The sequence below is a fragment of the Sphingomonas sp. 1185 genome (assembly GCF_040544655.1).
Taxonomy (GTDB): Bacteria; Pseudomonadota; Alphaproteobacteria; order Sphingomonadales; family Sphingomonadaceae; genus Sphingomonas.
Genome location: NZ_JBEPKL010000032.1, coordinates 1 through 47,743 on the forward strand (window position 1 = coordinate 1; position 47,743 = coordinate 47,743).

Consider the following 47,743-nt stretch of genomic DNA (forward strand, 5'->3'; position numbering starts at 1 on the left):
CGAACCAAGCGCGCCTCCAAGACCCAAAACATGCTCGAGGTCACCCTCGACATATTCCTCGCCAGAAAACGCCTGCAGAGTCCGGGGTGAACACTCCCCTGAAGGGGAGGGGCTCGCATAGGCGCGCGGCGTTTCCGCCAATGCAAAATGGCCGCCCGATCATCTTCCGGCGGGGAAGAGACGGGCGGCCATTGCCATTTGCATGGTGGGCGCGACAGGGATTGAACCTGTGACCCCACCCGTGTGAAGGGTGTGCTCTACCGCTGAGCTACGCGCCCGGTAACCGGGAGAGGCGCCTTTAGGCGGCGGCGAACCGCCTGTCCAGCCCCAAAATCGAGAAAATCAGTTCACCGAGTCCTTGAGCAACTTGCCCGGCTTGAACTTGGGCTGCGACGACGCCTTGATCGTCATCGGCTCGCCGGTGCGGGGGTTGCGGCCGGTCGACGCCTTGCGCTTGGACACCGAAAAGGTGCCGAAACCGACCAGGCGAACCTCGTCCCCCTTCTTCAGGGCGGCGGTAATCGATTCGAACACGGCATCCACGGCCTTGACCGCATCCCCGCGCGCCAGCCCCGAGGAGTCGGCGACGGTGGCGATCAGCTCCTGCTTGTTCATTCCATAACCCCCTATGATCCCGATATTAAAACGAGCCTAACTGCTGACGCCCGAATATCAAAGTGCCGATAATGCCGGACCCGGCGGCGCTGTCAAACCCCCGTTTCCCGCAAAGCGAAGGATCGCGCAAACAGAAGCCCGTGTCAGGACGATGACAAGGGCCGCCTGTCCTTCGACGGACGGCCCTTGCGATGCGACGATCAGTGGTGGCGTTCGCCCCCGACCGCCGGGATCGGCGCGGGCGGCAGCGCTGCCAGCTCGTCCGCATCGGTCCAGTCGATCGCCTCCAGCGGCCCGACGAGCGCCAGGCGCAGCACCTCGTCGACATGCGCGACCGGCACGATCTTCAGGCCCTCGCGGATATTGGCCGGGATGTCGGCCAGATCCTTCTCATTCTCCTGCGGGATGAGGACGGTGGTGATCCCGCCCCGCAGCGCCGCGAGCAGCTTTTCCTTCAGGCCGCCGATCGGCAGCACGCGGCCGCGCAGCGTGACCTCGCCGGTCATCGCCACGTCCTTGCGCACCGCGATCCCCGTCAGCGTCGAGACGATCGAGGTGACCAGGCCGATACCCGCCGACGGACCATCCTTGGGCACCGCGCCCTCGGGCAGGTGGATATGGATGTCCTTGCGGTGGAAAAGCGACGGCTTGATCCCGAAGCTGGGGCTGCGCGCCTGGACGAAGCTGAAGGCGGCCTGGACCGATTCCTTCATCACGTCGCCCAGCTTGCCGGTGGTCTTCACCTGGCCCTTGCCCGGCACCGTCACCGATTCGATGGTCAGCAGCTCGCCGCCCACCTCGGTCCAGGCGAGGCCCGTGACCGCGCCGATCTGATCCTCCTGTTCGGACAGGCCGTGGCGATACTTTTGCACGCCCGCGAACTCGTGGAGGTTTTCGGGCGTGATCGTCACCGACGTCGCCTTGCCCTCCAGGATCTGGCGCAGCGCCTTGCGGGCGAGACGCGCGATCTCACGTTCCAGCGTACGCACGCCCGCCTCGCGGGTGTAACGCTGGATCAGCGCACGCAGGCCGTCTTGCGTCAGCGTGAATTCGCCGTCCTTCAGCCCGTGCGTCTCGACCTGCTTGGCGACCAGATGGCGCTCGGCGATCTCGACCTTCTCGTCCTCGGTATAGCCTTCCAGCCGGATGATCTCCATGCGGTCGAGCAGCGGCTGCGGCAGGTTCAGCGTGTTCGCGGTGCACACGAACATCACGTCCGACAGATCGATGTCGATCTCCAGATAGTGATCGTTGAACTTGGCGTTCTGTTCGGGGTCGAGCACCTCCAGCAGCGCCGAGGCGGGGTCGCCGCGGAAATCCTGGCCCAGCTTGTCGATCTCGTCGAGCAGGAACAACGGGTTGGACGTGCCGGCCTTTTTCAGGTTGGTCACGATCTTGCCCGGCAGCGAGCCGATATAGGTGCGGCGGTGGCCGCGGATCTCGGCCTCGTCGCGCACGCCGCCCAGCGACTGGCGGATGAACTCGCGCCCGCACGCCTTGGCGATCGACTGGCCCAGCGAGGTCTTGCCGACGCCCGGCGGGCCGACGAGGCACAGGATCGGCCCCTTCAGCTTGTTGGTGCGCGCCTGCACGCCGAGATATTCGACGATCCGGTCCTTCACCTTCTCCAGCGCATAATGATCCTGGTCGAGGATCGCCTGCGCCGCCGCAATGTCCTTCTTGACCTTGGACTTCTTGCCCCAGGGCAGACCCAGCAGCACGTCGAGATAGTTGCGCACGACGGTCGCCTCGGCGCTCATCGGCGCCATGGTCTTCAGCTTCTTCAGCTCGGCGGTCGCCTTGGTCCGCGCTTCCTTGGACAGCTTGAGCGTCGCGATCTTCTGGGTCAGCTCGGCGATCTCGTCGCCGTCGCCGTCCTCGCTCTCATTGCCCAGCTCGCGCTGGATCGCCTTGAGCTGTTCGTTGAGATAATATTCGCGCTGCGTCTTCTCCATCTGGCGCTTGACGCGGCTCTTGATCTTCTTCTCGACCTGAAGAACGCCGAGTTCGCCTTCCATCAGGGCATAGGCCATCTCCAGCCGCTTGGCCGGATCGGTCTCCACCAAAAGCGCCTGCTTGTCGGCGACCTTGACCGAGATGTTGGCGGCGACCGCATCGGCCAGCTGCGAGGCATCCTCGATCTCGGCCAGCTGCACCGCGGTCTCGGCGGGCAGTTTGCGGTTGAGCTTGGCGTAATTCTCGAACTGGTCGACCACCGAGCGCATGAGGGCGGCGATCTGCGCCTTCATGTCATGGTCCTGCTCCTCCAGCGCGGCCTCGTCGGCCTCGACCGGGGTCGCGTCGATCGTGGCGGTCAGGAAGGCGCCCGATTCGTCCAGCTCGGCCAGCCGGCCGCGCACCTTGCCCTCGACCAGCACGCGGACGGTGCCGTCGGGCAGCTTGAGCAGTTGCAGGACGGTGGCGGTGACGCCGATCTCATACAGATCCTCGCGCGCCGGATCGTCCTCGGCGGGATCGAGCTGGGCGACCAGGAAAATCTCCTTGTCCGCCGCCATCGCCGCCTCGAGCGCCGCGACCGATTTGTCGCGACCGACGAACAGGGGGACGATCATGTGCGGGAATACGACGATGTCACGCAGCGGAAGGACGGGATAGGACTGGTTCATGCAAACTCCGGTCGGCCCCGACCGGGGCCTCTTCATCACACTATATGGGGAGGGTTGCCGTTCCATCAATCGTCGGTGCGATCAGTGGATCGATCGATGGCTTGCCAAGCCGTCGGCGTTGCGCGACACCATGCCGCATGAATCGTATACGGAATGTCGTCGCTGCGCTGTTCGCCTCCTCGCTGCTCTGTGGGGCCGCCACCGCCTTTGCCCAGAGCCCCAAGGGCTTACCCGGCAAGGGCGAGCCGCCGCTGACCGCCCAGACCATGGTGTCGGGCGGCGTTCGCCCGCCCGAGCAACGGGCCATGCGGTTCGACAGCGCCGACCTGTCGTTCGAGATTCTGCCGGACACACGGGAACTGAACGGCATTGCGGTGCTGGACTTTACCGCAAAGTCGCCGCTGGCGCGGCTGGTGATCGATCTCGACCGCAATCTGCCGGTCAAGGCGATCGCGATCGACGGCAAGCCGCTCAAGCCCGCCTCATGGTCCAATCCGGAAGGACAACTCGTCATCACCCTGCCTCGCGCGTTGCGTGCCGGTCAGAAGGTCAGCGCCAGGATCACCTATGGCGGCACCCCGCATGTCGCGGTGCGGGCGCCCTGGGATACCGGCGTGGTCTGGGCCAAGACGCCCGACGGGCGGCCCTGGTTCGCGACGACGACGCAGGGCTATGGCTGCGACCTGTTCTGGCCGTGCCTCGACTATCCGATGGGCGAGCCGGGCGTCGTCACGCTGCATATCACCGTGCCCAAGGGCTTGAAGGCGCCGTCCAACGGCGTGCTGCTGGGCGTCGACACGCTGTCCGACGGGCGCACCCGCTGGAACTGGCGGACCAAGCATCCCAACACCTATGCCATCGCGCTGAACGTCGGGCCCTATGAGGTGGTCGAGGGCAAGTACAAGAGCCGCTTCGGCAACACGATCCCGATGTTCTACTGGTATCTGCCCGGCGAGAAGCAGAAGGCCGAAGGCCTGTTCGCCGAGTTCGCGCCGACGCTGGATTTCTTCGAATCGACGGTCGGCCCCTTCCCCTTTGGCGACGAGAAGCTCGGCGTGGTCGAAACCCCGCACAAGGGTATGGAGCACCAGACGATCAACGCGTACGGCAACGAATATGCCAAGGCGCCCGAGGGGTTCGACTGGCTGTTCCAGCATGAATTCAGCCATGAATGGTTCGGCAACCAGCTGACCAATGTCGACTGGGACGATTTCTGGCTGCACGAAGGCTATGGCAGTTACATGCAGCCTTCTTACGGCCGCTGGCGCGAGGGCGAAGCGCGCTATGCGGTGATGATGGATGCGCAGCGCGGCCAGATCGCGAACAAGTCGCCCATCGTCCATGATCGCAGCATGACCGAGCAGGACGTCTATGAGGACGCCAAGGGCGGCCCCGGCCTCGACATCTATATGAAGGGGTCGTGGATGCTCCACACCCTGCGCAACCTGATCGGCGACAAGGCCTTTTGGGACGTGACGCGGCTTGCCGTCTATGGCCGCACCGATCCCAAGCCGGGGAATTTCACGCCGCGCTATGGCTCGACCAAGGAATATGAGGGCTTTGTCCGGCAGGTCACGGGCAAGGATTATGGCTGGTTCTTCAACGTCTATCTGCGCCAGGCGGCCCTGCCCGAGATCGTCGAGAAGCGGGCGGGCAACCAGCTGACGCTGAGCTGGAAGGTGCCGGGCGGCGGGCCCTTCCCGATGCCGGTCGAGGTGCAGGTGGGCGACAGGGTCGAGACGCTGCCGATGACGGACGGCACGGGCACCTTGACCCTTCCCGAAGATGCGCACGTCGTGGTCGACCCCTGGGCGAAGGTGCTGAAACGCTCGGTCGCGATCGAGCAGTTCCGCGCGTGGAAGGCGGAACAGGCGGCGAAAACCAAGAAGTAAGCCCGCCCTCCGTTCAGCCTGAGCGAAGTCGAAGGCCACGGACCGAACGACGTTCCAGGCGTGCCCGGTCCGACCGGATTCCCTTGGCCTTCGACTTCGCTCAGGCTGAACGGAGGGTGGCGCTCAGAATCACGGCACCACCGTCACGAACAGATAGGCCGCGAAGATCACCAGATGCACCGCGCCGCCCAGCACGGTGGTCCGGCCATTGCCCAGCGTCAGCGTGATGGTGAACAGCGACAGCACCAGCAGGATCATCTGTTTGGCCCCGATCCCCAGCGCGAGCGGCAAGCCGAGCATCAGCGAGACGATCGCCACCGCCGGAATGGTCAGCCCGATCGTCGCCAGCGCCGAGCCCAGCGCGAGGTTGAGGCTGGTCTGCAACCGGTTCCGCTTGGCCGCCCGGTACGCCGCCAGGCTTTCGGGCGCGAGGACCAGCGCCGCGATGACCACCCCGACGATGGCGAGCGGCAGCCCGGCGTTCAGGATCGCCGCCTCGACGATCCCCGACAGCCCCTTGGCCAGCAGCACCACCCCGACCAGCGCGACCAGCAGTATCCCCAATGCCGCCCAGGCGGCCGCATTGGTCGGCGGCTCGGCATGGGCGTCGGCGGGCATGTCCTCATGCACGGGAAGGAAATAGTCGCGGTGTCGCACCGTCTGCACCATCACGAAAGTCCCGTACAGGATGACGCTGACGATCGCGACGAAGACCAGCTGCGAGGTCGCATAGGTCGGCCCCGGCGCGGACGAGACGTAATTGGGCAGGACCAGCGACAGCACGACCATCGCGCTCAGCACGTTCAGCGACGAACTGGCCCCGCGCAGCGAGAAGCGCTGCTCGCCATGCTGCACGCCTCCCGCCAGCAGGCAGAGGCCGACAATGCCGTTGAGGATGATCATGATCGCCGCGAACACGGTATCGCGCGCCAGACTGGAGGCATCGCCCGCATCGGACAGCATCAGGCTGACGATCAGCGACACCTCGATCACCGTCACCGCGACCGCCAGGACGAGCGTGCCGAACGGCTCGCCGACCCGGTGCGCGACGACTTCGGCCTGATGCACCGCCGACAGCACGCAGCCGACCAGGATGATCGCCGCGACGACCACCCCCACCGTCCCCATCTTGTAGAGCGAGACCGCGATGGCGAGCAGGCCCAGCAACGGGAACACCAGGGTCCACCAGGGCATCAACAGACGCTGGAGCAGCGCGCGCTTCTGTCCGGGGGAAACGATGGCATCGGGTTCGCTCATGGCTGGTCGGGTCTCCTCGTCATGGCATGATGACATTCCTGTCATGCCAATGCGCCAACCACCCTGTTGGCTCCCGATCCGGGCGGGATTCATTGCGAGATCGCAACCAAGTGCCGAGCCCACCGCCCGCTATCGTCCACCCACAGCGGGACGACATGGCTGGCATAGCGGGGCCACCCCTTCAGGCGACGGGTTTCACTTTCCCCCGACCGGCCGCATCATCGACCAGAAGCGCGGGCCGCCTTTGGGGACCGACCATTGCCCGGTCAGCTCGAACCCCAGCCGGGCATAGAGCCCGACATTGCTTTCGGTCGCGGTCTCCAGATAGGCAGGCACACCGTCCGCGTCGCATCTGGCCAGTCCCGCCCGGATCGACGCGCCGCCCAGCCCCCGCCCCTGCCGCGCCGGATCGACGCCCGCAATGTGCAGATACCAGAAGGGCTCGGCCGGGAAATGCGCTTCGACCGCATCGCCCAGCCGCATCGCGCGGGGTAGCGACGCCCCCAGCGTGTGCAGCACCGGGATCAGCCGCCGGACAAAGGCCATGGTCGGCACCTGCGCCTGTCCGGGCGGTCGCCAGAAGCTTCCCGCATCCGCCCCCTGGCTCACCAGCCGCATCCCGACCGCATCGCTGTCGAACAGCAGCGCGAACAGGCGCGGCAGGCGCTTCGCCCGGTCGGCGGCATCGGGAAAGATATAGGACATGGCCGGATCGTCGGCGAAGGCGCGGCCCAGCATCCGCGCCACCGCCACCCGGTCCCCGTCCACCGCATCGCGCATCACGGCCATCGCATGATCCTCATGAAAAACGGGCGCCTCCTTTCGGAAGCGCCCGCTTTCTCGCATCGATCACAGGGCCGGCGTTCAGGCCGCCGCGCCGTCCTTCTGCTTGGACTTTTCGGCATAGACGCGGATCGGTTCCTTGCGGCCCTCGACCACGTCCTTGTCGACCATCACCTCGTCGACGCCGTCCATGCCGGGCAGGTCGAACATGGTGTCGAGCAGGATGCCCTCCAGGATCGAGCGAAGCCCGCGAGCACCCGTCTTGCGCTCGATCGCCTTCTTGGCGACCGTGGTCAGCGCCTCGTCGGTGAAGTCGAGTTCGACATTCTCCATCTCGAACAGCTTCTGATACTGCTTCACCAGCGCGTTCTTCGGCTCGGACAGGATCTTCACCAGCGCCGCGATGTCGAGATCCTCCAGCGTCGCGATGACCGGCAGACGGCCGACGAATTCGGGGATCAGGCCGAACTTCAGCAGATCCTCGGGCTCGGTCTGGCGCAGATATTCGCCGGTCCGCTTCTCCTCGGGAGCCGCGACATAGGCGCCGAAGCCGATCGACTTGCCCTGCAGGCGGTCGCCGATGATCTTTTCCAGACCCGCGAACGCGCCGCCGCAGATGAACAGGATGTTCGTCGTGTCGACCTGCAGGAATTCCTGCTGCGGATGCTTGCGGCCGCCCTGGGGCGGAACGCTGGCGGTCGTGCCTTCCATCAGCTTGAGCAGCGCCTGCTGGACGCCCTCGCCCGACACGTCGCGGGTGATCGAGGGATTCTCGGCCTTGCGGCTGATCTTGTCGATCTCGTCGATATAGACGATGCCGCGCTGCGCCCGCTCGACATTGTAATCCGATGCCTGGAGCAGCTTGAGGATGATGTTCTCGACATCCTCGCCGACATAACCCGCCTCGGTCAGCGTCGTCGCGTCCGCCATGGTGAAGGGCACATCGAGGATGCGCGCCAGCGTCTGCGCGAGCAGCGTCTTGCCGCAGCCGGTCGGGCCGACGAGCAGGATGTTCGACTTGGCGAGTTCGACGTCGGCGCCCTTCGCGCCGTGGTTCAGGCGCTTATAGTGGTTGTGCACCGCGACCGACAGGACACGCTTGGCCTGCTTCTGACCGATGACATAGTCGTCGAGCACATTGCAGATTTCCTGCGGCGTCGGCACGCCACCATCCTTCTTGGACACCAAAGCGGACTTGGTCTCCTCACGGATGATGTCGTTGCACAGCTCCACGCACTCGTCGCAAATGAAGACGGTCGGCCCCGCGATCAGCTTGCGCACCTCGTGCTGCGACTTGCCGCAGAACGAGCAATAGAGGGTGCTTTTCGAGTTGCCACCGCTCACCTTGTCCATCAATCACCTCTCGCACCCATCAAACGGTGCGCTACCGTTGCCGGGGTGCGCATCGTACCGCACCCCGATAAAGTCACAATCGAAATAAACCGTTCACGCGGAACGACCCGTCTTACGCGGACGTCGCGTCGTCGGCCGGGACCGGACGCTTGTCGAACACCTGGTCGATCAGGCCGAATTCCTTGGCCTCCTCGGCGCCCATGAACTTGTCGCGGTCCATCGCACGCTCGATCTCCTCCAGCGGCTTGCCCGTGTACTTGGCGTAGAGCGAGTTCAGGAAATGCCGCATGCGCAGGATCTCGCGCGCCTGGATCTCGATGTCCGCGGCCATGCCCTGCGCCCCGCCCGAAGGCTGGTGGATCATGATGCGGCTGTTCGTCGTCGCCACGCGCATGCCCGGCTCACCCGCCGACAGCAGGAAGCTGCCCATCGAGGCGGCCTGGCCGATGCACAGCGTGCCGACGCGCGGCCGGATATACTGCATCGTGTCATGGATCGCCATGCCCGCCGTGACGACACCGCCCGGCGAGTTGATGTACATGAAGATGTCCTTCTTCGGATTTTCCGACTCGAGGAACAGCAGCTGCGCGCAGATCAGCGACGCCATCCCGTCCTCGACACCGCCGGTAACGAAGATGATGCGCTCGCGCAGCAGGCGGCTGAAAATATCGAACGACCGTTCGCCGCGGTTCGACTGTTCGATGACGATCGGAACCAGACCGGCCTGCGTCTGCCGCAGCCCGACGCCGGCCTGTGCCAGCGGGCTCGCGAAATCGCCGGTCTCGAACGGATTGTGCATGGATATCTCTCTTATGCCCAGAAGAGCCCCTATGTCGCGTGATGCCAGCGCATATTCAAGCCCCGGCGACCGCCCCACATGCCGCGATGCAGCGTTTACCCTTTTTTACGCGCGCGCACGCTAGACCGATGCGTAAGGACGCGAGAGGCGGTATCCGGCAAAATCATGACGTTGGCACGAACGCCGTCTCCGGCCCTGACCACGGCGCTTCGCGTCATGCGACCGCGTGCGCTGCTTCTCGGCGCGGCGAGCGGGGCGGTTATCGGCGCGGTCCTGTTCCTGCTGTTCCTTCTGGCCAATCACGCCGCGATCGGACTCGATCTGCCCGCCGCACGCGCGCATGTCCGACAGGCATTCGCCGAGGGTGCGTTGCAGGACCGCGACTATCTGAAGGGCGATACCGCGATCGGATGGCATCAATATAATGACTGCCTGATCCTTCGCCTCGCGCTCGACCAGCGGGCCGGTGCGACGGCACTGACCGTCAGCCCGCTGGTCACGCCCCCGGTCGAACCCCGGACGCAGTGCAGCAGCCTGCGCGGCTTCCTGGCGGGTGAGCGGACGGGCACGACCGGCTATTATCACCGCTATATCCATGGTCACACGCTGCTCGCCCGGCTGCTGCTGCCCCGGCTGTCGGTGGCGGCGATCCGGGGGATCTATCACGGCCTGTCGACGCTGCTGGTGCTGGCGGGGATCGTCACCGGGCTGCTCGCCTTGGTACGGGGACGGCGGCGGGCGGAGGGGCTGTTCTGGCTGATCGTCTTTCTCGCCTTCGCGCGCGGGTTCGGGCTGGAAAGCTATGGCCAGTCGCTGGGCCATGGTCCGGCGGACATCGTGCTGATCGGCTATCTGCTGATGCTGGCGGTGATGGGCACGGGGCGCGGGATCGGGCCGCGCCTGGCGATGCTGACCGCCGGGCTGTTCGGCGCGCTGACCCTGACCTTCGAGTTCCTGACCGGCGGCATTCCACTGGGGCTGGCGGCGGTGATCGGCGGCCTGGCCTTTGCCGCCAGGCCGGGCGAGGAACGCGCCTTCGCCCCCCTGCCCGTCGCGCCGCTGGCGGCCTATCTCGGCGCGATCGCGACGATGGTGGCGCTCAAGATCGCGCTGGTCGCGCAGGTGTTCGGCGTCCGGGCGCTACGCGCGGATGCGGGGCAGCTTCAGGTCCGGCTGGGCCTGGACGCCTCGCATGGCGAGACGTCCGATCTGGGCATCGTCCATATGGCGCGCCAGCTGGCCAAGGGCATTGACGGGCTGGCGGCCGGAATGCCGCTGATGGCGGGCGCGGTCGTGCTGATCGCGCTGGTGGCGGGTATGTGGGGCGCGCGGCGGCTGCTCGCCCGTCCCGACCCGGCGATGCGTGCGCGGGTGGTCGCACTGCTGCTGTCCAATGGCGCCATCGCCGCCATGCTCGTCCTGTTCTGGCAGCATACCATGATCCACGCCTGGTTCATGGAGCGGACGCTGGTCTGGACGATCGCCAGCGGCTTTGCGCTGTTCGCGCTCGCCCTGCCCGCTCAGCCCGCCGAGCCGGGGGCGGGCTGCGCCAGATAGGCCAGCCGCCGCACCTCCTGCCGCCCGCGCACCACGGTGTCGAGGATCAGCCCGGTAAAGACGTTCAGCGCCGCCAGCAGCATCAGCCCGGTCGACAGGATCGCGGTCGGGAAGCGCGGCACCTGATGCGTGTCGAGATAGGTCAGGATCAACGGCACCGCGAGCAGGATCGCCGCCGCCGCGAACAGCGCGGCGATCGCGCCGAAGAACCAGAGCGGCCGCTCGATCCGGTAAAGCTTGATGATGGTGCGCAGGATGCGCCAGCCGTCCGAATAGGTGCTCAGCTTCGACGCCGACCCCTCGGGCCGCGCGAAATAGGGGGTCGCCACCTCGGCGCAGGGCATTTTGAGTTCGAGTGCATGGACGCTGATCTCGGTCTCGATCTCGAAGCCGACCGACAGGACCGGGAAACTCTTGACGAAGCGCCGCGAGAAGACGCGGTAGCCCGACAGAATGTCGGAGAAGCTGCGCCCGAACAGCCGCGCCAGCATCCCGGTCAGCATCGCATTGCCGAAGCGGTGCCCGCGCCGATAGGCGAGTTCGGCCTCGCTCACCCGCTGGCCGACCACCATGTCGAGCTGCTCCTCGACCATGCGCACGACCAGCCCCGGCGCGGAGGCCGCATCATAGGTCGCATCGCCATCCGCCATGACATAGATATCGGCGTCGATATCGGCGAACATCCGCCGCACGACCGCGCCCTTGCCCTGGATTCGTTCCGACCGGACCACGGCCCCGGCGGCGCGCGCCACCTCCACGGTGCGATCCCGGCTGTTATTGTCATAGACATAGATGGTCGCCGAGGGCAGCGCAGCGCGGAAGCCCGCAATGGTCTGCGCGATCGCGGCCTCTTCGTTATAGCAGGGCAGCAGCACCGCGATCCGGGGTTCGTTCACAACCTATCCTCGTCAAAAGGCGGGCGATCCGGCCCCCCGTCACTACCCATAGCCCCTATGCGCCAACGCGGCCGGGCGGGACAGCCCGTCTGCCATTCCTCCCCTGCAAGGGGAGGAACAGAGGTCCTTCAAGCAGGAAGGGCGACCGCTTGCGCGACCGCCCTTCCCCGTTCGTTCACGAACCGAAGTCCGATGCCGTCCTTACTCGGTCGGCGCGGCCTTCTTGGCGCGCGGCTTCTTGGCGGGCGCTTCGGCCTCGGCCTCGCCTTCCGCCGGAGCAGCGGCCTTCTTGGCGCGCGGCTTCTTGGCCGGGGCCTCCTCGGTCGCCTCGGCGGCATCCGCCTCGCCTTCGGCCGGAGCGGCCTTCTTGGCGCGGGTCGCCTTCTTCGGCGCGTCCTCGGCGCCTTCCTCGGCGGCGGCGTCCTCGGTCACGTCGACCTTCTTGGCCTTCGCCTTCGACTTCTTGGCGCCATGGTCATGATCATGGTCGTGGTCATGATTGTGGACGTGCGTGCCGGTCGAGAAACCGTCCTCGCTCTCGATCGCGGCTTCCAGTTCCTCGCGCGTGGTTTCGCGGTCGGTGATCTCGGCCTTGCCGAACAGGAAGTCGACGACCTTGTCCTCATAGAGCGGGGCGCGCAGCTGGGCGGCGGCCATCGGCTCCTGCTGGATATACTGGATGAAGCGCTGGCGATCCTCGGGGCCGTACTGCTGCGCGGCCTGCGCGATCAGGCGGTTCATTTCCTGCGCGGTCACTTCGACGCCGTTCGCCTGGCCGATCTCCGAGAGGAGCAGGCCCAGACGGACGCGGCGCTCGGCGATCTTGCGATAGTCGTCGCGCTCCTTCTCCATCTCGGCCTTGGCGGCCTCGGGGTCTTCCTCATGGGTCGCTTCGTGCTCGAGCTGTGCCCAGATCTGCGAGAACTCGGCCTCGACCATCGACGGCGGCACTTCGAAGTCGTGACCATCGGCCAGCTGGTCGAGCAGCTTGCGCTTCATATAGGTGCGGGTCAGGCCGTTATGCTCCTGCTCGATCTGCCCCTTCAGCAGGCCGCGCAGCTGCTCCAGGCTCTCGAGGCCCAGATTCTTCGCCATCTCGTCGTCGATCTTGGCCTCACCGGCGGTCTTCACCGACTTGATCGTCAGGTCGAAGGTCGCGGGCTGACCGGCCAGATCCTTGGCGGGATAGTCCTCGGGGAAGGTGACCGAGATCTGCTTCTCTTCACCCGCCTTCACGCCGACCAGCTGGTCCTCGAAACCGGGGATCAGGCGACCCGCGCCGATCTCGACGGCCATGTCCTCGCCCGAGCCGCCCTCGAAGGCGACGCCGTCCGCGGTCTTGCCGACGAAATCGACGGTGACCTGGTCACCCTCGGCCGCAGCCTTGTCGCCCGCATCGTCCCAGCGCTTCTGCTGGTCGGCGAACTTCTGGAGCTGCTCGTCCACCGCCTCGTCGGCGACGGCCACGGTCAGACGCTCCAGCTTCAGCGCGTCGATCGCGGGGGTCGGGACCTGCGGCAGCACTTCGAGCGTGACGTTCAGCGTGGCATCCTTGCCCTGCTCATACTCACCGACCAGCTCGACCTGCGGCTGCATCGCGGGGCGAAGGCCCTGCTCGACGATCAGCGACTGCACGCCTTCCTGCAGCGCGGTGTTCAACGCGTCCTGGAGGAGCGCCGGGCCGTGCATCTTGCGGACCAGGTTGGCGGGCACCTTGCCGGGGCGGAAGCCGGGCATCTTCATCTGCGGAGCGATGCGCTTCAGTTCGGCATCGACCTTGCCCTCGATATCCTGGGCGGTGATGGTGAGCGTGTAGGCGCGCTTCAGCCCCTCGTTCAGCGTCTCGACAGTCTGCATCTAAAGGCCTTCAATCTGGAGAAATTCCGTGTGGCTGTCGCCCCGTTTTGACCGGGGACTGGTGCGGGCGAAGGGACTCGAACCCCCACATCTTACGATACTGGAACCTAAATCCAGCGCGTCTACCAGTTCCGCCACGCCCGCACGAGGACACCGCCGATGGGCGCGCGTCTATATCACCATGGGCGGCTTCGGCAAGGGACAACAGGCAACATGTGCGGTCGCGATGCGTTTATCCCCTCCCCAGTCCGAATTGGAGAGCGAGAATGGCCACCCAGCCCCCGCCCGAAAGCCCGCCGCCGACCCAGCCCGCGCAGCCCGACGCACCCCCGCCCGAAATCGTGCCGCCCGGCCCCGATATCGACCAGCCCGCTCCCGGCACCGGCCCCGGCGATCCCGGCACGCAGCAGCCCCCGCAGATTTGAGGAAGACGATGGCGACCAACCCCGAAAACCATCCCGACAGCCCGCCCGCCGAGGTGCCGGAGAACAACCCCGACAGCCCGCCGCGCGAGGACGAGCGGAGCGATATCGAGCAGGCGGTCGAGGCGCGGTCCGATGCGGTCAAGCGTGGTGAGGGTGGCGAGGAGCCGGTGACCTTCACCAGCAGCGGCGAGCATGACGGCGTCGGCGGGACCGGCGGCGTGGTGCGGAACCAGGATCTGGATGCGCAATAGCAGGGCGCCAGTCTCGGTGAGACACCCTTGCCCTCCCCCAGCCCCTCCCGCCTGCGGGAGGGGAGAAGCTTGCGGCAAGGCGAGAAGATTATCGAAGGCCGTTCGCTAGATTCGAAGCTCACGACAGCGCATGTCGCTCGCCAAAAACACGCCCCTCCCGCAGGCGGGAGGGGATGGGGGAGGGAAGGCCGCAGGCGATGACCTCTGCGAGGCACCAAACCCTCCCCCCGGCCCCCTCCCGCTTGCGGGAGGGGGAGCAATACATCACCCCGCCAGCGCTTTCTTCAGCAGGTCGTTGACCACCGCCGGGTTGGCCTTGCCGCCCATCGCCTTCATCGTCTGACCGACAAAGAAGCCAAACAGCGCCTCCTTGCCCGCGCGATACTGGCCCAGCTGGTTCGGGTTCTTCTCCAGAACCTCGGCGATCACAGCCTCGATCGCGCCGGTGTCGCTGGTCTGCTTGAGGCCACGCTCCTCGACGATCTTGCTCGGACCGTCGCCCGTCTCCAGCATGATCTCGAACACCTGCTTGGACAGGCTGCCCGACAGCGTGCCGTCGGCGACCAGCGCCAGCAGTTCGGCCGCCTGGGCGGGGCTGACCGGGCTCTCGGTGATGTCCTTGCCCAGCCGGTTGAGCGCGCCGAACAGTTCGGCCGCGACCCAGTTCGCCGCCTGTGCGGGCTTGGCGCTCGTGCCTTCCAGCGCATCCAGCAGCCCGTCGAACCAGCGCGCCGTCTCGACCTCGGCGGTCAGCACGCCCGCATTATACGGGGTCAGGCCCAGCGCCTCGTAACGGCGACGCTTGGCGTCGGGCAGTTCGGGCAGGCTGGCGCGGCATTCCTCGACGAACGCGTCGGTCAGCTCGAGAGGCAGCAGGTCGGGATCGGGGAAGTAGCGGTAATCATGCGCATCTTCCTTCGACCGCATCGAGCGGGTGGTGCCGCTCTCGACGTTGAAGAGGCGCGTTTCCTGGACGATCTTGCCGCCATCCTCCAGCACCGCGACCTGGCGCTTGGCCTCATATTCGATCGCGGCCATGACGAAGCGAACCGAGTTGACGTTCTTCGTCTCGGTCCGCGTGCCGAACTCGTCGCCGGGCTTACGCACCGACACGTTCACGTCGGCGCGCATCGAGCCTTCTTCCATGTTGCCGTCGCACGACCCGACATAACGCAGGATCGCGCGCAGCTTGCGGAGATAAGCCCCTGCTTCGGCGGGCGAGCGCATGTCGGGGCGGCTGACGATCTCCATCAGCGCCACGCCAGAGCGGTTGAGGTCGACATAGGAGCGGGTCGGATGCTGGTCGTGCATCAGCTTGCCCGCATCCTGCTCGACATGGATGCGCTCGACGCCGATCGACTTGGTCGGGCCGTCGGGGTTCTTCTCGTCCAGGCTGATCTCGATCGCGCCCTCACCGACCAGCGGGTGGTAGAGCTGGCTGATCTGATAGCCCTGCGGCAGATCGGCGTAGAAGTAATTCTTCCGGTCGAAACGCGACCATTTGTTGATCTGCGCATCGATCGCCATGCCGGTGCGCACCGCCTGGCGGATGCACTCCATATTGGGCACGGGCAGCATGCCGGGCATCGCGGCATCGACCAGCGAGACCTGGGTGTTGGGCTCCGCGCCGAAGGCGGTGGCCGCGCCGGAGAACAGCTTGGCGTTGGAGGTGACCTGGGCATGGACTTCCAGGCCGATCACGACCTCCCATTCCCCGGTCGCGCCCTGGATGCGATATTCGCTCATGTTCGATCTCGATGATGAAGATAGTTGATCGCCGTCAGGACGGCGTTGCTGCCCAGCAGGGCGACGATCCAGCAGGTCGACAGGATGCGCAGGACCGACGTCTCGAAACCGAGATGCCGCGCCTCCCGCAACCCGATATAGGCCGCGCCCGCCCCCAGCAGCAGGAACAGGATGCCCAGCCGCACCTCGCCGCGCAGGATCACGCTGTTGCCCACGCACAGGCACAGGATGAACCCCGCCACGCCCAGGAAGAACCGCGCCAGCGTGTGATGGTCGAAGGGCTGGCTTTCCATATGGCTGAGCGACACGCCGACATAGGCGCTGAGGATCGCCCCGAACGCGACGTTCAGGGCGCCCTGTGCTTCCCGCAACACCGCGATGTTGCGGGCCGTGAAGGCGCGGTCGCTTACCACCAGGCCTGCGGACGGGCGGTGAAGCCCGCGCGCTGTTCGATGGCGAGCCCGGCGTTCAGCACCCCCTGCTCATCCAGCGGCTTGCCGATGATCTGGAGGCCGAGCGGCAGCCCGTCCTTGTCCAGACCGCCCGGCACCGACATGGCGGGGAGCCCCGCCAGCGAGGCGGGCACCGTGAACACGTCGTTGAGGTACATGGCCAGCGGATCGGCCTGCTTCTCGCCCAGCGCGAACGCCGCCGAGGGCGCGGTCGGGGTGAGCAGCACGTCACACTCACCGAACGCCCGCTCGAAATCGCGCGCGATCAGCGTGCGGACCTTCTGCGCCTGGGTGTAATAGGCGTCGTAGAAGCCCGCCGACAGCACATAGGTGCCGATCAGGATGCGACGCTTCACCTCGTCACCGAACCCGGCGGCGCGGGTGGCGGCATACATGTCCTGCAACCCCGCCCCTTCGGGCAAGTCGCGCAGGCCGTAGCGCACGCCGTCATAGCGGGCGAGGTTGGACGACGCCTCGGCAGGCGCAATGATGTAATAGGCCGGAAGCGCGTACTTCGTGTGCGGCAGCGAGACCTCGACGATCTCGGCGCCTGCATCGCGCAGCCAGTCGATGCCCTGCTGCCACAGCGCCTCGATCTCGGCGGGCATGCCGTCGACGCGGTATTCCTTGGGCACGCCGACGCGCTTGCCCTTCAGGTCCGCCGACAAAGCGGCTTCCCAATTCGGCACGTCGAGCTTCAGCGAGGTCGCGTCCTTGGCGTCGAAGCCCGCCATCGCCTCCAGCATGATCGCGCAGTCGCGCACGTCGCGCGCCATCGGTCCCGCCTGGTCGAGCGAGGAGGCAAAGGCGATCGTGCCCCAGCGCGAGCAGCGGCCATAGGTCGGCTTGATGCCCGAAATGCCGGTGAAGGCGGCGGGCTGGCGGATCGAACCGCCGGTATCGGTGCCGGTCGCACCCGGCGCCAGACCCGCCGACACCGCCGTCGACGAACCGCCCGACGATCCGCCGGGGGCGAGCGCTGCGGTGTCGTTGGGGCGACGCCAGGGCGAGATGACGTTGCCGAACGCGCTGGTCTCGTTGGACGAGCCCATGGCGAACTGGTCGAGGTTCAGCTTGCCGAGCATGCCTGCGCCCGCATTCCACAGATTCTGCGAAACGGTCGACTCGTAGGGCGGCACGAAGCCTTCCAGGATCTTGCTGGCGGCGGTGGTCGCGACGCCCTTGGTCGCGAACAGGTCCTTCATGCCGATTGGCACGCCCGCCAGCGGCTTGAGCGTCTCGCCCGCCGCGCGCGCCGCGTCGGCCGCATCGGCGGCGGCGAGCGCGTGATCGGGGGTTTCGACCAGAAAGGCGTTGAGCGCCCGCGCGCCCGCAACCTTGGCGTTGAAAGCCTCGGCGACTTCGCGCGCCTTGAACTGGCCGTCGCGCACGCCGTCGCGAATGGCGGCGATGCCGAGTGTGGTGAGATCAGTCATTATTCGATCACCTTGGGCACCGTGAAGAAGCCATGTTCGGCCTGCGGCGCATTCTGCATGAGGAGGTCGCGGATGCCGCCGTCATTGACGACGTCGTCGCGCAGGCGAAGCTGGTTCGGGATCACCGCGGTCATCGGCTCGACCCCTTGGGTGTCGACCTCGCCCAGTTGCTCGATCCAGCCCAGGATATTCCCAAGCTCGGGGGCGAGGCGCGTCGCGTCCTCCTCGGTGATCGCGATGCGGGCGAGGCTCGCGATCTTCTTCACGGTTGCGGTATCTACGGACATGGATTTGCGGCTAGCATCGCCGCGCGGCTTCGCGCAACGCTTTTGCCGTCTCGGCGATTGCAACGGGGGCAAGTCAGGCGTCATGGATAGCAATTGCGGGCCGCCCAATTTTGCTGCAACGCACAATGGAGTGAGGATTTGGCGCGCAAATTCCTGTATGTGGTGGCGGCACTCATCATGCTGACGATCGCCGCCGCCTTTGCCTATCGCCTGTTCGGCAACCAGCTGCTCCGCTGGTCGACGGTGCCGTCCGAGTCGTTCAAGGCCCAGGCGGCGCCCCCGGCCGACCTGTACGAGCGCAAGGTCCTGTGGCTGGCGCGGCCCGACATCCCCGGCAATCCCGCCCTGTGGGTTCCGGCGGGTTACACGCCCGGCAAGCCCGGCACCGGGGCCGCCATCTTCTTCATCCACCCCACCTCGTACATCAACAAGTCGCACTGGAATGCGCCGATCGACGATGCGGACACGAATGCGCGCGCCGAACTGTTCCTGCGCGGACAGGCCAGCGCGTTCAATGCGGCGGGCGACATCTGGGCGCCCCGCTATCGACAGGCGACCTTCGGGGCGTTCCTGACCAGCGTCCAGGATGCCGAACGCGCGCTCGACCTGGCGTACCGGGACGTGGATGCCGCGTTCACCGCCTTTCTAGCGCAGGTCGATCCCAACCGTCCGCTGATCCTGGCGGGGCATAGCCAGGGCGCGCTGCACCTGTCGCGTCTGCTGACCGACCGGGTGGCGAAGAACCCCGCGCTCAAGCGGCGGATCGTCGCGGCCTATGTCGTGGGCTGGCCCATCTCGATGACCGCCGACCTGCCCGCCATGGGGCTGCCCGCCTGCGAGCGGGCCGACCAGACCGGCTGCATCCTGAGCTGGCAGAGCTTTGGCGAGCCCGCCGATCCGTCACTGATCCTCGACGTGTTCGACAAGACCAACGGCTATACCGGGGCACCGCGCAAGGACACGGCGATGCTGTGCACCAATCCGCTGACCGGCACGCCGGACGTCGCGGCGCCCGCGACCGCCAATCTGGGGACGCTCTACCCCTCGGCCGACCTGAAGAGCGCGGACATCGCGGCGGGCAAGGTTCCCGCCAAGTGCGAGGGGCGCGGCATCCTGACCATCGGCGAGGGGCCGAATGTCGGGCCCTATGTGCTGCCGGGCAACAATTACCATGTCTATGACTATAGCCTGTTCTGGGCGAATGTCCGCGCCGATGCGGAGCGCCGTTTGAAAGCCTTTCGATGAGCCTGATCACCACCGACCGCACCGAATTCCGCAACGCCCTCCCCTCGGGCGGGCGGCTGATCGGGCTGGACGTCGGCACCAAGACCGTGGGCACCGCGCTTTGCGACGCGGGATGGAGCTTCGCCAGCCCCGCCACCCTGATCCGCCGGACCAAGTTCACCAAGGACAAGGAACAGCTGATCGCGATGATCGCGCAACAGGGTGTGCAGGGGCTGGTCATCGGCCTGCCGCTCAATCTCGACGGCAGCGAGAGCCCGCGCTCGCAATCGACCCGTGCCTTTGCCCGCAACTGCGCCGATCTGGGCCCCATATTGCTGTGGGACGAACGCTGGTCGACGGTGGCGGTGGAGCGGACGATGATCGAGCAGGACATGAGCCGCGCCAAGCGAGCGGAGCGGATCGACAATCTCGCCGCCGCGCACATCCTTCAGGCGGCGATCGACGCGCTGGTGATGGCTTGACCGTAATTCCCATCGACTGACCGCAAAACGATCATTTACCCGCCAAATGTCACATATCGGTCTCGAACCAGTCGCCGACCCGTCACTCAAGCCCCCTAGCTGCGCCGCTTCCTACGAAGCCTTTGGGGGGCCCAGCCGTGCAGCGTTTTTCCACTCTGTCCCGTTCGATGCTGATGATCGGCGCCGCCGTCATCGCCATGCCCGCCCGGGCGCAGCAGCAGGCCGATACGGCGGTGCCCGAGGCCGCGACCAATGGCGACCAGATCGTCGTGACCGCGACCCGCACCACCCGCTCCTCGGTCGAGCTGGGCGCGGCGGAGATCCAGAAGGTGCTGCCCGGCGCCAACCCGGTCAAGGCGATCCAGACGCTGCCCGGCGTGCAGTTCGAGACGGCCGACCCCTGGGGCAATAACGAGCAGAATATCTCGCTGTTCGTGCACGGCTTCAACCAGAACCAGCTCGGCTTCACCATGGACGGCGTGCCGCTGGGCGACCAGTCCTATGGCAATTACAACGGCCTGACGCCGCAGCGTGCGGTCATCAGCGAGAATGTCGCGCGCGTCCGCCTGACCGCCGGTGCCGCCGACCTGGGCACCGCCTCGGCCAGCAATCTGGGCGGCGGGATCGAGACCTATTCGAGCGATCCGGCCGCGACGATGGGCGTCCGCTTCGCGCAGACGCTGGGCAGCTATGACGCCAGCCGCACCTTCCTGCGCATCGACAGCGGCGAGGTCGCGGGGCTGGGCGGCACCAATAGCGGATACCTCTCGGTCGTCCGGCAAAAGGCCCGCGCCTGGGAATTCGATGCGCGCCAGGGCGGGTGGCAGGGCAATGCCAAGTTCGTCCACAAGGGCGAGAACGGCACGCTGACCGGCTATTTCGACATTTCGGACAAGGCGGAGCCCAATCAGGATTCGGTCGCGCACAATGCGGGCGGGCTGGAGCCCTATTACCGCTCGCTGCTCTATCCGAACTGGCAGGCCGCGCTCGCCTATGTCGATGCCAATGGCGCGCCGCCGTCGAACAATCCCAATAATTACATGAACTATTTCGGCGATGCGCAGCGCACCGACTATCTGGGCTATATCAAATATGAGCGCCGCTTTGGCGATGCGGTGACCTGGACCAATCAGGTCTATTATCATCATGACGAGGGCCAGGGGCAGATCACCGGCCCGATCGCGGCGGCGGGCCTGCCGGGCCTGTTCCGCATCTATTATCCGGGGCAGGATCTGAAGCAGGTCTTCGGCGGATCGGGCTATGCGCTGCGCACCACCGAATATGGCATCGACCGCAAGGGCGCGATCTCGACGCTGGCCATCCATGCGGGCGATCACGAGATCGAGCTGGGCGGATGGTATGAGCATAACCGCAACACCATCTTCCGCCGCTGGTATGCGGCCCCCATCGACAATCCGCCCTCGCCCTATGAATGGGCCGATCCCGCCAAGCGCCGCCTGACCCAATATGCCGCGATCACGAAATACGACCTGATCCAGACGCATGTGCAGGATCGCTGGCACGTCACCCCGGCGGTGACGATCGAGGCGGGCTTCAAGTCCAGCCTGCAATTCGCCGACGGCCGCGTGCCGACCCAGCCGCTGCCGGGCGCGCTGCCCGGCACGTCGACCGGCTATCCCGAGGGGCGGCTGAACACGAAGAAGTGGTTCCTGCCCGCCATCGGCGCGATCTGGGACATGACCGCCAACGACCAGCTGTTCGGCCATATCCAGAAGAATGTCCGCCAGTTCCAGGCCTCGGTCGCGGCGGGCCTGTCGCCCTTCGCCGTCGGCAGCCAGCAGGCGTTCGAGCAGATCAAGGCGAACACCTCGCCCGAAACCTCCTGGACCTATGAAGCGGGCCTGCGCTCGCGCCATGCGCTCGACCTGGGGCCGCTGACCGCGATCGAGGGACAGGTCAGCGCCTATCATGTCGATTTCGACAATCGCCTGCTCCAGATCAGCGCGACGCCGGTCATCGCCTCGGTCATCGGCGGCGTGTCGATCCTGCAGAATGTCGGCCGGGTCCAGACCAACGGCGTGGATGCGGCGGCGACCTTGCGCTTCGGCCCGCACCTGTCGATCTACAACGCGCTATCGTACAACAGCTCGAAATATCGCGACAATTATGTCAGCGGCACCAGCACCGTCCTGACCGCGGGCAAATATGTCCCCAACACCGCTAAGTGGCTGAACAAGACGGTCGTGTCGATCAATGACGGCCCGTTCGAGATCCAGGCGATCGGCGACTATGTCGGCCCGCGCTTTGCCACCTATACCAACGACCAGGGCATTGGCGGACGCTATCTGGTCAACCTCCAGGCCAGCTACACCCTGCCGCAGATCGACGGGTTCGGGGTCAAGGACCTGAAGCTGTCGGTCAACGTCACCAACGTCACCAACCGCAAGGGCATTTACGAACTGGTCGTGGGTGCGGCGTCCAGGACCTGGAACAGCTATGCCCAGCCGCCGCGCATGGGCTTCATCACCCTTTCGGGCGCATTCTGACGCCGATGGTCGCGTCCCGGCCCCGGATTATCGGGGTCGGGACCAACTGCCCGCTTGCCGATCGCTCCGCCGCTCGCTACCCGGCGGCTTTAATGCAGACCTCGGATCATCGCCCCGGCACGCTCATTCAGGGTGGCGCCGTTTTCCCGCACCGGCATCTGACCGGAATCGACGGCCTTCAACCGCATGAGATCATGTTCCTGCTCGACGAGGCGGAACATTGGCTCGATCGCGGCGCGACCGATACGCCCGATACAAGGCTGGCGGGCCTCACCCAGATCAACGCCTTTTTCGAGAACTCGACCCGGACCCTGCTGTCCTTCGAGATCGCGGGGAAGCGGCTCGGCGCGGACGTGGTCAACATGCACGCCGCCCAGTCGAGCGTGAAGAAGGGCGAGACGCTGATCGACACGGCGATGACGCTGAACGCGATGCGCGCCGACGTCATCGTCATCCGCCACATGGCGAGCGGAGCCGTCCGCCTGATCGCCGACAAGGTCGACTGCCCGGTGCTGAACGCGGGCGACGGGCGGCATGAGCATCCGACGCAAGCGCTGCTCGACATGCTGACCATCCGCCGTCGGCGCGGCGGCGTGGCGGGGCAGAAGGTCGTGATCTGCGGCGACATATTGCACAGCCGGGTCGCGCGCTCGGACATCCTCGCCCTGACCGCGCTGGCGGCCGAAGTACGGGTCTGCGCGCCCTCGACACTGATGCCCAAGGGGATCGAACGCATGTTCGTCACCCCCTTCACCGATTTCGACGAAGCCATCGAGGACGCCGATGTGGTCATGATGCTGCGCGTCCAGAATGAGCGGATGGCGGGCGGCTATATCCCCTCCACCCGCGAATATCGAATGCGCTACGGCCTTACGCCTGAACGCCTCAAGCGCGCCAAGCCCGGTGCGCTGGTCATGCACCCCGGCCCGATGAACCGGGGCGTCGAGATCGACTCGGAGGTGGCGGACGGCCCGCAATCGGCGATCACCGAGCAGGTGGCGATGGGTGTCGCGGTGCGCATGGCGTGCCTGGACGTGCTGACCCGCCGAGCCCGCAAGCTGGAGGGCTGGGCATGAGCGTCACCGCCTTCACCAACGCCGTGCTGGTCTGCCCGGTCGGCGGCGAGATCAGGGGCCAGGCTTTGCTGGTCGAGGACGGCGTCATCACCGGCACCGGAAACGTGCCCGAGGGCGCGACCATGATCGACTGCGGCGGCAAGATGCTCGCCCCCGGCATCGTCGATCTGGGTGTGTTCAAGGTCGACAATGCCGCCTTCCGCGCGGGCGGGATCGTGCGCATCGGCCTGATGCCCGACCAGTCGCCGGTGCTCGATGATCCCGGCGTGGTGCAGCGTGCCGCGCTGATCGGGCGGCCCGACCTGTGGATCCACCCCATCGCGGCGGCGACCCGCTCGCTGGCGGGCACCGATCTGGCAGAGATGGCGGTCTGTATCTCGGCGGGCGCGAAGGCGGTCGGCACCGGGCGCGGTTGGATCGCCGATTCGGGCGTGATGCACCGGGTGCTCGCCTATGCGGGCGATCTGGGCTTGACCGTCATCGCCCATGCCGAGGATGGCGGCCTGGCCGCCGACGCGGTCGCGACCGAGGGCGAGACGGCGAGCCGTCTTGGCCTGCCCTCCGCCCCCGCCATCGCCGAGTCGCTCGCCATCGCGCGCGACCTGATGCTCGCGGAGGAAACCGGGGCCAAGCTGCACATCCGGCAGGTGACGACGGCGGCGGGCTTCGACCTGATCCGCGCGGCCAAGCGGCGGGGCGTGAAGGTGACGTGCGGGATCACCCCCGCGCATCTCCACCTGTCGGACATCGCGATCACCGATTTCCGCACCTTCGCCCGCCTGTCGCCTCCCTTGCGCGACGAGAGCGACCGGCAGGCGGCACTGGAGGCGGTCGCGGACGGGACGGTCGACGTCATCGGATCGGGCCACGACCCGCATGGCCCCGAGGCGAAGCGCCTGCCCTTCGTCGATGCCGAAGCGGGCATGGCGGGGGCGGAGACGCTGTTGCCGCTGGCGCTGATACTGGTGCGCGACGAGCGGATCACCCTGCCCCGGCTGTTCGCGCTGCTGGCCGCCAATCCGGCGAAGGTACTGGGCCTCGACACCGGCACGCTGGAGCCGGGCAAGCCCGCCGACCTGATGCTGTTCGATGCCGAAACGCCGTGGATGGTGTCGGGCGACGCCTTCGCCTCGGCGGGCAATACGCCGTTCGACGGCTTCCCCGTCCAGGGCCGCGCGCAGCGGCTGTGGAAGGCGGGACGGGAAATCCTTTAAACCAAATCCTCCCCATCATCGATGGGGAGGGGGACCGCGCCCGCAGGGCGTGGTGGAGGGGCCGGCAACGCCAGCGAGGGCCCCCTGCCCCTCCACCACCGGGCTGACGCCCGGCGGTCCCCCTCCCCAAGCACAGCTTGGGGAGGATTTGGGAAACAAAAAAAGCCCTCTCCGAGACGTCTCGGGGAGGGCTTTTTGCAGGACCGTGCTTCGCTTAGCCGCGACGGGGACCGCGCGGGCCGCCCTGGGTGGGGCGCGGCGAGTAGCGGCGCGGGCCGCCGGGGCCGCCAGCGGGACGGCCGCCCATCGGACGGTTGCCGCCCGGACCGCGACGCGGGCCGCCATGACCCGAACCGCCTGCGGGCGGGCCGTCGGCCTGCTCGATCGCGATATCGTCCTCGGCATGGTCCGCCTCGGTCCGCTTCAGCGCGGCGACGAAGCGCGACGCCAGCGCGGCCGGAATCTCGAACAGCGTCTCGCTGGGCTGGATGCGGATCGCGCCGATCTCGTTGCGGGTGATGTGCCCGCGACGGCAGATCAGCGGGAGGAGCCAGCGCGGATCGGCATTCTGGCTGCGCCCGACGCTCATCCGGAACCAGACGGTGTCGTCAAAGCCTTCGCGACGCTCGCGCGGGGCGGGCGCATCGCCCTCGATCAGTTCCTCCGCCTGGGGCAGCGCGGCGCGGTGCGCGCGGACCAGCGCGGCGGCGATGTCCTCGGCCGACTTCTCGGCGAGCAGGCGGGTCGCCAGCTCGCGATCGGCCTCGTCCACCTCGACCGGCGCGAGCAGCGCGGTCAGCAGGCGCTCGCGGTCCTGCGCCCGGATTTCCTCCAGCGTCGGCGCGCGCCGCCACTGGGCATCGATCCGCGCGCCGCGCAGCATGCCCTCGACGCGGCGACGGCGCGGATAGGGGACGATCAGGATCGCGGTGCCCTTGCGGCCCGCGCGGCCGGTGCGGCCCGAACGGTGCTGAAGCGCCTCGGCATCGCGGGGGATCTCGACATGGATCACCAGCGTCAGGCCCGGAAGGTCGATGCCGCGCGCCGCCACGTCGGTCGCGACGCAAACACGCGCGCGACCGTCGCGCAGCGCCTGGAGCGCATGGTTGCGCTCATTCTGCGAATGCTCGCCCGACAGCGCGACCGCGGAGAAGCCGCGCTCGACCAGGCTGGAATGCAGGTGGCGGACATTGTCGCGCGTGGCGCAGAACAGGATCGCGACCTCGGCTTCGTGCAGGCGCAGCAGGTTGACCACCGCCGCCTCGATATCGGCGGGCGCGACCGTCACCGCCTGATATTCGATGTCGCTATGGCCCTTTTCCTCGCTGATCGTCTCGATCCGCTTGGCGTTGTTCTGATAGCGCTTGGCAAGCTGGACGATCGGGCGCGGCATGGTGGCCGAGAACAGCAGCGTGCGACGCTCGGACGGCGTGCCGTCGAGGATCTGCTCCAGATCCTCGCGGAAGCCCATGTCGAGCATCTCGTCCGCCTCGTCGAGCACCACCGCCTTGAGCGAGGAGAGGTCAAGCGCCCCGCGCTCCAGATGGTCGCGCAGACGGCCGGGCGTGCCGACGACGATATGCGCGCCGTGGTTCAGCGCCCGCCGCTCGCGCGAGGCGTCCATGCCGCCGACGCAGGTGGCGATGCGCGCCCGCGCACCGGCATAGAGCCATTCCAGCTCGCGGCTGACCTGCAGCGCCAGTTCGCGGGTCGGCGCGATGACCAGTGCCATCGGCGCACCGGCATGGGGCAGGTTCTCGCCGTCGACCAGCAGGTCGTTCGCCATGGCCAGGCCGAAGGCGACGGTCTTGCCCGACCCGGTCTGGGCGGAGACGATCAGGTCGCGACCGGCGGCGTCCGCCTCGATGACGGCGGCCTGGACGGGCGTGGGCGCGGCATAACCACGCGCGGAAAGAGCGGTCGAAAGGACCGTGGGCAGGGCAGAGAAAGGCATGGGGACTCCAACGAAAAAGGAGCGCGTACCGCCGAACCAAGGGACCCATCCCTCTCGGTTGGCGGATACACCCATGCGGCACGGGTGAATGTTTGCGTTCCGTGAAAGCGAGGCCCTATACACGCATTGCCGGAAAACTCAACCGGGCTTGCGGCGAACCGATCGCCCCGCCATGGAGCCGCGCCATGACCCGATGCGTTGATCCCCGATGAGTGTCGCCTTTCGCCGCGAATCCGATGAGGAGCATCTCGAACCCAAGTTCGAGTTGCCGATCCCGCCCGGCCCCAATCTGGTCACGCCGCGCGGGGCCGAGCTGACCCGTGCCAAGGTGACGGAGGTCGAGGCCGCGCTCGCCGCCGCGTCGGGCGAGGATGAGCGGACCCGGCTCCAGCGCGAGTTGCGCTACTGGAACACCCGCGCCGCGACCCTGGAACTGGCCCCCGCCCCGGCGGAGGACGAGATCGGGATCGGCAGCGTGGTGACGATCCGCCTCAACGGACAGAAGAAGACGCTGACCATCGTCGGCCATGACGAAGCCGACCCCGCCCATGATCGCATCGCCTATGCCGCGCCGCTGGCCCGCGCGCTGATGGGCGCCATGGAAGGGGAAACCGTCGCGTTCGGGGGCAAGGCCGATGCGGTGGAAATTCTGAACGTGGCAAGCGCCTGAATCTCCCCTCCCGCAGGCGGGAGGGGCCGGAGTAGCGATTCTCCCCTCCCGCAGGCGGGAGGGGCCGGGGGAGGGCCTGGAGTCTCACAGAGACCATCGCCTGCGGGAGAGGAGCGCCAAGACGAGGCCGTGTCCCCTATCCCGCCCCGCCAAATCCCCCTAAAGCTCCGCCATGCAACATCATGACGTGATCATCCTGGGCGCGGGCGCGGCGGGCCTGATGGCGGCGGCGACCGCCGGGCAGCGGGGGCGGCGGGTGCTGGTCCTCGACCATGCCGACGCTCCGGGCAAGAAGATCCTGATCTCCGGCGGCGGGCGGTGCAACTTCACCAATATCGGCACCGTGCCCGACCGTTTCCTGTCGGCGAACCCGCATTTCGCCAAATCGGCGCTCGGCCGCTACACCCCGGCCGATTTCCTGGAACTGGTCGAGGCGCATGGCATCGCCTGGCATGAAAAGACGCTGGGCCAGCTCTTCTGCGACGGGTCGGCGCGGCAAATCGTCGCGATGCTGCTGGACGAAGCCGACCGGGCGGCGCGGTCGGGCGGCATGGTCGACATCGCTTTGGGCCAGCCGGTCGAAGCGGTCGCGCATGACGGCACGCAATTCCGGGTGACGCGGGGCGGCCGGATATACACCGCCCCCCGCCTGATCGTCGCAACCGGCGGGCCCAGCATCCCCAAGATGGGTGCGACCGGCTATGCCTATGATCTGGCGCGCCAGTTCGGGATGAAGGTGGTCGAACCGCGCCCCGCGCTCGTGCCGTTGACGCTGGGCGGCGACGAGACGCTGTTCCGCTCGCTCTCGGGCGTCGCGGCGGAGGTCGTCGCACGGTCGGGCAAGACCCGGTTCCGCGAGGCCGCGCTGTTCACCCATCGCGGGCTGTCGGGTCCGGCGATCCTGCAAATCTCCTCCTATTGGCGGCATGGCGAGGCGATCGGGATCGACTTCCTGCCCGATTGCGCGGGCGACTGGCTGCTGGCCGCCAAGCGCGCCGCCCCGCGCACCTCGCCCCGTCGCCTGTTGGGCCAGCATCTGCCAGACCGGCTGGCTGAGACGCTGGCCGAGCGCCTCGCGCTGCCGGGCGAGCTGGGCGCGGCGACCGACAAGGCGCTGTCCGCCGCCGCCGCCCGGCTGGCCGACTGGCCGTTCCACCCCAATGGCAGCGAGGGCTATGCCAAGGCCGAGGTGACGGTCGGCGGCGTGTCAACCGCCGGGCTGTCCTCGCGCACCATGGAGGCAAAGGCGGTGCCGGGGCTGTATTTCGTCGGCGAGGCGGTCGACGTCACCGGCTGGCTGGGCGGCTATAACTTCCAATGGGCCTGGGCGAGCGGGCGCGCCGCCGGCGAAGCCGTCTGATCCGCGTCCGGTCCGCCGACTGGCGCGTCGCGCGCGGGCGGTCTATCCTGCCGGGCGAAAGGATGCTTATGCCCCTGCTTGATCTGTCCCGCGCGCGCGCCATCCGCCACTGGCGGGTCCCGCTCTGGTCGATGCTGGCCCTTATCGTCCTCGCCCCCGCCGTCGCGATGCGCTTCACCAGCGAGGTGAAATGGGACGCGGCCGACTTCCTGATGGCGGCGGTCCTGATGGGGACGATCGGCATCGCGTGCGAAGTGGCGGCACGCCTGCCCGCGCAAGCCCCCATCCGGGCCTTGATCGTCCTCGGCTCGACCCTGTTGGTCCTCACGATCTGGGCGGATGCCGCCGTCGGCCTGTTGGACTAGGTCCGATCGCCATTCAGCGATGCCTTTTCTTCCCTCGCCCCTCGCAGAGGGGAGAGGGTTGCGCAGACTTGGTCTTTGCGAGAGCAAAGGCTTAGTCGGAGCTGGGTGAGGGGTGGGCGCTCGTGAAGCGAGCGCGCGAGCCTACAGGCTCGCTTGACCCCTCACCCAAGCTGCGCTAGCCAGCAGGCTGGCAAGCTTCGCTAACCCTCTCCCCTGTCCAGGGGAGAGGGAAGAAGAAGCAATCCTGAATGTCGGTTCCACCAGAAGGTGCGGTCCAGCCGGGCGTGCAGGGCGCTGACCGGCCTTATAGCGAGGCCAGGCCGATCCCCGGCCGTGCCCAATGCGCCATCCGGTCGTCGGCCTGGCGGCGCACGAAGCAGGCACCCCCGGTCCGGCGATAGCGCCCACACAGCGCATCCGCCTGCTCCCGGCTCAGTCCCCCGACCGACAGGCGGTGCAGCTCGCCCCCCGGATGCCGGATCGTGCCGCTCTGCGGCGCATAGTCGGAAAGCCCGGCAAATTGCCGGGTCAGCAGCCCCCAGGCGCGCTGCACCCCGTCCTCGCGGCCAAAGGCGCCGATCTGGACGTTCCACTCGCCCTTGGGTGCGGCGACGCGGCGTTCCTCGGCCCGGCGGAGCAGCGCGGGCGTGGTGACGAGCGCCGCCGCCATGCGGGTCGCGCGCTTGTACGGCGTCGGCTCTGCATCGATAATGGCGGCCTGTTCGACCATCGGGCCGGGCGGCGGCAGGACGTCTTCTCCCTTGGCGGCCATCGCGACCGGCGCGTCGGCGTCGGCCGGGCGGGGCAAAGCCTGGACCATGTCCTGCACCACCGCCGCCGAGGGTGCGGCGTTGAGCGCCAGCGCCAGCGGCTGGCCGCTATCCACCGCCGGGCGGATGCCGAGCAGCGCGGACACCTGATCCGCCGGACTGGTCGTGGCGACGGAATCGGCCCATTCGCGCATCCGTGCCTCGACATCCGCGGGCGCCATATCGGCCGAGGCGGCCATGCGCGCCATGTCCCATTGCCCCGCCAAGGCCAGAGCCAGTGCCAGATTCTGCCGGGTCTTGACCGACGCGCCGGGTTCGCGCGCGGCGGCGGTCAGGATGCGGATGCCGTCGCCGGGCGATCCGGCCAGCGCCACGGCCAGCCCCAGATCGGTGGCGGGGATCATCGCCGCATGGCGCTCCAGCATGGCGCGCGCGCCCGCGCCATTGCCCCCGGCGATCATCGCCAGCGACAGGTTGAGCGCGGCGCGCCCGTCCTTCGGGTCCAGTTGCAATGCGTCGGTAAAGGCCTGTCGCGCGGAGGCGAAGCGCCCCGCCTGGAGATAGCTCTGCCCCAGCAGCGCGCGATAGCCCGCCTGATGCGGGTCGGCCGCGACCAGCCGTTCGGCCAGCGCCACCGCCCCCTCGCCGTCCCGCTGCGCCAGCACGCGGCGCGTCCGGTCGGCAAGCGCGGCGGTCGCCTGCGCCTCGCCGCCATGCCCGGGTCCTTCCGCCAGTCGCGCCGTGCGGCGATCCGCCGATGTGCAGCCGGTCAGGGTGCCGCCGATCATCAGCGCGCCGAGGCTGCAGGCCATGAGAGTGCGGATCGTGGTCATCATCGTCACCAGCCAAAAGCCATGGGGTCGCGGGCTCCGGGCACGCCGCCGCGCCCATGGCGTTATCCGTTTCCCCGATCGGGGCCGACGCTATCCGGTGACGCGCTAAGGAACGGTTAAGCCTTGAGGAACGCTTTACCCGCGCCCCGCCTCGGGGCATGACGGACGCGACAGCTATTGGGGGAAGAAGGATGATGCGCAGGTTCCCGGTCGTCGGTACGGCGCTGGCCACGCTTGCCACCTGCCTCCTCGCCGCGCCTGCGCTGGCCGATGTGAAGGCGGGCGTCGATGCCTGGGCGCAGGGCGATTATCGCAAGGCGGTGGAGGAATGGCGCGGCCCCGCCATCGCGGGCGACGCCGATGCGCAGTTCAACCTGGCCCAGGCCTATAAGCTGGGGCGCGGCGTACCGCAGGACCCCGCACTGGCCGAAAGCTGGTTCCGCAAGGCCGCCGCGCAGGGGCATGCCCAGGCCGCCGACAATTATGGCCTGGCGCTGTTCCAGTCGGGCAAGAAGGCCGAGGCGCTGCCCTGGCTCGAAAAGTCGGTCGCGCGGGGCGAGCCGCGCGCGCAGCTGGTGCTCGGCACGATGCTGTTCAACGGCGACGGGGTGACGCGCGACTATCCGCGCGCCTATGCGCTGATGACGCTGGCGTCGCAGGCGGGGCTGCAAGCCGCTTCGCAGACGCTGGCACAGATGGACCAGTATATCACCCCGCCCGACCGCCAGCACGGCGTCGAGCTGGCCCAGCAATATCGCGCCCGGCTGGCGGCCCTGCCCGCCCCCGAGGCCACCGGGCCGAAGCGGGTGACGGTAGGGAGCGAAGCGACGCCGGGCAAGGCCGCCGACGCTCCGCTCCGCACCGCCGGACAGGCGCGCCCGGCGGTACAGCCGGTGCCGGTCCCCCCGTCGCGATCCGCAGCTTCCGGTTACGGGGCCAGCTATCCGGCACCCGGCACCGCTCCGAGCCCGACGCCACCGGTCCGCGAGGCGGCCCCCGCCCCGGTCGACCGGCCCAAGCCCATGGCGTCGACGCGCACCGCCGCGCCGCATGCCGCCAAGCTGACGCCTCCCCGCGCGGCCGGGGGCGCATGGCGTATCCAGCTGGGCGCTTTCCGCGACCGGGGCAATGCCGAGGGACTATGGCAGCGGGTGCGCGGGCGACTGGCGGGCGCACAGCCGCATTATGTCAGCGCGGGCGGGGTCATCCGCTTGCAGGCGGGCGGCTATGCCGATCGCAATGCAGCCCAGGCCGCCTGCACCCGCTCGGGCCAGCCCTGCGTGGTGGTCGTCCCGTAAACGACGACCCTTCCTCCCCTATCCGGGGAAGGAAGGGCATCATGGTCCTCAACCGACCACCCATTCCGAACGCGGAATGCCCTGCGCATAGAGAAGCGCGGTCAGGTCGTTATGATCGACCCGCGCCGCCGCCGCGCCCGCGACGATCGGCTTGGCACGATAGGCGACGCCCAGCCCGGCGCGACGGATCATCGCCAAGTCGTTGGCCCCGTCGCCCACTGCCATGCTCTCCACCGCGCCAATGCCCAGTTCGTCGAGCGCGGCGAGCAGCGTCTTTTCCTTGGTGTCCGAGCCGACGATCGGCTTGCGCACCGTGCCGGTCAGCTTGCCGTTCGCGATCTCGAGGTAATTGGCGATGGCGCGGTCGAAACCGATCTCGGCCGCGACCGGCTCGGCAAAACGGGTGAAGCCGCCCGATACCAGGATCGCTTGGCCGCCGCGCGCCTTCATCGTGCGGACCAGCGCGCGGGCGCCCGCCATCAGCGTCACCCGCTCGGCCAGGCATTGTTCGATGACCCGCTCGTCCAGCCCTTCGAGCAGCGCGACCCGTGCGTCCAGCGCGGCGGCAAAGTCCAGTTCGCCGCGCATCGCCCGCTCGGTCACCTCGGCGACCTGCTCCTTGATCCCGGCATAATCGGCCAGTTCGTCGATGCACTCGACCGTAATCATGGTGGAGTCCATGTCGGCGACCAGCAGCCGCTTTTCGCGATGCGCGGCGGGCTGGATGATGACATCGGTCCGGTCAAACCGGCCATGTAGCACGCCCGCCGCAAAGTCGGGGTCCTCGGCGAAGCAAATGTCCGCCGCGCGGCCTTCGTCGATCCAGTTCCAGTCGGCGACCGCGCACAGCGGCGTCATCTGCGCCACCGCCTCCGAAATATCGCGCTCGGCGATCGATTCGGCTGCTATCAGCGTGGCGATGAACATGGCGAACTCCTCTGACCGTCCAAAGGTCGCGCTCATCGCAGGGCCGACCGCGAGCGGCAAGTCCGCATTGGCGCTCGATCTGGCGAAGGCGACCGGCGGCACCATCATCAATGCCGATTCGGCGCAGGTGTACCGCGACCTCTCCATCCTGACCGCCCGCCCCGCCCCCGAAGAGGTGGCGCAGGCGCCGCACCGGCTGTTCGGCCATGTCGACGGCGCGGACACCGGCTATTCGGCGGCACGCTGGGCGGCGGAGGCGCGCGCGGCGATCGCGGACAGCGTGGCGGCGGGGTCGCTGCCGATCCTGGTCGGCGGCACCGGCCTTTATATGCGCACGCTGCTCGACGGCATCGCGCCGGTGCCGGAGATCGACCCCGCCATCCGCGCCGAGGTGCGCGCGCTGCCCGTCGCCGAGGCCCATGCCGCCCTTTCGCGCGAGGACCCGACCGCCGCCGCCCGGCTCAATGCGGCAGACACCACCCGCGTCGCCCGCGCGCTGGAGGTGGTGCGCGCGACCGGGCGTCCGCTGCACGCCTGGCAGGCACATAAGGAAGGCGGGATCGGCGATCGCATCGCACTGTCCGCCGTCATCCTGCTGCCCGACCGCGATTGGCTGAACGCCCGCATCGACCGACGCTTCGCGGAAATGCTGGACGAGGGGCTGGACGAGGCCGCCGCGCTGCTCGCCCGTCCCGACCTGCCCGCCGACGCCCCGATCCGGCGCGCGATCGGCGTGCCGGAGGCTGCCGCGCTCCTCGAAGGCCGCATGACCCGCGCCGAGGCGGAGGCGGCCGGGGCGCTGGCGACAAGGCGTTATGCAAAAAGGCAATTCACCTGGTTCCGCCACCAGCCGGGGCCCGACTGGACCGTGATTCCGGACCCTGACGCCGATGTGCGTCGCAACATAATAGAAACTTTATTGCGCCGCTGACGGTTGACGCGCACTTTTTAAACTTGTAGCCGCGCCTTTCCCGACAAGCCCCGTCAGTGGGCACGGACGCAGAAGGACGAAGACGATGACCGAGAAAAGCGGAGCCGATATCCTGGTCGAGGCGCTGTGCGATCTCGGCGTGGAGGTCGTCTTCGGCTATCCGGGTGGTGCGGTGCTGCCGATCTATGACGCCATGTTCCGATCGAAGCGCATCCGCCACATTCTGGTCCGCCACGAACAGGCGGCGACGCACGCGGCGGAGGGCTATGCCCGCTCGACCGGCAAGCCCGGCGTGGTGCTCGTCACCTCGGGCCCCGGCGCGACCAATGCGGTCACCGGCATCACCGACGCGCTGCTCGATTCGATCCCGATGGTTGTCATCACCGGCCAGGTGCCGACCGCGCTGATCGGCACCGACGCGTTCCAGGAAGCCGACACGGTCGGCATCACGCGCCACTGCTCCAAGCACAATTATCTGGTGAAGGACCCCGCGCGTCTGGGCGAGGTGGTGCACGAGGCGTTCCACATCGCGACCTCGGGCCGCCCCGGCCCGGTCGTGATCGACATCCCCAAGGACGTGCAGGTCGCCACCGCCCGCTATCAGAAGCCGGGTCCGATCCGTCACAAGACCTATCGCCCGCAGGTGAAGGCCGACCAAGCCCAAGTCGAGCAGCTGGTCGACATGCTGGCGGCGGCCGAGCGTCCGATCCTCTATACCGGCGGCGGCATCATCAATTCGGGTCCGGCCGCGTCGCAGCTGCTGCGCGAACTGGCCCGCATCACCGGCGCGCCCGTCACCTCGACCCTGATGGGTCTGGGCGCCTTCCCGGCCAGCGACCCGCAATGGCTGGGCATGCTGGGCATGCACGGCACTTACGAAGCCAATATGGCGATGAACCAGGCCGATCTGGTGGTAGCACTTGGCAGCCGGTTCGACGACCGCGTGACCGGCCGTCTGGACGCGTTCAGCCCGAACAGCCGCAAGGTCCATGTCGATATCGACCGGTCGAGCGTGAACAAGAATGTCCGCGTCGACCTGGCCATCATCGCCGATGTCGGCCACGCGCTGGAGGATGCGGTGCGCATCTGGAAGTCGCGCCAGCATCCCAAGCCCGACACCACCGAGTGGCAGCGCCGCATCGCGGGTTGGCGTGCGGTCGGCTGTCTCTCCTTCCCGGAGACCGGCGACGCGATCATGCCGCAGCGGGCGATCCGCGCGCTGTACGAAGCGACCCAGGCCCGCCAGCCGATCATCACCACCGAGGTCGGCCAGCACCAGATGTGGGCCGCGCAGCATTTCGGCTTCGAAAAGCCCAATAAGTGGCTGACGAGCGGAGGGCTAGGCACCATGGGTTACGGCCTGCCCGCCGCGATCGGTGCGCAGCTCGGCAATCCGGGGGCGCTCGTCATCGACATCGCCGGTGAAGCCTCGATCCAGATGAACATCCAGGAGCTGGCGACGGCGACCCAGTATCGCCTGCCGGTCAAGATCTTCATCCTGAACAACGAATATATGGGCATGGTCCGCCAGTGGCAGGAACTGACCTATGAAAGCCGCTATGCCGAAAGCTATTCGGACTCGCTGCCCGACTTCGTGAAGCTGGGCGAGGCCTATGGCTGGAAGGGCATCCTCATCGAGCATCGCGACCAGCTGGAGGACGGCATCGCCGCGATGCTGGACCATGACGGGCCGGTGATCGTCGACTGCCGCGTCGCCAAGCTCGCCAACTGCTTCCCGATGATCCCGAGCGGCGCGGCCCATACCGACATGATCCTGCAGGCCAATGAGGTATCGGGCACCATGGACGACGAGGCCAAGGCGCTGGTCTGACCGGACCGTCGCCCCGGCCAGGGCTGGGGCCTCAACGAAGCATGGGTTTGACATAACAGGGAGATTCCGGCCTTTGCCGGGATGACGGCCGAATGCACATCAAGACCGAGAAGGTGGAACGCCACACGCTGGCGGTGATCGTTGACAACGAACCGGGCATCCTGGCGCGGATCGCCGGGCTGTTCACCGCGCGCGGCTATAATATCGAAAGCCTGACCGTGTCGGAGATCACCGCCGACAAGGCCGTCAGCCGCATCACCATCGTCACCAGCGCCTCGCCGTCGGTGATGGAGCAGATCATCGCCCAGCTCGACCGGCTGGTTCCGGTCCACAAGGTCACCGATCTGTCGGTGCTGGGAGACCATGTCGAGCGCGAACTGGCGCTGGTGAAGGTGGCGGGCACCGGCGAACGCCGGATCGAGGCGCTGCGCCTGGCCGAAGTCTATCGCGCCCGCGTGGTCGATGCGACGATCGGCAGCTTCGTATTCGAGGTGACCGGCACCATCGCCAAGATCGACAAGTTCGTCGAGCTGATGGGCGAAGTCGGCCTGGTCGAGGTCGCCCGCACCGGCATCGCCGCCATTTCGCGGGGCAAGGACGCGGCCTAAAATATCATCACAACCACTATCGTCACCCCAGCGAAGGCTGGGGTCTCCTGGCCGGGCACTGGCCCTGACCGCAAGAGATGCCAGCCTGCGCTGGCATGACGGACCTCATCGAAAGGGAAGAAACCAATGCGTGTGTATTACGATCGCGACGCCGATCTGAACCTGATCTCCGAAAAGAACATCGCCATTCTGGGCTACGGCTCGCAGGGCCATGCCCATGCGCAGAACCTGCGCGATTCGGGCGTCAAGAATGTCGCGATCGCGCTGCGCCCCGGTTCGGCCTCGGCCGCCAAGGCGGAAGCGGCGGGCTTCAAGGTCCTGTCGAACCAGGAAGCGGCCGCCTGGGCCGACATCCTGATGATCCTGGCCCCCGACGAGCATCAGGCCGCGATCTATGACGCCGATATCAAGGGCAAGATGAAGCCCGGCGCCGCGCTCGCCTTCGCGCACGGCCTGAACGTGCATTTCGGCCTGATCGAGCCGCCCGCGGACATCGACGTCATCATGATCGCGCCCAAGGGCCCCGGCCACACGGTGCGCAGCGAATATGTGCGCGGCGGCGGCGTGCCCTGCCTGATCGCGATCCATCAGGACGCCAGCGGCAACGCGCATGACGTGGCGCTCGCTTACGCCTCGGGCGTCGGCGGCGGTCGCTCGGGCATCATCGAGACCAACTTCCGCGAAGAGTGCGAAACCGATCTGTTCGGCGAGCAGGCCGTGCTGTGCGGCGGCGCGACCGCGCTGGTCCAGGCGGGCTTCGAGACGCTGGTCGAGGCGGGCTACGCCCCCGAAATGGCCTATTTCGAGTGCCTTCACGAGCTGAAGCTGATCGTCGATCTGATGTATGAGGGCGGCATCGCCAACATGCGCTACTCGATCTCGAACACCGCCGAGTATGGCGACATCAAGACCGGCCCGCGTATCATCACCGAAGAGACGAAGAAGGAAATGAAGCGCGTCCTGGCCGACATCCAGTCGGGCCGCTTCGTGAAGGACTTCGTCCTCGACAACCGCGCCGGCCAGCCCGAACTGAAGGCCAGCCGCATCGCCGCCAAGCGCCACCAGATCGAACAGGTCGGCAGCGAACTGCGCGCGATGATGCCGTGGATCGGCGCGAACAAGCTGGTGGACAAGGCGAAGAACTGATTTTTCGCCGGGGGGTGGGCTCGGTGAGACACCTTTGCCCTCCCCCATCCCCTCCCGCCTGCGGGAGGGGTGTGCCAAGCGGAAGCCGCAAGCGCTTCGGCTAGCCCGCAGTTTGCGACAAAAGCAAAACGACTGCCCCAAGCCTCTCCCCTCCCGCAAGCGGGAGGGGATGGGGGAGGGAAAGGGGCCTCGCAGAGCCCCACCCCGGAAACGCATCGTTGCGACCTTGGCCTTTGACGTGCGTTAACCGCACGGCCCACAAAGGCCGCCGTTCAACAGGGAGTACCCACCCATGCGTTTCGTCCTTCCCGCCGCCATGGCGCTCGTCCTCGCCGCCCCGGCCATCGCCCAGACCGCTCCGGCGGGCACGCCCGGCGCGCCGGTCGCCTCGCGCGTCGTCGCGGGCACCTATGCCGTCGACCCCGCGCATACCCAGGTCACCTGGTCGCTCAACCATATGGGCTTTTCGATGCTCGAGGGGCAGTTCGGCGCGTCCGAAGGCACGCTGACCCTCGACCCGGCCAAGCCGCAGGCTGCCAAGGTCGACGTGACCTTCAAGATCGACAATCTGTCGGTCACCGCCGCCCCCTTCGCCAATCACCTGAAGTCGAAGGACTTCTTCGACGCCGCCACCTATCCGACCGCGCGCTTCGTCTCGACGGGCGTGAAGGTCATGGGCACCAAGGCGGTCATCACCGGCAACCTGACCATCAAGGACCAGACCAAGCCGGTCACGCTGAACGCGACCTTCTTCGGTGCGGGCACCAATCCGATGTCCAAGAAGCTGAACATCGGCTTCCGCGCGACCGGCAAGATCAAGCGTTCGGACTTCGGCGTCGGCGCCTATGTGCCGGTCGTGGGTGACGATGTGGACCTGGTGATCAACGCGGCCTTCACCGCGCAGTAAGCCATTGCCGTCCGGTTCCGGCCGCCCGAGACCGGGCGGTCGGGGCCGGATCAGAACAGACGCTTCAACCCCGCGAAACTCTCGAACGTGGCCCGGATCTCGGGCGACGCCGTCGCCGCCATGCCGGCGATGCGCGCGACCAGCCTGGCCTTGTCCTCGCCCTTGGTCGCATAGCCCATCGCCCAGTCGCCGAACTCGCGAGCATCCACCGTCCGGTCGGACAGGATCACCAGGGCATGGTGACGCGGATCCGCCGCGATGTGGCGATAGACCCGCTCCACCGCCTCCGCCTCGCCCTCCAGCGCCTGGAGGAAACGCCGACCGTCATAATAGAGCAGCCCCGTCACCCCCGCCCGCGCATTGTTGCGGCGCGACGCCTGCAGGATCGCCTCGGGATCGATCGCCGCCGCCGGGCCCTTCACGCTGCTGATATAGACGAGCTGGCGCAACATCGCGGTCCCCCCTCTTCCCGGCCCCTCTTCCCGGCGGCGCCGGTATTCCGGCCGTCGATGCCGCGCCCGGCTTTAACAAAGCGTTCACGCGGTGCGGCGGGATATGGACAAGCCCGCCGCGAAGCGGCATGAACCGCTTCATCATGATCGCCGTGCTGCCGCTTCGTTCGCTTCGACTTATCCGCCCTTAGGGGAGGATCGGCGTGGCCATGCGCGACTTCCCTAAGGGCTGAATGAACCGATAAGCCTGTCCCCGCCGTGCCTCCTGGCCAGACGCGGCCGAGAATGCTGGAAGACCCGATCATGTTGCGCGACCCTTCGACCAAATACCGCCCCTTCCCGACCATCGCCCTGCCCGACCGGCAATGGCCGAACCGCACCATCACGCGCGCGCCGCGCTGGCTGTCGACGGACTTGCGCGACGGCAACCAGGCGCTGATCGACCCGATGGACGCCGAGAAGAAGACGCGGATGTTCGACCTGCTGGTCAAGGTCGGGCTGAAGGAGATCGAGGTCGGTTTCCCCAGCGCGGGCGCGACCGAGTTCGACTTCATCTCGGGCCTGATCAAGAACGATCGCATCCCCGACGACGTGACGATCCAGGTGCTGACCCAGTCGCGCCGCGACCTGATCGAACGCAGCTTCGAAAGCCTGGAGGGCGCGCGCACCGCGATCGTCCACCTGTACAACGCGGTCAGCCCGGCCTGGCGCAAGATCGTGTTCGGCATGACCCGCGACGAGGTGCGCCAGATCGCGGTCGAGGGCGCCAAGATCCTGCGCGATGAGGCGGCCAAGCGCCCGGACACCGACTGGTTCTTCGAATACAGCCCCGAAACCTTCTCGACCGCCGAACTGGATTTCTCGGTCGAGGTCTGCGCCGCCGTCATGGACGTGCTGAAGCCGACGCCCGAGCATCCGCTGATCCTGAACCTGCCCGCCACCGTCGAGTGCGCGACGCCCAATGTCTATGCCGACCAGATCGAATGGTTCGGGCGCAACATCCCCAACCGCGATTCGGTGGTCATCTCGCTCCACACCCATAACGACCGCGGCACCGGCGTCGCCGCCGCCGAGCTGGGCGTGATGGCGGGGGCGGACCGGGTCGAGGGCTGCCTGCTGGGCAATGGCGAGCGGACCGGCAATTGCGACCTCGTGACCGTCGCGCTCAACATGTACACGCAAGGGGTCGATCCGGAGCTGAACCTGTCGGACATCGACGAGGTGGTGAACACGGTGCAATATTGCACCAACCTGCCCGTCCATCCGCGCACCCCCTATGCGGGCGATCTGGTCTTCACCGCCTTTTCGGGCAGCCATCAGGACGCGATCAAGAAGGGCTTTTCCGCGCAGGCCGCGCGCAACGACGATCTGTGGGAAGTCCCCTACCTCCCCATCGACCCCGCCGATCTGGGCCGCTCTTACGAAGCGGTCATCCGCGTCAATTCGCAATCGGGCAAGGGCGGCGTCGCCTGGGTGATCGAGCAGGACAAGGGGCTGAAGCTGCCCAAGCGGCTCCAGGCCGATTTCAGCCGCCATGTCCAGGCGATGGCCGATGCGACCAGCCGCGAACTCAACGCCGCCGACATCTGGGGCGGGTTCGAGGCGACCTATCTGCCGCGCGGCGACGACCGCTTCGTCCTGCGCGACTATGAGGAGAGCGGCTCGGCCGGGCAGCGCATCTTCGTCGGTCGCGTCCAGGTGGATGGCGAGGAGAAGTCGATCTCGGGGCGCGGCAACGGCCTGATCTCCAGCGTGATCGCGGCGCTGGCCGACACCACCGGCCCCGCGCTGGAGGTGGTCGACTATAACGAGCATGCGATCGGCCACGGCGCCGATGCGCAGGCCGCCGCCTATGTCGAGGCGCGGACCGCCGATGGCCGGACCGTCTTCGGCGTCGGGCTGGACACCGACATCGCCACCGCCAGCGTCCGCGCGGTGCTGTCCGCCGCCAACCGGGCCTGACGCCCATGGTCCCCGCCCCGCTCTTCCCCATGACGTTCGTGGAGAGCGGGGCGGTCTCGGCTCTTACGGCGTAAGGCCCCCGACATGGCGGTGCTGACCCGGCTGCCCGAGCGATATCGCGAAACCCTGCGCGAGCGGGGCGCCTCGATCACGCTGACGGTGCTGGCGCATTTGCTGCTCGCCTGGCTGCTGTTCCACCTGGCGCCCAGGCTGATCGCGCCCGAGCCATCCTCCTCGCTCAGCACCTTCTCGGTCACCCCGTCGGACCGGGAGGCGGGTGCGCCGGTGCCCGAGACGCGCATCGCCACGCGCAAGCCCGCAGCGGCGGGCGGCTCCAAGGCCCCCGTCACCCCCAAGCAACCCGACACCCCCAATCCGCCGACCGAGAAGCCCGCCGACACCTCCGCGCCGACGCCGTGGCAATGGGGTGACAAGTCGCTGTTCGCGGCGGGCGATATTTCCGCCATGCCCAAGGGGGCGGGCAATGGCGTGGGATCGAGCAACGGCGACGATCGCGGCCAGGACAGCGCATCGGCCTATGGCCCCGGCGAGGGACCGGGCGGCCAGCGGCTCTACAATGCCGAATGGTATCCCCATCGCCCGAGCAATGCCGAGCTGAACGGCTATCTGCACAGCGCGCCGCCGCCGAACAGCTGGGCGTTGATCGCGTGCCGGACGATCCCCGACTATCGCGTCGAGAATTGCCAGATCCTGGGCGAATCGCCGCGCGGACTGGGCCTGGCCCGCGCGATGCGCGAGGCGGCGTGGCAGTTCCGCGTCCGCGCGCCGCGCATCGGCGGCAAGGTGATGGTCGGCGAATGGGTCCGCATCCGCATCGACTTCAACAGTTCCGGCGGCGGGGACTGATCCTCAATAGGTGAATTGCAGCTGGGTGCGGATCAGGTCGCCGGTCGCGCGGCCGGTGCGACGGGCATCGGCCTCTCGCCGCTCCATCCGCGCATAGGCCAGCGTCAGCTCCAGCGCCTCGACCAGCTGGATCTCGGCGCCCAGCTCCCACTCGTCGGTTTCCAGGCGCGGCGCATCGACATTGGCCTTCCACCCGCCGCGATAATGTTGCCACCGGGCATAGGGGATCATGCGGCCGACCGGGGTCTTGCCCGCGTCCATCATCAGCTGGACATAGCCGCCGCCCAGCGGGCTGCTCCGCACCGCGCGAAGCCCCAGGTCATATTGCGGGCCATGACCGGTCATCCATTCGGTCTGGATGCCGAAGGGTTGCGGATAGAGGATGGCATGGACGCCGACCCGGTCGTCGCGATAGCTGATCGGGCTGATCCCGCCGCTGCGCAATTCGGGGCGATAGCGGTTCAACATCGCCGATCCGCCGACCTCCAGCACCTGCCCCCGGAACAACGGCCCCAGCCCGTCGAGCGCGAAGGGCCAGGTCGCCATCGCGACCTTCATCAGCCGGTCGTTGCGCTCCGGCCGGTTGGTGCCCTGGCCGTTATAGACCGCCAGCCCGAACGCGCCGTAATTGCCGAACAGCTTCTGCTTCTTCTTCGACAGCCGGTCCCAGATCGCCTGCACCGCATCGGGGGTGTAATAGGCGTTGATGCCGACATCGCGCTCGCCGGGCACGCCGCTGTTGATCGCATCCGACCGGTCCAGCGTCAGCCGGTTGGACGAGGATTGCAGATTTTCCCAGCCGAACGGCACTTTCGACTGGCCGAAGCGCAGCCGCAGCCGCCGTTCGGGGTCGAGGAACCAGTCGACATAGACATCGCGGAGCTGCCCGAAATTCTCGCGCCGCTCGGTGCTCGACTGGTTGTTCACCGCCGTACCGAAGTCATGCTGGAAATAGAGCTGCAACCGCTCGGTAATGTCGCCTTGCAGGACCAGCCGGACGCGGCGCAGGAGGAACCCGCCATCCTCGTTGATCGAACCGTCATGCACCGAACGCAGCCGCGATCCGGTGTCGGACGGCGCATCCTGCTCGTCGAGAATGCCGTTATAGCGCAACTGGGTATAGCCGCGCAGGCGCAACCGCTCATACCAGGGCGCGCGCGTCGATGGCGGTTTGGCGATCGCGATGCGCGGAGCCGGGGCGCTGGCCGCCGGTGCCGACGCGGCGGGCGGCACGGCGGCGATTTGCGGCGCGGGGGGCGGCGATGGCTGGGGGGACGGCGCGGCCGATACCGGGACGGCCGCCGTCCCTCCCTGTTGCGCGGCGGTCAGCGCCTTGATCTGCGCCTTCAGCTCGTCGATCTGGCGCTGCAGCTCCTGCACCGTCTGCGCGGCGGCGGGCACCGGACAGGCCGCCAGCATCATCGCGACGGCGACCCGGTACCGGGCCCGATGGGGTTTCGACATGCTCACCGTGCTGATTCCGCCCTGTTCGCCGCGATGCCTGCGGCACCCGCTGATGCGGCGGCGGCTTAGGCCAGCGACGGCCGGTTCCGCAACAGATTGATGACAGTTCGGTGATAAATCCGTGACACGCGAACCCCGGCGATCAGCGCGTCCGCTCGATCTCGCATCCCACCCGCGCATCGGGATAGATGCCGGTCTTCATCGACCGTACCCGGACCTTCACCACCCGCCGGTCGGCAAGGCACAGCGCCACCACCGCCTCGCACAGGCTTTCCTGAAGCGCGAAGCCCGGCCCCCCTGCCATCGCCAGGATCGACTCGCGCAGGAAATCATAGTCCAGCACCTCCTCGATCCGGTCGGCGCTGGGGGCGGCGGGATAGGTGACGGTCATCGCGACCGACAGGGTGACCGGCTGGGGCTCGGCCTCGTGCGGATGGATGCCCAGGCGCATCGCGACCCGCAGATCGTCGAGCAGGATCGTATAGGTCACGCTCATCCCCGCCCCTCGAACATCACGTCGCCGTCGCGGCGGCAGAAGCGCTGGCCGCAATCGACATAGAGTGTCTGGCCCGCAATCCCCCTGGCGGTCAGCAGGAAGGACACCGCCTCCGCCACCGCCGCCGCGCCGATCGGGCGACCGAGCAGGTTCTTGCGGGCCGCCGCCGCGAATTCCGCATCCGACTGGTCGCCGCTTTGCAGCGTGAGCCCCGGCGCGACCGCATTGACCGCGATGCGGGGGGCGAGCGCCTGCGCCAGCATCGTGTTCGCCCCCGCCAGCGCGAACTTGGCGCAGCTATAGGCGAAGAAATCGGGGTTCGGATTGGCGAGCTTCTGGTCGAGGAGATCGACCACCGCGCCGTCCGCCACATCGTCCTGCCGCGCCAGGGCCGAGGCCAGCAAGGCCGGGGCGGCGGCGTTGATCGCATAAAGCCTGGCCATCAGCGCGGCATCCACCCCCGGCGGACGGTCGAAGACGAAGGCCGACGCCGAATTGACCAGCCCGTCGATCGGCCCGCCCGCCGCCATGCGGGCACGGGCGAACAGCGCGTCGATCCCGTCCAGCTCGGCGAGGTCGCCCTGCACGACGGGCGCGTCCAGCTCCGCCGCCAGCGCCTTCGCCGCGTCCGCCGAGCCGTTATAATGCACCACCACCCGGTGTCCGTCCGCGACCAGCCGCCGCGCGATCGCCGCGCCCAGCCGCTTGGCCGCGCCGGTCACCAGGACGGTGCGGGTCGTCATCCGCCCAGGCCCATCAGCGACAGCACTTCCTTGCGGCTGCGGTCGTCGTCGCGGAACACGCCCATCATCCGGCTGGTCACCATCGACACGCCCGGCGTGCGAACCCCGCGCGCGGTCATGCAGGCATGGGTCGCCTCGATCACCACCGCGACGCCCAGCGGCTTCAGGTTCTGCCAGATGCAATCGGCGACCTCGGCGGTCAGCCGCTCCTGCACCTGCAACCGGCGCGCGAAGCCGTGCAGCACGCGGGCGAGCTTCGAGATGCCGACGACATGGTTGCGCGGCAGATAGGCGATATGCGCGCGGCCGATGATCGGCGCCATGTGATGCTCGCAATGCGACTGGAAGGGAATGTCCTTCAGCAGCACGATCTCGTCATAGCCGCCGACCTCCTCGAATACGCGCGACAGGTGGACGGCCGGGTCATCGCCATAGCCCGCGCAATATTCGCGCCATGCCCGCGCCACGCGCTTCGGCGTATCGACCAGCCCCTCCCGCGCAGGGTCGTCGCCGGCCCAGGCGATCAGCGTGCGGATGGCCTGCGCCACATGATCGGGCACAACGACCTTGCCGTCCTCTCCGATCAGGTCGCCATCCTCCGGGTCGCCATGCGCGCAGCTCATATCATGTCCTTCACGTCAAAGCCGGTGCGATAGCGGATCGATTGTCGGGGTGCAAAACTCCGTCCCCCCCATAACCCATGGCCCCGCATTCCGTTCAGCCGGAGCGACGTCGAAGGCCAAGGGAATCCACCCAGGTTCAGGCGATACAGCATGGCCTTCGACGATGCTCAGGCCAAACGGCGCTCCGGATTTACCCGCGCAACCGCTGCGCCGCCCAGGCGACATGGTCGCCCATGAAGGTGGAGATGAAGTTGTAGCTATGGTCGTAACCCGGCTGCATCCGCAGGGTCAGCGCGATTCCCGCCTTCTCGCACGCGTCCGCCAGCAATTCGGGGCGAAGCTGCTCCGCCAGAAACTGGTCGGCATCGCCCTGATCGACCAGCAGGTCGGGCACCCGCGCGCCATCCTCGATCAGCGCGACCGCGTCGGCCTGTCGCCATGCGGCGCGGTCCGGTCCCAGATAGCCGCCGAGCGCCTTCTCGCCCCATGGCACCTGGCCCGGCGCGACGATCGGCGCGAAGGCCGAGACGCTGCGGAAGCGATCGGGGTTGCGAAGGCCGATGGTCAGCGCGCCGTGGCCGCCCATCGAATGGCCGGTAATGGCTTGCGCGCCCATATCGGCGACGGGGAAATGCGCGGCGATCAGCGCGGGCAGCTCCTGTTCGATATAGCTCCGCATCCTGAAGTGCTTCGCCCAGGGCTCCTGCGTCGCATCGACATAAAAGCCCGCGCCCTGCCCCATGTCATAGGCGTCGTCATTCGCCACGCCTTCGCCGCGCGGCGAGGTGTCGGGGGCGATGAAGATCACCCGATGCTCCGCGCAAGGCCCCCGGAACTCGCCCTTGTCGGTGACATTGGCATGGGTGCAGGTCAGGCCCGACAGATACCAGAGGACGGGAAGTTTCTCGCCCGCCTCATGCTCCGGCACGAAGACCGAGAAGGTCATGCGCGTTCCGGTCACTTCGCTGTCATGGGCATAGACGCCCTGCACGCCGCCATGCGCCTTGGAGGTCGAAATCGTCTCGATCGTCATCGGAACACCACCGTCCGGTTGTCATTGAGGAAAACGCGCCGCTCGCCCACCCAGGCGACCGCGCGGGCCAGCACCTGCGCCTCGATATCGCGGCCGATGCGGATCAGGTCGTCGACGCTGGCGCGGTGGTCGACGCGTTCGACCGCCTGTTCGATGATCGGCCCTTCGTCGAGGTCCGCCGTCACGAAATGCGCGGTCGCGCCGATCAGCTTCACCCCGCGCGCATGGGCGCGGTGATAGGGCTGCGCGCCCTTGAAGCCGGGCAGGAAGCTGTGATGGATATTGATGCACCGCCCCGGCAGCGCGGCGACCAGCCGCTCGCCCAGCACCTGCATATAACGGGCGAGGACGAGGTAATCGGCGCGGCTTTCGTCCATCAGCGCGAGCATCGCCGCCTCCTGATCGGCGCGGTTGGCGTTGCCGACAGGCAGGTGATGCCAGGGCAGGCCATGCCACTCGACCAGCGGGCGAAGGCTGTCATGATTGGACACCACGCCGACGATCTCGACCGGCAGCGTGTTGGTCCGCCAGCGATGGAGCAGGTCGTTCAGGCAGTGCGAGCCCTTCGACACCGCGATCAGCATGCGGGGGCGTTCGCTGGCGGGCGCGACATGCCAGTCGAAGCCGAACCGCGCCGCCGGTTCGTTCAGCGCCGCCCTCACCCCCTCGACCGAGGCGGGAAAACGCGCCCCCTGGCCGGTGAAGACGATGCGTAGGAAGAAGCGCCCCGTCTCCAGATCGGCATATTGCTGGCTGTCGAGGATGAACCCGTCAATCCCCGCCAGCGCGCCCGACACGGCGGCGACGATGCCGACGCGGTCCTGGCACGCCAGCGTCAGGATATAGTCTGCGTCGCTCATGCGGCGGGCAGGCGACAGCCGAGACAGAGCTTGTTGCCATCCGGATCGCGCAGATAGCCCAGATAGGCCTTGCCCAGCCCGGTGTCCCGCTCGCCGAGCGGCCCCTCGATCGCGGTGCCGCCATGCGCGGTCCCGGCGGCATGTGCTGCGTCGACCTGTGCCGGATCGACCGCGCCCAGCCCGATCGTGCAGCCATTGGCATGGGTGGCGGGCTGGCCGTCGATCGGCCGGGTCACGATGAACACCGCACCATTGTGCAGATACAGGACACGCTCGGCATCTGGCGCCTGCCGACCCGGTTGGCCGCCCAGCGCCGTGAACAGCGCGTCATAGAAGGTCTTGGACCGCGCGATGTCGTTCGATCCGACCATGATATGGGTGTACATGTCCATTCCCCCCTTGGGACCGTCAGGCGGCGGGCACCAGATAGCGCGCGCACAGCTTGTTGCCGGTCGGATCGCGCAAATACGCCAGATAGATCTTGCCGACCGGCGGATAGCGATAGCCGGGCGGGTCCTCGATCGCGGTGCCGCCATGCGCCAGCCCGGCGGCATGCCAGGCGTCCGCCTGCTCGATCGACTTTGCCGCGAAGCCCAGCGTCCCGCCATTGGCATGGGTCGCAGGCTCGCCGTTCAGCGGCCGGGTGAGCAGGAAGCGCGAGCCCTCATGGCTGTAGACCAGCCGCCCCCAGGGATCGACCACCCCCTCGGGCGCGCCCAGCACGCCCAGGATCGCGTCGTAGAAGCGCTTGGCCTCGGCGATATCGTTTGCGCCCAGCACGACATGGCTGAACATCAGAAGATCACCACGCTGCGGATGCTTTCGCCCTTGTGCATCAGGTCGAAGCCCTTGTTGATCTCCTCCAGCGTCAGCCGGTGGGTGATCATCGGATCGATCTCGATCTTGC

Annotated in this window: 44 protein-coding genes, 2 tRNA genes and 1 pseudogene; 20 read left to right on the top strand and 27 right to left on the bottom strand. The window is 67.5% G+C overall.

Annotated features, from left to right (window positions below; genetic code table 11):
* Positions 1-203 precede the first annotated feature (203 nt).
* The 3 genes from ABIC44_RS16670 to lon form a co-directional block, all read right to left on the bottom strand.
* Positions 204-278 (bottom strand) — tRNA-Val (locus ABIC44_RS16670).
* A gap of 64 nt (positions 279-342) precedes the next feature.
* Positions 343-615, bottom strand: a complete 273-nt coding sequence (locus tag ABIC44_RS16675) for an HU family DNA-binding protein (protein ID WP_042489856.1) — start codon at positions 613-615, stop codon at positions 343-345.
* Positions 616-815: 200 nt separating this feature from the next.
* Positions 816-3,242, bottom strand: a complete 2,427-nt coding sequence (gene lon, locus ABIC44_RS16680) for an endopeptidase La (RefSeq protein WP_307100110.1) — start codon at positions 3,240-3,242, stop codon at positions 816-818.
* A gap of 137 nt (positions 3,243-3,379) precedes the next feature.
* Between lon and ABIC44_RS16685 the strand changes: the two genes are divergently transcribed.
* Positions 3,380-5,134, top strand: a complete 1,755-nt coding sequence (locus tag ABIC44_RS16685; RefSeq protein ID WP_354296631.1) for a M1 family metallopeptidase — start codon at positions 3,380-3,382, stop codon at positions 5,132-5,134.
* A 129-nt stretch (positions 5,135-5,263) separates the two neighbouring features.
* Here the strand turns inward: ABIC44_RS16685 and ABIC44_RS16690 are convergent, their stop codons facing one another.
* The 4 genes from ABIC44_RS16690 to ABIC44_RS16705 all read right to left on the bottom strand — a co-directional run bounded on the left by ABIC44_RS16690 (position 5,264) and on the right by ABIC44_RS16705 (position 9,326).
* On the bottom strand, positions 5,264-6,391 hold the full coding sequence (locus ABIC44_RS16690) for a calcium:cation antiporter (protein WP_354296632.1): 1,128 nt from the start codon (positions 6,389-6,391) through the stop codon (positions 5,264-5,266).
* 195 nt (positions 6,392-6,586) lie between these two features.
* Positions 6,587-7,180, bottom strand: a complete 594-nt coding sequence (locus tag ABIC44_RS16695; RefSeq protein ID WP_354296633.1) for a GNAT family N-acetyltransferase — start codon at positions 7,178-7,180, stop codon at positions 6,587-6,589.
* 75 nt (positions 7,181-7,255) lie between these two features.
* Positions 7,256-8,527, bottom strand: a complete 1,272-nt coding sequence (clpX, locus tag ABIC44_RS16700; protein WP_307100117.1) for an ATP-dependent Clp protease ATP-binding subunit ClpX — start codon at positions 8,525-8,527, stop codon at positions 7,256-7,258.
* Between the two features lie 112 nt (positions 8,528-8,639).
* Positions 8,640-9,326, bottom strand: coding sequence for an ATP-dependent Clp protease proteolytic subunit (locus tag ABIC44_RS16705; RefSeq protein WP_307100119.1), 687 nt, complete (start codon positions 9,324-9,326; stop codon positions 8,640-8,642).
* A gap of 165 nt (positions 9,327-9,491) precedes the next feature.
* Here ABIC44_RS16705 and ABIC44_RS16710 point away from each other — a divergent pair, with 165 nt between their 5' ends.
* Positions 9,492-10,883 carry a hypothetical protein gene (locus ABIC44_RS16710; protein ID WP_354296634.1) on the top strand — a complete coding sequence of 464 codons (1,392 nt, stop codon included), beginning with the start codon at positions 9,492-9,494 and terminating at the stop codon, positions 10,881-10,883.
* Here the strand turns inward: ABIC44_RS16710 and ABIC44_RS16715 are convergent.
* From ABIC44_RS16715 to ABIC44_RS16725, 3 genes are all read right to left on the bottom strand, one after another.
* Positions 10,847-11,779, bottom strand: coding sequence for a glycosyltransferase family 2 protein (locus tag ABIC44_RS16715; protein WP_354296635.1), 933 nt, complete (start codon positions 11,777-11,779; stop codon positions 10,847-10,849). The genes ABIC44_RS16710 and ABIC44_RS16715 overlap by 37 nt on opposite strands.
* Before the next feature lie 201 nt (positions 11,780-11,980).
* Positions 11,981-13,636 (bottom strand): trigger factor, encoded by a 1,656-nt coding sequence (gene tig / locus ABIC44_RS16720; RefSeq protein ID WP_354296636.1) that lies wholly within the window; start codon positions 13,634-13,636, stop codon positions 11,981-11,983.
* A gap of 59 nt (positions 13,637-13,695) precedes the next feature.
* Positions 13,696-13,780 (bottom strand) — tRNA-Leu (locus tag ABIC44_RS16725).
* Positions 13,781-13,902: 122 nt separating this feature from the next.
* Between ABIC44_RS16725 and ABIC44_RS16730 the strand changes: the two genes are divergently transcribed.
* On the top strand, positions 13,903-14,061 hold the full coding sequence (locus tag ABIC44_RS16730; protein WP_354296637.1) for a hypothetical protein: 159 nt from the start codon (positions 13,903-13,905) through the stop codon (positions 14,059-14,061).
* A gap of 8 nt (positions 14,062-14,069) precedes the next feature.
* Positions 14,070-14,312 (top strand): hypothetical protein, encoded by a 243-nt coding sequence (locus ABIC44_RS16735; RefSeq protein WP_261270979.1) that lies wholly within the window; start codon positions 14,070-14,072, stop codon positions 14,310-14,312.
* A gap of 264 nt (positions 14,313-14,576) precedes the next feature.
* Here the strand turns inward: ABIC44_RS16735 and gatB are convergent, their stop codons facing one another.
* Genes gatB through gatC form a run of 4 tightly spaced genes read right to left on the bottom strand, consistent with a single transcriptional unit; the run spans position 14,577 to position 18,233 of the window.
* A complete protein-coding gene (gene gatB / locus ABIC44_RS16740) occupies positions 14,577-16,058 on the bottom strand; it encodes an Asp-tRNA(Asn)/Glu-tRNA(Gln) amidotransferase subunit GatB (RefSeq protein WP_354296638.1) in 1,482 nt (493 codons plus the stop codon).
* Positions 16,055-16,471: a hypothetical protein gene (locus tag ABIC44_RS16745; protein WP_307100135.1), complete on the bottom strand. Its 417-nt coding sequence runs from the start codon at positions 16,469-16,471 to the stop codon at positions 16,055-16,057. The genes gatB and ABIC44_RS16745 overlap by 4 nt, the downstream gene beginning before the upstream one ends.
* Positions 16,465-17,946 carry an Asp-tRNA(Asn)/Glu-tRNA(Gln) amidotransferase subunit GatA gene (gatA, locus tag ABIC44_RS16750; RefSeq protein ID WP_309696733.1) on the bottom strand — a complete coding sequence of 494 codons (1,482 nt, stop codon included), beginning with the start codon at positions 17,944-17,946 and terminating at the stop codon, positions 16,465-16,467. Before gatA ends, ABIC44_RS16745 begins: the two co-directional genes overlap by 7 nt.
* Complete coding sequence (gene gatC, locus ABIC44_RS16755) at positions 17,946-18,233, bottom strand: Asp-tRNA(Asn)/Glu-tRNA(Gln) amidotransferase subunit GatC (RefSeq protein WP_037568622.1); 288 nt, start codon at positions 18,231-18,233, stop codon at positions 17,946-17,948. Before gatC ends, gatA begins: the two co-directional genes overlap by 1 nt.
* Before the next feature lie 138 nt (positions 18,234-18,371).
* On the opposite strand from gatC, the gene ABIC44_RS16760 reads away from it, so the two are divergent.
* The 5 genes from ABIC44_RS16760 (at position 18,372) to ABIC44_RS16780 (ending at position 24,736) form a co-directional block, all read left to right on the top strand.
* A complete protein-coding gene (locus ABIC44_RS16760) occupies positions 18,372-19,478 on the top strand; it encodes a DUF3089 domain-containing protein (protein ID WP_307100139.1) in 1,107 nt (368 codons plus the stop codon).
* Positions 19,475-19,939 (top strand): Holliday junction resolvase RuvX, encoded by a 465-nt coding sequence (gene ruvX, locus ABIC44_RS16765; protein ID WP_167345377.1) that lies wholly within the window; start codon positions 19,475-19,477, stop codon positions 19,937-19,939. The genes ABIC44_RS16760 and ruvX overlap by 4 nt, the downstream gene beginning before the upstream one ends.
* Positions 19,940-20,076: 137 nt before the next feature.
* Positions 20,077-22,446, top strand: coding sequence for a TonB-dependent receptor (locus tag ABIC44_RS16770; protein ID WP_354296639.1), 2,370 nt, complete (start codon positions 20,077-20,079; stop codon positions 22,444-22,446).
* 92 nt (positions 22,447-22,538) lie between these two features.
* Positions 22,539-23,522 carry an aspartate carbamoyltransferase catalytic subunit gene (locus ABIC44_RS16775; protein ID WP_175312954.1) on the top strand — a complete coding sequence of 328 codons (984 nt, stop codon included), beginning with the start codon at positions 22,539-22,541 and terminating at the stop codon, positions 23,520-23,522.
* Complete coding sequence (locus ABIC44_RS16780) at positions 23,519-24,736, top strand: dihydroorotase (RefSeq protein ID WP_354296640.1); 1,218 nt, start codon at positions 23,519-23,521, stop codon at positions 24,734-24,736. The genes ABIC44_RS16775 and ABIC44_RS16780 overlap by 4 nt, the downstream gene beginning before the upstream one ends.
* 214 nt (positions 24,737-24,950) lie before the next feature.
* Here the strand turns inward: ABIC44_RS16780 and ABIC44_RS16785 are convergent, their stop codons facing one another.
* The gene (locus ABIC44_RS16785; RefSeq protein WP_309701498.1) at positions 24,951-26,690 is read right to left on the bottom strand and encodes a DEAD/DEAH box helicase; all 1,740 of its coding nucleotides are present in this window, start codon (positions 26,688-26,690) and stop codon (positions 24,951-24,953) included.
* A 208-nt stretch (positions 26,691-26,898) separates the two neighbouring features.
* Between ABIC44_RS16785 and ABIC44_RS16790 the strand changes: the two genes are divergently transcribed.
* From ABIC44_RS16790 to ABIC44_RS16800, 3 genes are all read left to right on the top strand, one after another.
* Positions 26,899-27,360, top strand: a complete 462-nt coding sequence (locus ABIC44_RS16790) for a GreA/GreB family elongation factor (protein ID WP_354296641.1) — start codon at positions 26,899-26,901, stop codon at positions 27,358-27,360.
* A 172-nt stretch (positions 27,361-27,532) separates the two neighbouring features.
* The gene (locus ABIC44_RS16795) at positions 27,533-28,720 is read left to right on the top strand and encodes a BaiN/RdsA family NAD(P)/FAD-dependent oxidoreductase (protein ID WP_354296642.1); all 1,188 of its coding nucleotides are present in this window, start codon (positions 27,533-27,535) and stop codon (positions 28,718-28,720) included.
* Between the two features lie 68 nt (positions 28,721-28,788).
* Positions 28,789-29,085, top strand: coding sequence for a hypothetical protein (locus tag ABIC44_RS16800; RefSeq protein ID WP_354296643.1), 297 nt, complete (start codon positions 28,789-28,791; stop codon positions 29,083-29,085).
* A gap of 304 nt (positions 29,086-29,389) precedes the next feature.
* Here ABIC44_RS16800 and ABIC44_RS16805 read toward each other — a convergent pair whose 3' ends face one another.
* The gene (locus ABIC44_RS16805) at positions 29,390-30,691 is read right to left on the bottom strand and encodes a tetratricopeptide repeat protein (protein WP_354296658.1); all 1,302 of its coding nucleotides are present in this window, start codon (positions 30,689-30,691) and stop codon (positions 29,390-29,392) included.
* A 188-nt stretch (positions 30,692-30,879) separates the two neighbouring features.
* Between ABIC44_RS16805 and ABIC44_RS16810 the strand changes: the two genes are divergently transcribed.
* Positions 30,880-31,986, top strand: coding sequence for an SPOR domain-containing protein (locus ABIC44_RS16810; RefSeq protein WP_354296644.1), 1,107 nt, complete (start codon positions 30,880-30,882; stop codon positions 31,984-31,986).
* A gap of 48 nt (positions 31,987-32,034) precedes the next feature.
* Here the strand turns inward: ABIC44_RS16810 and serB are convergent, their stop codons facing one another.
* A complete protein-coding gene (gene serB, locus ABIC44_RS16815) occupies positions 32,035-32,913 on the bottom strand; it encodes a phosphoserine phosphatase SerB (protein WP_354296645.1) in 879 nt (292 codons plus the stop codon).
* On the opposite strand from serB, the gene miaA reads away from it, so the two are divergent.
* The 5 genes from miaA to ABIC44_RS16840 all read left to right on the top strand — a co-directional run bounded on the left by miaA (position 32,912) and on the right by ABIC44_RS16840 (position 38,336).
* On the top strand, positions 32,912-33,844 hold the full coding sequence (gene miaA, locus ABIC44_RS16820; protein WP_354296646.1) for a tRNA (adenosine(37)-N6)-dimethylallyltransferase MiaA: 933 nt from the start codon (positions 32,912-32,914) through the stop codon (positions 33,842-33,844). The two genes, serB and miaA, sit on opposite strands and share 2 nt — an antisense overlap.
* Positions 33,845-33,929: 85 nt before the next feature.
* The gene (locus tag ABIC44_RS16825) at positions 33,930-35,675 is read left to right on the top strand and encodes an acetolactate synthase 3 large subunit (RefSeq protein WP_354296647.1); all 1,746 of its coding nucleotides are present in this window, start codon (positions 33,930-33,932) and stop codon (positions 35,673-35,675) included.
* Positions 35,676-35,767: 92 nt separating this feature from the next.
* Entirely contained in the window at positions 35,768-36,283 is a 516-nt protein-coding gene (gene ilvN, locus ABIC44_RS16830; protein ID WP_307100162.1) for an acetolactate synthase small subunit, read from the top strand.
* A gap of 126 nt (positions 36,284-36,409) precedes the next feature.
* Positions 36,410-37,429 (top strand): ketol-acid reductoisomerase, encoded by a 1,020-nt coding sequence (gene ilvC, locus ABIC44_RS16835; RefSeq protein WP_307100165.1) that lies wholly within the window; start codon positions 36,410-36,412, stop codon positions 37,427-37,429.
* Between the two features lie 292 nt (positions 37,430-37,721).
* Positions 37,722-38,336, top strand: coding sequence for a YceI family protein (locus tag ABIC44_RS16840; RefSeq protein ID WP_354296648.1), 615 nt, complete (start codon positions 37,722-37,724; stop codon positions 38,334-38,336).
* 50 nt (positions 38,337-38,386) lie between these two features.
* Here ABIC44_RS16840 and ABIC44_RS16845 read toward each other — a convergent pair whose 3' ends face one another.
* The gene (locus ABIC44_RS16845; RefSeq protein WP_354296649.1) at positions 38,387-38,788 is read right to left on the bottom strand and encodes a BLUF domain-containing protein; all 402 of its coding nucleotides are present in this window, start codon (positions 38,786-38,788) and stop codon (positions 38,387-38,389) included.
* A gap of 303 nt (positions 38,789-39,091) precedes the next feature.
* Here ABIC44_RS16845 and leuA point away from each other — a divergent pair, with 303 nt between their 5' ends.
* Together leuA and ABIC44_RS16855 are read left to right on the top strand one after the other, a co-directional pair.
* Positions 39,092-40,750 carry a 2-isopropylmalate synthase gene (gene leuA / locus ABIC44_RS16850; protein WP_354296650.1) on the top strand — a complete coding sequence of 553 codons (1,659 nt, stop codon included), beginning with the start codon at positions 39,092-39,094 and terminating at the stop codon, positions 40,748-40,750.
* An 84-nt stretch (positions 40,751-40,834) separates the two neighbouring features.
* Positions 40,835-41,617: an energy transducer TonB gene (locus tag ABIC44_RS16855; protein ID WP_309701479.1), complete on the top strand. Its 783-nt coding sequence runs from the start codon at positions 40,835-40,837 to the stop codon at positions 41,615-41,617.
* A gap of 3 nt (positions 41,618-41,620) precedes the next feature.
* Here ABIC44_RS16855 and ABIC44_RS16860 read toward each other — a convergent pair whose 3' ends face one another.
* The 9 genes and pseudogenes from ABIC44_RS16860 to ABIC44_RS16900 form a co-directional block, all read right to left on the bottom strand.
* Positions 41,621-43,081 carry a porin gene (locus ABIC44_RS16860; protein ID WP_354296651.1) on the bottom strand — a complete coding sequence of 487 codons (1,461 nt, stop codon included), beginning with the start codon at positions 43,079-43,081 and terminating at the stop codon, positions 41,621-41,623.
* Positions 43,082-43,223: 142 nt separating this feature from the next.
* Positions 43,224-43,577, bottom strand: coding sequence for a dihydroneopterin aldolase (locus ABIC44_RS16865; RefSeq protein WP_354296652.1), 354 nt, complete (start codon positions 43,575-43,577; stop codon positions 43,224-43,226).
* On the bottom strand, positions 43,574-44,320 hold the full coding sequence (locus ABIC44_RS16870; RefSeq protein ID WP_354296653.1) for an SDR family oxidoreductase: 747 nt from the start codon (positions 44,318-44,320) through the stop codon (positions 43,574-43,576). The genes ABIC44_RS16865 and ABIC44_RS16870 overlap by 4 nt, the downstream gene beginning before the upstream one ends.
* Complete coding sequence (gene folE, locus ABIC44_RS16875; protein ID WP_307100183.1) at positions 44,317-44,943, bottom strand: GTP cyclohydrolase I FolE; 627 nt, start codon at positions 44,941-44,943, stop codon at positions 44,317-44,319. Before folE ends, ABIC44_RS16870 begins: the two co-directional genes overlap by 4 nt.
* Before the next feature lie 190 nt (positions 44,944-45,133).
* Positions 45,134-45,976: an S-formylglutathione hydrolase gene (gene fghA, locus ABIC44_RS16880; protein WP_354296654.1), complete on the bottom strand. Its 843-nt coding sequence runs from the start codon at positions 45,974-45,976 to the stop codon at positions 45,134-45,136.
* Positions 45,973-46,836 carry a formyltetrahydrofolate deformylase gene (gene purU / locus ABIC44_RS16885; RefSeq protein WP_354296655.1) on the bottom strand — a complete coding sequence of 288 codons (864 nt, stop codon included), beginning with the start codon at positions 46,834-46,836 and terminating at the stop codon, positions 45,973-45,975. The genes fghA and purU overlap by 4 nt, the downstream gene beginning before the upstream one ends.
* On the bottom strand, positions 46,833-47,222 hold the full coding sequence (locus ABIC44_RS16890) for a VOC family protein (protein ID WP_354296656.1): 390 nt from the start codon (positions 47,220-47,222) through the stop codon (positions 46,833-46,835). The genes purU and ABIC44_RS16890 overlap by 4 nt, the downstream gene beginning before the upstream one ends.
* A 22-nt stretch (positions 47,223-47,244) precedes the next feature.
* A complete protein-coding gene (locus ABIC44_RS16895) occupies positions 47,245-47,631 on the bottom strand; it encodes a VOC family protein (protein WP_354296657.1) in 387 nt (128 codons plus the stop codon).
* Positions 47,631-47,743: pseudogene (locus tag ABIC44_RS16900) on the bottom strand (zinc-binding dehydrogenase); the annotation flags it as partial. The pseudogene ABIC44_RS16900 and the gene ABIC44_RS16895, both read right to left, overlap by 1 nt.

What these genes read in the sequence shown, in the direction of transcription:
- serB (WP_354296645.1), bottom strand. Translation starts at nt 32,913, where the DNA reads ATGTTCATCGCCACGCTGATAGCAGCCGAATCGATCGCCGAGCGCGAT.
- ABIC44_RS16690 (WP_354296632.1), bottom strand. Translation starts at nt 6,391, where the DNA reads ATGAGCGAACCCGATGCCATCGTTTCCCCCGGACAGAAGCGCGCGCTG.
- ABIC44_RS16730 (WP_354296637.1), top strand. Translation starts at nt 13,903, where the DNA reads ATGGCCACCCAGCCCCCGCCCGAAAGCCCGCCGCCGACCCAGCCCGCG.
- ABIC44_RS16840 (WP_354296648.1), top strand. Translation starts at nt 37,722, where the DNA reads ATGCGTTTCGTCCTTCCCGCCGCCATGGCGCTCGTCCTCGCCGCCCCG.
- ABIC44_RS16710 (WP_354296634.1), top strand. Translation starts at nt 9,492, where the DNA reads ATGACGTTGGCACGAACGCCGTCTCCGGCCCTGACCACGGCGCTTCGC.
- ABIC44_RS16675 (WP_042489856.1), bottom strand. Translation starts at nt 615, where the DNA reads ATGAACAAGCAGGAGCTGATCGCCACCGTCGCCGACTCCTCGGGGCTG.
- ABIC44_RS16735 (WP_261270979.1), top strand. Translation starts at nt 14,070, where the DNA reads ATGGCGACCAACCCCGAAAACCATCCCGACAGCCCGCCCGCCGAGGTG.
- ABIC44_RS16860 (WP_354296651.1), bottom strand. Translation starts at nt 43,081, where the DNA reads ATGTCGAAACCCCATCGGGCCCGGTACCGGGTCGCCGTCGCGATGATG.
- leuA (WP_354296650.1), top strand. Translation starts at nt 39,092, where the DNA reads ATGTTGCGCGACCCTTCGACCAAATACCGCCCCTTCCCGACCATCGCC.
- ABIC44_RS16845 (WP_354296649.1), bottom strand. Translation starts at nt 38,788, where the DNA reads ATGTTGCGCCAGCTCGTCTATATCAGCAGCGTGAAGGGCCCGGCGGCG.
- ABIC44_RS16810 (WP_354296644.1), top strand. Translation starts at nt 30,880, where the DNA reads ATGATGCGCAGGTTCCCGGTCGTCGGTACGGCGCTGGCCACGCTTGCC.
- fghA (WP_354296654.1), bottom strand. Translation starts at nt 45,976, where the DNA reads ATGACGATCGAGACGATTTCGACCTCCAAGGCGCATGGCGGCGTGCAG.
- ABIC44_RS16870 (WP_354296653.1), bottom strand. Translation starts at nt 44,320, where the DNA reads ATGACGACCCGCACCGTCCTGGTGACCGGCGCGGCCAAGCGGCTGGGC.
- ruvX (WP_167345377.1), top strand. Translation starts at nt 19,475, where the DNA reads ATGAGCCTGATCACCACCGACCGCACCGAATTCCGCAACGCCCTCCCC.
- ABIC44_RS16695 (WP_354296633.1), bottom strand. Translation starts at nt 7,180, where the DNA reads ATGGCCGTGATGCGCGATGCGGTGGACGGGGACCGGGTGGCGGTGGCG.
- ABIC44_RS16800 (WP_354296643.1), top strand. Translation starts at nt 28,789, where the DNA reads ATGCCCCTGCTTGATCTGTCCCGCGCGCGCGCCATCCGCCACTGGCGG.
- purU (WP_354296655.1), bottom strand. Translation starts at nt 46,836, where the DNA reads ATGAGCGACGCAGACTATATCCTGACGCTGGCGTGCCAGGACCGCGTC.
- ABIC44_RS16825 (WP_354296647.1), top strand. Translation starts at nt 33,930, where the DNA reads ATGACCGAGAAAAGCGGAGCCGATATCCTGGTCGAGGCGCTGTGCGAT.
- ABIC44_RS16785 (WP_309701498.1), bottom strand. Translation starts at nt 26,690, where the DNA reads ATGCCTTTCTCTGCCCTGCCCACGGTCCTTTCGACCGCTCTTTCCGCG.
- ABIC44_RS16775 (WP_175312954.1), top strand. Translation starts at nt 22,539, where the DNA reads ATGCAGACCTCGGATCATCGCCCCGGCACGCTCATTCAGGGTGGCGCC.
- ABIC44_RS16780 (WP_354296640.1), top strand. Translation starts at nt 23,519, where the DNA reads ATGAGCGTCACCGCCTTCACCAACGCCGTGCTGGTCTGCCCGGTCGGC.
- ABIC44_RS16705 (WP_307100119.1), bottom strand. Translation starts at nt 9,326, where the DNA reads ATGCACAATCCGTTCGAGACCGGCGATTTCGCGAGCCCGCTGGCACAG.
- clpX (WP_307100117.1), bottom strand. Translation starts at nt 8,527, where the DNA reads ATGGACAAGGTGAGCGGTGGCAACTCGAAAAGCACCCTCTATTGCTCG.
- ABIC44_RS16890 (WP_354296656.1), bottom strand. Translation starts at nt 47,222, where the DNA reads ATGTACACCCATATCATGGTCGGATCGAACGACATCGCGCGGTCCAAG.
- ilvN (WP_307100162.1), top strand. Translation starts at nt 35,768, where the DNA reads ATGCACATCAAGACCGAGAAGGTGGAACGCCACACGCTGGCGGTGATC.
- ABIC44_RS16865 (WP_354296652.1), bottom strand. Translation starts at nt 43,577, where the DNA reads ATGAGCGTGACCTATACGATCCTGCTCGACGATCTGCGGGTCGCGATG.
- lon (WP_307100110.1), bottom strand. Translation starts at nt 3,242, where the DNA reads ATGAACCAGTCCTATCCCGTCCTTCCGCTGCGTGACATCGTCGTATTC.
- ABIC44_RS16685 (WP_354296631.1), top strand. Translation starts at nt 3,380, where the DNA reads ATGAATCGTATACGGAATGTCGTCGCTGCGCTGTTCGCCTCCTCGCTG.
- gatA (WP_309696733.1), bottom strand. Translation starts at nt 17,946, where the DNA reads ATGACTGATCTCACCACACTCGGCATCGCCGCCATTCGCGACGGCGTG.
- ABIC44_RS16855 (WP_309701479.1), top strand. Translation starts at nt 40,835, where the DNA reads ATGGCGGTGCTGACCCGGCTGCCCGAGCGATATCGCGAAACCCTGCGC.
- miaA (WP_354296646.1), top strand. Translation starts at nt 32,912, where the DNA reads ATGGCGAACTCCTCTGACCGTCCAAAGGTCGCGCTCATCGCAGGGCCG.
- ilvC (WP_307100165.1), top strand. Translation starts at nt 36,410, where the DNA reads ATGCGTGTGTATTACGATCGCGACGCCGATCTGAACCTGATCTCCGAA.
- gatB (WP_354296638.1), bottom strand. Translation starts at nt 16,058, where the DNA reads ATGAGCGAATATCGCATCCAGGGCGCGACCGGGGAATGGGAGGTCGTG.
- ABIC44_RS16805 (WP_354296658.1), bottom strand. Translation starts at nt 30,691, where the DNA reads ATGATGACCACGATCCGCACTCTCATGGCCTGCAGCCTCGGCGCGCTG.
- folE (WP_307100183.1), bottom strand. Translation starts at nt 44,943, where the DNA reads ATGAGCTGCGCGCATGGCGACCCGGAGGATGGCGACCTGATCGGAGAG.
- ABIC44_RS16895 (WP_354296657.1), bottom strand. Translation starts at nt 47,631, where the DNA reads ATGTTCAGCCATGTCGTGCTGGGCGCAAACGATATCGCCGAGGCCAAG.
- ABIC44_RS16790 (WP_354296641.1), top strand. Translation starts at nt 26,899, where the DNA reads ATGAGTGTCGCCTTTCGCCGCGAATCCGATGAGGAGCATCTCGAACCC.
- ABIC44_RS16795 (WP_354296642.1), top strand. Translation starts at nt 27,533, where the DNA reads ATGCAACATCATGACGTGATCATCCTGGGCGCGGGCGCGGCGGGCCTG.
- tig (WP_354296636.1), bottom strand. Translation starts at nt 13,636, where the DNA reads ATGCAGACTGTCGAGACGCTGAACGAGGGGCTGAAGCGCGCCTACACG.
- gatC (WP_037568622.1), bottom strand. Translation starts at nt 18,233, where the DNA reads ATGTCCGTAGATACCGCAACCGTGAAGAAGATCGCGAGCCTCGCCCGC.